The sequence below is a fragment of the Neisseria sp. 20925_1_37 genome (assembly GCF_041433255.1).
GTDB classification, from domain to species: domain Bacteria; phylum Pseudomonadota; class Gammaproteobacteria; order Burkholderiales; family Neisseriaceae; genus Neisseria; species Neisseria flavescens_D.
In genome coordinates, this window is the sequence record NZ_JAPWBC010000013.1 from 1 (window position 1) to 54,393 (window position 54,393).

The window sequence follows — 54,393 nt, forward strand, 5'->3', positions numbered from 1 at the left end:
TCGTGTAGGTAGGTGAGGCGGTATTCCTGGTTTTCAGACGGCACAAAACCGAATACCAAAGCTTGATTGAAACGGCTGTATTTCCAATCGGTCTGATTGCCGTCGCCGTCTTTGTAGCCATTGGCCTTGGTGTGATTGAGGTTGGCCACGCCGTACACTTTTGCCCCACGCGCTTGTGCGGTAATGGAGTTGTAAAAGCTTTTGCCGTAGAAGCCGCTGTTCGCTTTCAGCGGACGGAAGGCTTGGTCTATGTTTTCAGTAACAAAGTAGTGATCGTTGCGGTCGGAGCGGTCGAATTGGTTTTCGGGGAAATAGCCTTGTGCGGCGGTCGGTGCAATCGGTTTAGGAGGGGAGAAGGTTTTGACAGGCTGGATTTCGTCAGGGTCTGCCAAGGTTTCGGCAAAGCCGTTTGCAGCGGCAAAACTGCTCATTAACAAGCAAATCAAATGGTTTTGTTTCATGATCTATATCCTGATAATCATTTTTATTTATTATGCTCTTAGAGAGAAGCAAAGTAAAGAAACGATAAGGTATTTATTGTCGATAAACACTTAGCGTAGAACACAAATCGGCAAGGAGGAAAATTTTTAGAAGAGGGGAGCGGCGGCGCAGGTTGTATTTGCTCCGAAATCGGGTTTTATCTTCTATTAGTATTTCAGGTTAATAAAGCAAAAGGCTGTCTGAAAACCTCTCTCTTTTCAGACAGCCTTTTGCTGGGTATAATAAATTTACGAATCATTATTATTTCTGTTTAAATGTAGGAGAAACGCATGAGTACCCGTACCGAACACGACACCATGGGCAATGTCGAAGTCCCGTCCGAAGCCTATTGGGGCGCGCAGACCCAGCGCAGCCGTAACAATTTCAAAATCGGCGGTGAAACCCTGCCGCAGCCGTTGATTTACGCTTTGGCGCTGGTAAAAAAAGCCGCCGCCGCCACCAATGTTTCCCTTGGCAGGATTAAGCCTGAACAGGCGGATTTGATTACGCAGGCGGCGGATGACGTGTTAAACGGCAAGCTCGACGGGCAGTTCCCATTGGTAGTGTGGCAGACCGGTTCCGGCACGCAGTCCAATATGAACATGAACGAAGTGCTGGCAAACCGCGCCAACGAAATTGCCGGTACAGGTTTGGCGGCGTATCAGCCCGTCCATCCCAACGACCATGTGAACCACGCGCAATCGACCAACGACGCTTTCCCGACCGCCATCCACGTTGCCGCCGCGATTGAAATCAACCGCCACCTCATTCCCGCCGTCCGCGCCCTGCGCGACACGTTGGACAAAAAAGCCCAAGCCTTCGCCCCCATCGTCAAAATCGGCCGCACACATTTGCAAGACGCAACGCCGCTGACTTTGGGACAAGAGTTTTCCGGCTACGTTTCCCAGCTTGATCACGGTTTAGGCCGTCTGAACGATGCGCTTAAAGACTTGTATGAACTCGCTTTGGGCGGCACGGCGGTCGGCACGGGCTTGAACAGTCATCCCGAATACGCTGAAAAAGCCGCCGCTAAACTCGCTGAACTGTCTGGCCTGCCGTTTGTCAGCGCGCCGAACAAATTTGAAGCCTTGGGCGGACGCGATGCCGCCGTTGCCGCTTCGGGCGCATTGAAAACGCTGGCGGCAAGCCTGAACAAAATCGCCAACGACATCCGCTGGCTGGCAAGCGGCCCGCGTTGCGGTTTGGGCGAAATCAAAATCCCCGAAAACGAGCCGGGTTCGTCTATCATGCCGGGCAAAGTCAACCCGACCCAATGCGAAGCGATGACGATGGTGTGCTGCCAAGTGTTCGGCAACGACGTTACCATCGGCATGGCAGGTGCGTCGGGCAATTTCGAGCTGAACGTCTATATGCCCGTTATTGCCTACAATCTCTTGCAATCCATCCGCCTGTTGGGAGATGCGTGCAACAGCTTCAACGAAAACTGCGCCGTCGGCATCGAACCCATACCGGAAAAAATCGACTATTTCCTGCACCATTCCCTGATGTTGGTTACTGCGTTAAACCGTAAAATCGGCTATGAAAACGCCGCGAAAGTCGCCAAAACCGCCTACAAAAACGACAAATCGCTGCGCGAAACCGCCATCGAATTGGGCTTGTTGACGGGAGAAGAGTTTGATGAATTGGTAGTTCCTGCCGATATGGTTCATCCGCGTTAAGCTTTAATAATGAAACATGCCGTCTGAAAATGTGTTCAGACGGCATGTTTTTATGCTGAGGTTGTCTTTTCCTCAAATAGGGTAAAAATCATTGGCAGTAGATTGATGCCCATTAGAAATATTATTGAGCTCAAAAATGTACGCCAGGCGTAATGCCACGCTTCCGTTCTGTCTGCTTGGGGGAGGAGCGATGCAGAATAGCGGTTGTGTAGGATTTTTGCGGTGTCATTGTTTTCTAAATAGTCCAGCGAAAGTACCAATAATTTGCCCGTGTCTTTGTGTTGCAAGAATTTGGCATGTTCAACCCAGATGCCCGGCTTGGCTTGTTCGCATAAAGATTCAATGCCGACGCAAGAGGCCAAGCTGTTTTGGTTGTTTTGCAAAATCGACAGCTCGCTTTTTTCAGCCTGCATGGTGGCGGCGGAGGTTTGATGAAGGTATACGCTCATGCCGTTGCTCTCTATTGCTTGAAAATCATGGAGCTGGCTGAATCCGCCATTTTCCCAAGCGACGAATAAGGCATAGCATCCGCTGAATAGGCAGATCATAGCCAATTTTAAGACAATGTTTTTCATCCTCGCTCCTTTTGTTCGAATGGGGCGGCAAAGTCAGGAGGCGTGTTTTCTCGTTTGAAGGTAAGTTTAGGTTTTATCTGTTTTTATTGTGAGGTTGAGTGTAACACGGGCAATCAAAAGGCCGTCTGAAAATTTTCAGACGGCCTTTTATTATGTGTTTAGACGGGTTTAAGCCAACAATTCACGCCAGCGTTTGACTTGGAAACGGACTTGTTCAGGCGCGGTGCCGCCCAAGTGGTTGCGCGCGTTTAAGCTGCCTTCGGGTGTCAGCACAATGTACACATCGTCGGTAATCAAACCGCTGAAACCTTGCAGGACTTCAAGCGGCAATTCGCTCAAATCAACGCCAGCTTCATCGGCATGGCGTACGGCTTGGGCAACGACTTCATGACTGTCGCGGAAAGGCATGCCTTTTTTCACCAAGTAATCCGCCAAGTCGGTAGCTGTTGCAAAACCCTGCATTACGGCGGCGCGCATATTGTCGGGTTTGACGGTTACACCGCGCATCATGTCGGCGTAAATGCGCAGGGTGTCGATAAGCGTGTCGGCAGTGTCAAACAAAGGCTCTTTGTCTTCCTGATTGTCTTTGTTATATGCCAAAGGTTGCGATTTCATCAGGGTAACCAGGCCGATCAGGTGGCCAATCACGCGACCGGATTTACCGCGCACGAGTTCGGGTACGTCAGGATTTTTCTTTTGCGGCATGATGGAAGAGCCGGTGCAGAAACGGTCGGCAATATCGATAAAGCCGAAACGCGGGCTCATCCACAAAATCAATTCTTCGGAAAGACGGCTCAGGTGGACCATAATCAGAGAAGCGGCGGCCGTGAACTCAATGGCAAAATCGCGGTCAGATACGGCATCGAGCGAGTTTTGGCAGATTTGTTCAAAGCCCAGCAGCTCAGCGGTAATTTCGCGTTGAATCGGGTAGGTGGTACCGGCCAGTGCGGCGGCGCCGAGCGGCATACGGTTGACGCGTTTGCGGCAGTCGGCCATGCGCTCGAAATCGCGGCCGAGCATTTCTACGTAGGCGAGCATGTGATGCCCGAAGCTGACCGGCTGGGCAACTTGCAGATGAGTAAAGCCGGGCATGACGGTTTCGGCGTTTTGTTCCGCCAAATCAACCAAGGCCGTCTGAAGGTTTTGAATCAGGCTTTGAATAATGGTAATTTGATCACGCAGCCACAGGCGGATGTCGGTAGCGACTTGGTCGTTGCGGCTGCGGCCGGTGTGCAGGCGTTTGCCGGCATCGCCGATTTTGTCGGTGAGGCGGCGTTCGATGTTCATGTGGACATCTTCCAAATCCAGAGACCAGGAAATCGTTCCTTCTTTGATTTCTGTTATAATCTCGGCCATGCCCTGACGGATGGCGGAGAGGTCGTCTTCGCTCAAAACGCCCGACCGTGTCAGCATTTGCGCGTGTGCCAGCGAGCCTTGGATGTCCCATTCTGCCAGTCGTTTGTCAAAATCAATCGAGCCGGTATATTTTTTGACCAGCTCGGAAACAGGTTCGTTAAAACGGCCTGACCAGGTTTTGTCCTTGCTCATATCAGCATCCTTAAAATATAAATAAAAAAAACAGGGTCTACGTCTTCAATATAGCAGACCCGTCTATACATTATGAAAGAAAACGGTTGAAATCATGTCTATTATACGTCAAATAAACCAGAATTTCGCAGTGCCGGATTTGCGCAATTCCGCAACTTTGGTGCGCCTGCTCATTGTTTTGTTAATCAGTTTGTTTATCTTTCCGTTGATGACGGTATCGGGCGTGCCTTATCCGGAACAGATTTTCCAACATTTTTCATGGGCTTGCCCCGTCATCCTTTTAATTTTACTTAAAGTCTATTTCTTACAGGTATTTGCGCCGTCCCTGCTTCGCTCGCAGTACAGCGTTGTGGTTTCCTACGTCTCCAACCTGCTGATTTTCTTGTTTGTCGATTTAGTGATTTTGAAGACGGAAATTTGGCCGCTGATTCAACACTTCTTCTTGCTGACCTTTTTTTGTTTCAGTTTCATGTACATCGAAGCCGCCCGCCGCAACAGCCTTGCGCCCTCCATTTCCGAAGCCAGGCTGAGCGCGTTGACGGCGCGTATCCGTCCGCATTTCTTGTTTAACAGCTTGAATGCCGCCATCAGCTTAATCCGTCTGCGTCCGTATGATGCGGAAACTTTGCTGGAAAATCTGGCCAACTTGTTCCGTGCGCAACTGCGCGACGGTAGTCAAAACAGCACCTTAGGGCAGGAAATCGAGTGGGCGCAGGAATATATTGCCATCGAGCAAATCCGTATGGGACATATGCGCGTACAGGTTATGTGGCAACACCATGCGCCCGACGATGCGGAAACGCCGCATTTGTTGCTGCAACCGCTTTTGGAAAATGCCGTATTTCATGGTGTCGAATCTATCCACCGTCCAGGGATAATTACGGTATTAACAAAATTGGAAAAATCATCTATTTTTATCAGTATCGAAAATCCGTGCGGAACAGAACCCAACGAAAATACCAAGCCGCATAAAGGCAATTCTATGGCCTTGCGCAATTTGAAAGAGCGCCTGACTTTGATGTATGACACCGACGCGAAAATCAGAGATATCCAATCAGACGGCCTGTTCCGCGTTGAAATCATATTGCCATACCGTAAAAAATCAGCGGAAGTTTCCCGTCTGTTTGGCTAAAACGCCTAGAATAGGGTGGCTTTAGATAGATTGAACTATTAACACATTAAACAAAATAGTTTAAATTTATTACATTCAGCAACATAACTGTTCCCATTTTTTGAAAACTGGTCTATGATGGTCAAAAGGATTGTTCACAATCCTTAATTGCAAATCATTTGCAACTGCCCAGAAGAAAAAACAGAAAAAGGAACAAAGAGATGTTAGAAGCCTATCGTAAAGCCGCCGCCGAGCGCGCCGCCCTTGGTATTCCCGCCCTTCCTCTGACTGCTCAGCAGACTGTTGATTTGGTTGAGCTGCTGAAAAATCCACCTGCCGGTGAAGGTGAGTTCTTGGTTGAGCTGTTGGCTCACCGCGTACCACCCGGTGTGGACGATGCCGCCAAAGTTAAAGCCTCATTTTTGGCAGCCGTTGCCGAAGGCAGCGTATCCAGTCCGCTGATTTCCCCTGAGTATGCTACCGAGCTGTTGGGTACCATGCTTGGCGGTTACAACATTCATGCACTCATCGAACTCTTGGACAACGACAAACTTGCGCCTATCGCTGCAAATGGTCTGAAACACACTCTGTTGATGTTTGACTCTTTCCACGATGTTCAAGAAAAAGCCGAAAAAGGCAACAAATACGCGCAAGAAGTATTGCAATCTTGGGCAGATGCCGAATGGTTCACCTCACGCGCCAAAGTTCCAGAAAAAATCACTGTTACCGTCTTCAAAGTCGACGGTGAAACCAATACAGACGACCTCTCTCCAGCGCCCGACGCATGGAGCCGTCCTGATATCCCTCTTCACGCGCTGGCGATGTTGAAAAACCCGCGCGACGGCATCACGCCTGACAAACCGGGCGAAGTCGGTCCGATTAAATTGTTGGAAGAACTCAAAGCCAAAGGCCATCCGGTTGCTTACGTTGGCGACGTGGTCGGTACTGGTTCTTCACGTAAATCTGCTACCAACTCTGTAATTTGGCATACAGGTGAAGATATTCCGTTCGTACCGAATAAGCGTTTCGGCGGCGTATGCCTGGGTGGCAAAATTGCTCCTATTTTCTTCAATACTCAAGAAGACTCTGGTGCATTACCGATTGAAGTCGATGTATCTGCTCTGAAAATGGGCGATGTTGTCGATATCCTGCCTTATGAAGGCAAAATCTTGAAAAACGGCGAAACCGTTGCCGAGTTCAGCCTGAAATCTCAAGTATTGCTGGACGAAGTGCAAGCTGGTGGCCGTATCAACCTGATTATCGGCCGCGGTCTGACCGCCAAAGCGCGCGAAGCGTTGAAACTGCCTGCTTCTACCGAATTCCGTCTGCCTCAAGCGCCAGCTGAAAGCAAAGCCGGTTTCACCTTGGCTCAAAAAATGGTTGGTCGCGCCTGCGGTTTGCCGGAAGGCAAAGGCGTGCGTCCGGGTACTTACTGCGAACCACGCATGACTACTGTCGGTTCGCAAGATACTACCGGCCCGATGACTCGCGACGAATTGAAAGACTTGGCTTGCTTGGGCTTCTCAGCAGATATGGTGATGCAGTCTTTCTGTCACACCGCGGCTTATCCAAAACCTGTCGATGTGAGAACTCATAAAGAATTGCCTGCTTTCATCTCTACCCGTGGCGGTGTATCCCTGCGTCCGGGTGATGGCGTGATTCACTCATGGCTCAACCGTCTGCTGTTGCCTGACACGGTCGGTACCGGCGGCGATAGCCACACCCGTTTCCCTATCGGTATTTCTTTCCCTGCCGGCTCCGGCTTGGTTGCTTTCGCAGCAGCTACTGGTGTAATGCCGCTCGATATGCCTGAGTCCGTATTGGTACGCTTCAGCGGCAAACTGCAACCGGGTGTAACCCTGCGTGACTTGGTGAACGCCATTCCGTTGTACGCGATTAAACAAGGTTTGCTGACTGTTGCTAAAGCTGGTAAGAAAAACATCTTCTCCGGCCGCATCCTCGAAATCGAAGGCCTGCCTGATTTGAAAGTGGAACAAGCTTTTGAATTGACTGACGCATCTGCCGAACGCTCCGCCGCAGGCTGTACTGTGAAGCTCAACAAAGAGCCGATTATCGAGTACATGAAATCCAACATTGTGTTGATGAAAAACATGATTGCCAACGGCTATCAAGATTCGCGCACTTTGGAACGCCGTATCAAAGCCATGGAAGCATGGTTGGCAAATCCTGAATTGCTCGAAGCGGATAAAGATGCCGAATACGCTGCCGTGATTGAAATCAACATGGACGACATTAAAGAGCCGATTATTGCTTGCCCGAACGACCCAGACGACGTGTGCTTCATGTCTGAACGCTCCGGCACCAAAATCGACGAAGTGTTCATCGGTTCTTGTATGACCAACATCGGCCACTTCCGCGCCGCTTCCAAACTCTTGGAAGGTAAAACCGACATCCCGGTACGCCTGTGGATGGCTCCTCCAACCAAAATGGATGCGAAAGAGTTGTCTGACGAAGGTCACTACGGCGTACTCGGCCGTGCAGGTGCGCGTATGGAAATGCCGGGTTGCTCATTGTGTATGGGTAACCAAGCACAAGTACACGAAGGCGCGACTGTAATGTCCACTTCTACCCGTAATTTCCCGAACCGCTTGGGTAAAAACACCTTTGTTTACCTCGGCTCGGCTGAGTTGGCGGCAATCTGCTCCAAACTGGGTAAAATCCCGACTGTTGAAGAATACCAAGCCAATATCGGTATCATCAACGAGCAGGGCGACCAAATCTACCGCTACATGAACTTCAACGAAATCGATAGCTACAACGAAGTAGCCGAAACCGTGAATGTTTAATATAGCAAGGTAAACCGATTTTCAGACGGCCTTAAATAATAAAGGTCGTCTGAAACGGAAAAATAAAGGGCGTGTTCATCACGTCCTTTTTATTTTTAGTTTAATAAAAGGCCGTCTGAAAGATAAGTTTCAGACGGCCTTTGCTTAGGATAAATAATCAGAAAACCGATTAATCAGCGTTGTTTACTTTACGCCAAAACCAGGTTGGAGCAGGGCGCAAGGCTGACGCTCATGACGGCTGCGGCGTGTTCTGCCGGCAATTTTGCCGCAGACAATACCCGGATCGTTTTTCTCTTCTGCTTTTTTCGAGTTTTTGTCTGATTTATTCGCGTATTCGTTGCGTTTGTTTCTATCTTCGCGGCGAGAGCGGCTGTCGTTGTGCTGAACCGGTTGCGCTTCGGCTTCATCTTGATTGTCGTTGTCCCACCAATGCGGCTCAAAGCCTTCAATGCGTTCCACATTCAAATCGCTGCCGGTCAGCTCTTTAATGGCTTCAAACATTTTCTGTTCGGTTTTATCCATCAAGGAAATAGCAACGCCGTCGGCACCGGCCCGACCGGTACGTCCGATGCGGTGGACGTAGTCTTCGGATTGGGTCGGCAGCTCGTAGTTGATGACGAAAGGCAACTCGGCAATATCTAGGCCGCGTGCGGCAACGTCAGTGGCAACCAAAACGCGTAATGTGCCTTCTTTAAAGGCGTTGAGGGTTTCCAGTCGGCTTTGTTGGGATTTGTCGCCGTGGATGGATTGGGCGGCAATGTTGCGGCGGACGAGGTCGCGGGTAACTTGATCAACGCTTTGTTTGGTTTTGCAGAATACAATGACTTGATTCATATGCAAATCAACAATCAGACGTTCGAGCAGGTTGCGTTTTTTAAGTGCATCAACGGCAATGATGTGTTGCTCGACATTGGCGTTGGTGGTATTTTGCGCGGCCACCTCGACCATTTCAGGTGTGTGCATAAAATCTTGTGCAAGCTTGCGGATAGGCGGTGAGAAAGTGGCGGAAAAAAGCAGGGTTTGTCGCTGTTTGGGCAACATCTGCATGATTTTGCGGATATCGTCGATGAAACCCATATCAAGCATACGGTCGGCTTCATCGAGTACAACGATTTCAACTTTGTTTAAATTGATGTTTTTTTGTTTGACGTGGTCAAGCAGTCGGCCAACCGTAGCGACAACAATTTCGCAACCGGTGCGCAAGTCGGCAGTTTGTTTGTCCATATTGACGCCGCCGAAGAGGACAGTATGGCGCAAAGGAAGATTTTTAATATAGGCCTGCACGTTTTGATCGATTTGATCGGCCAGTTCGCGGGTCGGGGTCAATACCAACATGCGGACAGGGTGCATGGCAGGGGAGGTGCTGGATGTGGCGTAGCGTTTCAGGCGTTCGAGGCTGGGTAGCATAAAGGCGGCGGTTTTACCTGTGCCGGTTTGTGCTGCGGCCAAAAGGTCGTGTCCTGCCAAGGCTTTAGGAATCGCTGCGGCTTGGATAGGCGTCGGGTTTTCATAACCCTGATCGGTCAGGGCAGAGACCAATTCGCTGCCTAAACCGAGTGAAGAGAAAGGATTCATGATGGTGGCTTTCTGTTCAGACGGCCTTTTGAATGGTGAGGCCGTCTGAAAAATCTGATTCTGAAATGGATAAACCGCAGTATGATTTTGATTCTGCGGTTTGAAAAAAGGGGGTACGGAACTATCCGGTAAGTAGTCCATTATGCCATAAAAAGAGGGACTCCCCAAATGATGGTTGCAGCTAAAATCGTCTAAGTTTTGATATTTTTACAGTTCAAAAACAGAAAAAGTTACTGGCCTGCAAGGTTTTGAGTTTATTGAGAATTAAGCATTTGTCTTAACGTCAATAGGATTAATTTATCAAAAACTTACAGGATGAAATGAAACTAAATTGGAATTGGGTACTCAATATTGAGGTGCAGGGCTGTTTGACAGCCTGTATCTCCCGTTTAACGGTAAACCATAAAATTAAAATTTAGGAATATACAATTATGAAAACTTTATTGATCGCTCTTGCAACCGGTAGCCTGATGTTGGCAGCTTGTTCTTCTTCCAAACCTGCTGAAGAAGCGGCAGCGCCACGCGTCACTGTTGAAGAAGCAATGACCCAATGCCAACAGGCATCTGGTGAAAATGCTGACCGCGCTGTGTTTGATGCCTGCATGAAAGACAAAGGCTATCAACGTACCGCTGAATCAGCTGCTTCCGAGCCTGCTGCCTCTGAACCGGTAGCAGCGCCTGAGGCTGTTGCTCCTGAAGCTGCCGCATCCGAGCCTGCTGCTAAAGCTGCTCCTGCTAAAGCCGCTCCTGCTAAAGCCGCTCCTGCAAAAAAAGCTGCTAAAAAAGCAAAAAAATAAGCTTCATAAAATTCAAGGAAGTCACTCTCATTAATACTCCGGATGAAGACAGACTTAGAGCAACTTGAAAACAAAGGCCGTCTGAATATGTTTCAGACGGCCTTTGTTTTTTCATGTATAAGACCATTATTCAAAGATATGCTTTTGGTTTTATTAAAAAATAAAAAAAGACGTGTAACGGGTACACGTCTTTTTTAGGGAATGTCCTTATTGCTTATATTCGCTGCCGTCTTCACGGAAAAGTTTTGGCTGTTCGCCTTTTTCCACGACCTCTTTATTGATGACGACTTTTGTTACGCCTTTTAAATCTGGCAGGGCGTACATGGTGTCCAAGAGGCAACGTTCGACGATAGAGCGCAGGCCGCGCGCACCGGTTTTGCGTTCCATTGCCAGTTTGGCGATGCTGCGCAAAGCGTCTTCTTCAAACTCAAGGCCGACATCTTCCATTTCAAACAAGGTTTGATATTGTTTGACCAAGGCGTTTTTCGGTTCGGTCAAAATGTTGACCAAAGCATCTTCGTCCAATTCTGCCAGTGTGGCAATCACAGGCAAACGGCCGATAAGCTCGGGAATCAAGCCGAATTTAATCAAGTCTTCAGGCTCGACTGTTTCAAACAGGGCTGAAATATCGGCGTTTTCATCTTTGCTGTGTACCGCCGCACCAAAGCCGATACCGCCTTTTTCAGTACGTTGGCGGATGACTTTTTCCAAGTCGGCAAATGCGCCGCCGCAGATAAAGAGGATGTTGGTGGTATCAACGTTGATGAATTCTTGGTTCGGATGTTTGCGACCGCCTTGAGGGGGAACGCTGGCTACCGTGCCTTCAATCAGTTTCAGCAAGGCTTGTTGCACACCTTCGCCGGATACGTCGCGCGTGATGGACGGATTGTCACTTTTTCGTGAAATTTTATCGATTTCATCGATATAAACGATGCCGCGCTGGGCTTTTTCAACGTCAAAATCACATTTGCCTAAAAGTTTGGTGATGATTTGTTCGACGTCTTCACCGACATAACCGGCTTCGGTCAAGGTTGTGGCATCTGCCATGACAAAAGGTACATCCAGTTTGCGCGCCAAAGATTGCGCCAACAGGGTTTTACCTGAGCCGGTAGGGCCGATGAGCAGGATGTTGGACTTGGACAATTCAACTTTGCCCTCCGCTTTCGGGTGGCGCAGGCGTTTGTAGTGGTTGTAAACCGATACTGCCAACGCTTTTTTTGCGTGTTCCTGACCGATAACGTGGTCGTTGAGGTTGGCAACGATTTCGGCTGGGGTAGGCAGTTTTTTCTCGGCGTTTTCTTCTTTCGCTTTGGCAAGCTCGTTTTCAATTTCGCCGGATTCGTTGTCTTGCAGCATCATGCCGCAAGTTTCTACACATTCGTTGCAGATGAAGGCGTGTTCGCCTTCGATCAGATTTTTAACGTCGTTTTCGGACTTCCCGCAGAATGAACAGGTGCGTTTTTCTTCAGACATAATAATTTCTTCGTATGGTTGTATGGAGGCTGTGTTGTAAAGGGGGAACAGATATTTCGGGCGTATTGCCGGATTGAGGGAATGCCTCTGACAAAGGAGCCTAAGTATAATGACTATCTTGTGTTTTTTCAAATCAGAGCAGGCATTGCGCCGTATCGTCTAAGAAACAGATGAGGGCGCTGGATTTGAATATCTCGCAAACAAACGCAAAGTTTTCTCAACTCGCTTTACAATTAGCGAAAAATTTAACAGAATGTTGAATTAAATGTATTTTTTTGAATTGGCAGATATGAAATTCTATAAAACTTTAGGAATGGTATGGACAGGTGTGGCATTGGCCTTTGCTTCTGCGCCTGCCGTTGCCGATGATATGGATGTATTGGGACAATTTTTGGAGCAAAATTTCCCAGTGCAAAATGACCCGATGGAAGCTTTTGCGTTGAGTCATGCCGACCAAGTCGAAGCTCAAGCCGCTTTGGCAGGTCCTCTGCTGTCTTCGCAATCTGCTTTGATTTTCAATAATAAAACCGGTGAAGTGCTGTATCAGAAAAACCCTGATCGTGTCATGCCGATTGCCTCTATTTCCAAATTGATGAGCGCGATGGTGGTTTTGGATGCGCGTCTGGATATGAACGAGCCTATCACGATTACCGAGGCTGAAATCGACCGTCTGAAAGGTACGGGCAGCCGTTTGAGCATCGGCACGACGCTGACGCGCGGCGAACTGTTGCATCTGAGCCTGATGAGCAGTGAAAACCGTGCTACCCATGCATTGGGCCGTACCTATCCGGGCGGTATGAGTGCGTTTGTTGCGGCCATGAATGCCAAAGCGCAAAGCCTGGGTATGACCAGCAGCCGTTTCTATGAGCCTACCGGTCTGAATTTCCAAAACGTTTCAACTGCGCGCGATTTGAACCGCATGGTTTCGGCAGCCAGCAAGTATCCGCTGATCCGCAAAAATTCGACTTCAAATTACGGCTCAGTTTGGACGGCAAACGGCCGTCAAAACTATAAAAACTCCAATGCCTTGGTGCGTGAGGGCAGCTGGAATATCGAATTGCAGAAAACCGGCTATATCCGTGAAGCCGGACGTTCTATGGTGGTTAAGGCCAATGTACAGAATCAGCCGATTACTATCGTATTGCTCAACTCTCCGTCTTCTACAACCCGCGTGAACGATGCGCGTAAGATTGAGTCTTGGATGTTGCAGCGCCGTTCTTAAATGTTACGCTTAAAGGCCGTCTGAAACCGTTCAGACGGCCTTTTGTGTAAAGTGTATTAAATTTGTGTACAATATCGTTACATTTACTTAAAAACACAGAGAGAAGACATGTTGGGAAAATTAAATAAAAAATATTTATTTAGTATTTGTGCAATTTTGACTTTGGCTGGTTGTAGTTCAGTAGCAAATATGGTTGGCTATGACACTGCAACAATGAACGAAAGCGCGGCACAAAATTACTCTCAAATCATTCAACAAGTACATGATCAAAAAGCTTTGGATGTTGCATCCCCAACTGCACAACGAGTTCACCGTGTATTCTCACAACTACTTCCTTATGCTGATAGTGCCAACAAAACCGGCATACCTTTTAATTGGCAGATGAATGTTATTCGCAGTGATGAGATGAATGCGTGGGCAATGCCGGGCGGTAAAATGGCTGTATACACCGGTATGGTGGAAAAATTGAAGCTGACTGATGCTGAAATTGCCGCTGTTATCAGTCATGAAATGACCCATGCTTTGTTGGAACACGGTAAAAAAGCCTTGGGTGGGCAAGTATTGACTGATTTTGGTGGGATAGTTTTAACCAAAGTGATGGGTATGAATAGAAATTTAGTTGGTGTAGGTGCAGAATTATTATCAATCAAACCGTTTTCACGTCGTCAAGAAAGTGAAGCGGATGCCGGTGGTGTGCGTTTGATGGCTGCAGCTGGATACAACCCTGAGGCTGCGATAAGTGTTTGGGAAAAAATGAATAAATTAGAAAGCGGTAGTCAAATGACTCTTTTGTCGACCCACCCGACCAATCAGGCGCGTATCAATGCAATCCGCAAAATGTTGCCTGAAGTAATGCCGATTTATCAGAAAAACAAACGTTAATTCGATGTATTGATGATTTTGCCGGTTTGAACAGATGATTCAAACCGGCAAAGTTTTATGGTTTCAGTCTGACAGTTTGGCAAATTTATCCCAATTTGCTTGAACGTAGGCTGCTGCGGTTTCCAAGTTTTCGTCGGCAACGTCATAATAATCGCCGTCAAGCTCTTCAAAATCGGGAAAAGCTTTGCGGATTTCGTCGAAATCCCTTTGCTCATCTGCCATTTTTTCAATGGCTTCGCCGTGTTTTTCGTACAAGGCTTTGGCTTTGTCTAAGATTTTCGGTATCGGTTTGATGCGCCAGCGGCGCAGGCTGTCGGCAACCGGATTGCCGAAGATGTATTCTCCGTATCCTGAAGCGATAAGCTGTACGAAGCCGCCTTCTTGAACCTGGCTGTCGAGATAGCAAAGGGCGGTCAATGTATGTTGTTCGTCGTTGAGGCCGGACATGTCTTCATCGCCTGCCTGTTCGGTGTGGTCCAAATAGGCTGCGCTGAGTGTATAAAGAAATGAAGCGGAATCGGAAGTATCGAAATCTTGAAGGCGGAGCAGGGTAGTCATAATCATCAAAGGCCGTCTGAAAAAAGTGATTATATAATGTTTTCAGTCTGAACCTACTGGCCGTTTTGCTTTACAATATCGGAAGATAAGAAAACATAGTGAGGAACCAAACCATGAGTACACAGTCTGAAAAAAACGTTGTAGTCATCAAGCCGCAGGATTTGCCGCTGCATTGCTCCGGCCCTAATCATGAAACATGGAACGGCCATCCGCGTGTGTTCTTGCCGATTCAGTCCAACAGTGAGATTGAATGCCCATATTGCGGCACTTATTACCGTCTTGATGGCGAGATTCCGCATCACCATTACTGATCTATGCCTATATTGAACAAAATCATCTGCGCTTTGTGCGTGAGTTTGTGCGCTGCGTGCGGCTCGTATAAGGCCGTGCGCCCTGACGCGCCTTTACCGGTCATTGCACAGGCGCAGACGTATTCTGTCCGTTATCAATCCGCACAAGGTCGGACGATTACTGCAATTTATATCAACAGCCACAGCCCGATGATGGTTGAGCTGCGTGAAGGCAATACGGTTGAGAAACTGGTGCAAGTCCGTTTGCGGAGTCAGGGCGTCGAGTACGCCAATCCAAGCTCGCGTTGGCAGATTGGCGATGGGTTTGCCGTACTGATTCGCGGCGGAAAAGAAGTTGTATTTAAAGAGATTGTGGAATAGGGCGGTTTAGCCTTTTGCCAAATATTTGATTAAAGGTTTGGGCAAACCATAATCCGCCAAATGTTCCAATGATACCCAAAGGCCGTCTGAAAGATGTTCAGACGGCCTTTGTTGCGTCTGAAAAGGGGTAATCATCAATAAGCGGTGGGTCAGGCGGTGGGTAAACGTGGATTGTTCTTCAAGGCCGTCTGAAGTGATACCGAAGCGTTCAGCGTAGGCATACAAATCGTCTAATTTTTCAAAACAGGGTACGCAATACAGACCGCCCCAAATGCCTTTGGCAGGGCGTTTTTCAAGCAATAATGTGCCGTCAGTGTGATGAATGATCAGCCAATAAAGCGGTAGGGTTTGCACTTCGGGGGCAGTTTTTTTGCGGGGCAGCTCGTCAATGCGGTTTTGTTTTCTTGCTTCGCAGATGTCTGCCATCGGGCATTGATGGCACAAAGGTTTTGTTCGTTTGCAGACGGTTGCGCCCAAATCCATCAGCCCTTGTGTATAGGCAGGCATATCGGTGTTTTCAGACGGCAGCAGGCTTTCGGCAAGCGTCCAAAGCGCGTTTTCAAATTTTTTATCTTGCGGATTGCCGTCTTGGGCAAAGACACGGCAGAGAACGCGTTTGACGTTGCCGTCCAAGATGGTTTCGCGTCGGTTGAAAGCAAAGGCAGAAATAGCGGCGGCGGTACTTCTGCCTACGCCGCAGAGCGTTTCCAAGTCTTTGCGTTCGGGTGGAAAGATACCTCCGAATTGTCCGACGACTTGTTGCGCAGCTTTGTGCAGGTTGCGTGCGCGGCTGTAATAGCCCAAGCCTGCCCACAAGGATAAAACCTCGTCTTGTTGCGCGGCGGCAAGAGATTGCACAGTTGGGAATTTGGCTAAGAAACGCGGATAGTAGTCTAAAACGGTGGCTACTTGCGTTTGTTGGAGCATGATTTCTGAAAGCCAGACGGAATAAGGGTCTTTGACCTGCCAAGGCAAGTCGTGACGGCCATGCTGCCGTTGCCAATCGATGAGTCGTCGCGCGAAGGATGTGGGTGTGTTCATTAATATTTACTTTTTAATTATTTATTTTTAAAACAGCATGTTACAGTATAACATAAAAATAATAATCAGGATTGACTTATCTGGTAGAGGGGTATATAAATATAGTTAACGTGGATTTACGCTGTATTGTTAAAGTTTATTAACTGCTCAAGGAGATTCACATGAAAGCAATGGTTTATCATGGCGCAAACGACATCCGTTTCGAAGAAAAACCCCGCCCTCAAATTATCGATCCGACCGATGCAGTCGTCAAAATCGTTAAAACCACGATTTGCGGTACTGACTTGGGTATTTGGAAGGGTAAAAACCCTGAAGTTGCCGACGGTCGTATTCTCGGTCATGAGGGCATCGGTATTGTAGAAGAAGTCGGCGATGCTGTAAAAAACATCAAAGTCGGTGATAAAGTCATTATTTCATGTGTCAGCAAATGCTGTACTTGCGACAACTGTAAAATCCAACTTTATTCACACTGCCGCAACGGCGGTTGGATCTTGGGCTATATGATTGACGGTACTCAGGCCGAATACGTCCGTACGCCTTATGCCGACAACAGCTTGGTTCCGCTGCCTGACAACGTCAACGAAGAAGTTGCCCTGCTGTTGAGCGATGCCTTGCCTACCGCACACGAAATCGGCGTGCAATATGGCGATGTGAAACCTGGCGATACCGTATTCATCGCCGGTGCAGGCCCTGTCGGTATGTCTGCATTGCTGACCGCGCAACTGTATAGCCCTGCCGCCATCATTGTTTGCGATATGGATGAAAACCGCTTGAAACTGGCGAAAGAATTGGGAGCGACCCATACCATCAACCCTGCTTCCGGCGATGTAAGCAAGCAAGTTGCCGACATTGTTGGCGAAGATGGCGTAGATTGCGCCATCGAAGCGGTCGGTATCCCTGCGACTTGGAATATGTGTCAAGACATCGTGAAACCCGGCGGCCATATTGCTGTGGTTGGCGTACATGGTCAATCCGTTGATTTCAAACTGGAAAAACTGTGGATTAAAAACCTTGCCATCACTACCGGTCTGGTTAACGCCAATACCACCGAAATGCTGATGAAAGCCATTTCCAGCAGTTCAGTGGATTACACCAAAATGATGACCCACCATTTCAAATTCAGCGAATTGGAAAAAGCTTACGATGTATTCAAACACGCTGCTGAAAACCAAGCCATGAAAGTGGTTTTGGAAGCGGATTGATTTGAAAATCGCTTAATATGCCGTTAATTAAAGGCCGTCTGAACATTCAGACGGCCTTTTTGTATGTTTTATTTTTTCTTCAACCAAACGCCGCTTTCGATATGGTGGGTAAATGGGAATTGGTCGAATAGGGCGGCGCGTTCAATGGTATGGGTTTGACAGAGCGTGTCGAGGTTGGCGCGCAGGGTCTCAGGGTTGCAGGAAATATAGAGGACGTTGTCGAATCGGGCTACCAATTTGAGTGTCTCATCATCAACGCCGGCGCGAGGAGGGTCAACGAAAATGGTTGAAAAATCATAGTTTTTCAAGTCGATGCCTTGTTCTTGCAGGCGGCGGAATTCACGGTTTTGCGTGTAGGCCTCGGTAAACTCTTCCGCAGACAGGCGGGCGATTTTGAGATTGTTAATTTGGTTGGCTTCAATATTCCATTGGGCGGCGTTGACGGAAGTTTTGGAAACTTCGGTTGCCAGAACCTGATTGAAATGTTGCGAAAGCGGCAGGGTAAAATTGCCGTTGCCGCAGTACAACTCAAGCATGTCTTTGCCTAAGTTTTGCGCGGCATCACACGCCCAAGTCAGCATTTTTTGGCACACTTGGGCATTGGGTTGGGTAAAGCTGCCCTCGATTTGACGATAGCGGAAGGTCTTGCCGTTGACTTCCAACGCTTCGGTCACAAAATCTTGGCTCAATACGATTTTTTGTCCGCGGCTGCGGCCGATGATGTGGATGCCCAAATTGTGCGCCAGCTCTTGCGCGGCTTGTTGCCATGCTTCGTTCAGCTTCTTGTGGTAAATCATGGTTACCAGCATTTCGCCACTTAAAGTGGATAAAAATTCGACGGCGTACCAGCGGTTTTTCAGCTCGGGATGATTGGATGCGGCTTCAATCAGTTTCGGCATCAAGGTATTGATGGATTCGGATGCGGCAGGAAATTGGTCGCAACGGATCAGGCTTGCCCCGCTTGCCTTTTGCCCGCGCTCAAACATGGCATAAAACATTTCTCCGCCCTCATGCCAGATACGGAACTCGGCACGCATCCTGTAATGCTGTTCCGGAGATTCAAAGACTTCGATTTCAGGAAAATCCAGTCCTTGGAAAAGTTGCTGAAGATATTGTTTTTTGTCGGCTAGTTGTTGCTGGTAGGCAGTCATCGGGGCAGTCTTTCAGAAAATAATGGCGAATTATAATATAGTTGGCGCAAAGATACGAAAGGCCGTCTGAAACATTGGTTTCAGACGGCCTTTGATTTCAAAGCATCAGCTTGTCAATTAGCCTTGCATTTGTTTGGCTTGAACGGCAGTCAGGGCGATGGTGAAGACGATGTCTTCAATCAATGCGCCGCGGGACAAGTCGTTAACCGGTTTGCGCAAACCTTGCAATAACGGGCCTACGCTCAGGACGTTGGCGCTGCGTTGTACGGCTTTGTAAGTACAGTTGCCGGTGTTGAGGTCTGGGAAAACCAAAACGGTTGCTTGACCGGCAACAGCGCTGCCCGGAGCTTTGGATTGGCCGATAGATGGAACGGTAGCCGCATCGTATTGCAGCGGGCCTTCGATGGCCAAGTCAGGGCGTTTTTCGTTCGCCAGTTTGGTTGCTTCGATTACTGCATCGACATCAGGGCCGCTGCCTGAGTTGATGGTGGAGTAGGAAATCATGGCCACTTTGGGATCGATACCGAAGGCTTTGGCGCTGTCGGCAGATTGAATGGCGATGTCGGCCAGTTGTTCAGGCGTTGGGTTCGGGTTAACCGCGCAGTCGCCGAATGCCAATACTTGGTTAGGCAGCAACATGAAGAATACGCTGGATACAAGGCTTGCACCAGGAGCAGTTTTAATCAGTTGCAGGGCAGGGCGGATGGTGTTGGCAGTGGTGTGGACTGCACCGGAAACCAAACCGTCTACGTCGTTTTGAGCCATCATCATGGTGCCGAGTACGACGGTATCTTGCAGCTGTTTGCGTGCATCTTCAGGAGTCAGGCCTTTGGATTTGCGCAATTCGCACATTGGCTCGACGTATTGCTCAACCAAAGAAGCAGGATCGATGATTTCCAAAGAATCAGGCAGGGAGATGCCGCGTTCTTTCGCTACGGCTTCAACTTCTTCGCGGGTAGCCAACAGTACGCAACGGGCGATGCCTTTTTCGTGACAGATAGCGGCCGCGGCGACGGTTCGAGGCTCTGCACCTTCAGGCAGGACGATGCGCATATCGGCTTTGCGGGCAAAGTCGATCAGGTTGTAGCGGAATTGGGCTGGAGACAGGCGTTTGGCTTCGCGTTTGGCCAAAGCGGATACGTCTTGCAGTTTGTCGCTGGAGCCGAAGAAAGTCAGGCCGGTTTGCTCGGCAACTTGTGCGCCCAAAGTAGCGGCTGCGCCGTCAATGATAAAGCCTTCCAATAAGCCCGGGGAGTTGGTGTAGAGCTGTTTGGCGAGGTTTAATTGCTGGGTGACGGCAGCTGCGTCGGTGTTGTCGGATTTCAGCGCCAACACAACGCCTGCATCCAAAGACAGCGCCAATTCGACGTTTTTTCCTGCCAAGAACAATTTGTCCGCATCAGGAGTGATGCCTTCGATAACGAGATTGTCTGCATTCAATGCTGCAACTTTACCGACAAGCGCGTCAAACCAGTCGTCGCTCTTACCTTGAGCTAACAAGGCTTCTGTAGTGGAGTCAACGGCTTGGAAAACTTGCGCATTCAATGCCGCTGCAAATGCTTTTGCCGCTGCATCGGCGCTCAGGCCGGTAGATACCGGTGCGATTAAGATTTTTGCCATTTTGTGTCCTCTCTTTCGTTAATTGTAGAAGGGTGTTACTGGGGCGCAGCTGGTGCTGCATTTTAATACTTCAGGATTGAAGTTTCTTTAATGTATTCACTGTCATATTGACATATGTCATCAGGCCGTCTGAAAAGTATAAACGCAATGGACCAAATTCATCAATCCCCCATTGCCGCCAAAAGCTCGGCTTGATGCTCGGCAATCAGGGCATTGGTAATTTCTTCCAAATCACCGTCCATCACAAAATCCAGTTTGTGCAGGGTAAGGTTGATGCGGTGGTCGGTCACACGGCCTTGAGGGTAGTTGTAGGTGCGGATGCGTTCGCTACGGTCGCCGCTGCCGATAAGGGATTTGCGTTCGGCGGCTTCTTTGGCTTGGGCTTCGCGTTTTTGCGCGTCATTTAAGCGGGCGGCGAGGACTTTCATCGCCTGTGCTTTGTTCGCGTGTTGGCTGCGGCCGTCTTGGCATTCGACTACCATGCCTGTCGGTAAGTGGGTAATGCGGACGGCGGAGTCGGTTTTGTTGATGTGCTGACCGCCTGCGCCGGATGCGCGGAAGGTATCGATGCGCAGGTCGGCGGGGTTCAATTCGATGTCTTCGAGTTCGTCCGCTTCAGGCATGACGGCGACGGTACAGGCGGAGGTATGGATACGGCCTTGGCTTTCGGTCGCGGGGACGCGTTGCACGCGGTGGCCGCCGGATTCAAATTTCAGACGGCTGTACGCGCCTAAGCCGATAATGCGGGCGATGACTTCTTTATAGCCGCCCAATTCGCTTTCGTTGGCGGAAACGATTTCAACCTGCCAGCGGTTGCGCTCGGCGTAGCGGCTGTACATACGCAGCAAATCGCCTGCAAACAGCGCGGCTTCGTCGCCACCGGTACCGGCGCGTACCTCGATAAAGATGTTTTTGTCGTCATCGGCATCTTTTGGCAGCAGCAGTTTTTGCAATTCGGTATCGAGCGTGTCGATTTTGGTTTTCGCAGCTTCGATTTCTTCGGCGGCAAAGTCTTTCATTTCGGGGTCGGACAGCATTTCTTCGGCATCAGCCAAGTCGCTTTGCGCCAGCTGATAGTTTTGGAAGACTTCGACGACGGGGGTCAATTCGGCGTGTTCGCGTGTGAGTTTGCGGTAGTTGTCCATGTCGGACGTGGCTTCAGGCTGTCCGAGCAAATGCGTGACTTCTTCTAGTCGGTCGCTGAGTTGTTGTAGTTTTTCTAAAATAGACGGCTTCATAAATTTTCCAAAATGCGGATGCCGTCGAGTGGTCTGCAACGGCGAAATAAGGCGTTATTATAATGGGTTTGAATGAAAATTCAAAAAGATATGATGGATTGGAAAGGCCGTCTGAAACCTGTTTTTAAGTTTCAGACGGCCTTTTTTATATGGGCTTATTTAGGCGCAGCCAAAATGCCTGTTTGGTTCAGCAGGAACAAAACGGTAAAGCCGGTCAAATAAATCAAACCGATAATGGCGAGGAAGTTCATGCCCATTGTCAGTTTGTGGCGTTTGTCGCCTTTGACGAGGCGGTAGTTCAACCAAGCGAACACTGGGGCGGCAACGAAGGCGGTAATCATGGCGAATTTGAGCAGTTCCGCCATCGCGCTGTTGAACCAGAAAATTACGGTCAAGCCTGAGCCTGCAACCCAGACGTTCCAAGCAAACAATTCGACATTGCCGGTTTTGTCTTTGCCGCGCAGCAGGCGTACCGGTTCGGCAATCGCGCGGGCGTAGCCGTCCACTACGGTAATGGTGGTGCCGTACATGCAGGCGAAAGCAATAAATGCCACTAATGGACGAGACCAGTCGCCGATGGTAACGGCGTACATATTAATCAGTTGGCCAACATATTTGCCGCCCGCCATTTGCACTTCCTCGCCGTTGCCGTATTGTACATATGCACCCAAGGCGAGGAAAACGACCGCCAAAATCGCGCTGGTAATGTAGCCGACGTTGAAGTCAAAAATGCCGTCGCGGTAGCTGGAAGGGTTGATGCGTTGTTTTTCAGTAACCCACAAAGAGTTGATGGCGGAAATTTCAATCGGTGCAGGCATCCAGCCCATCAGTGCGATTAAGAAGCCCAAGCCGGTCAGCGTCCATGGGGTAGGCTCGATAAAGTCGGGTTTCATCTGCATGCCGCGAGACATGGCCACGGCTGCTGCGGCGACGGTGGCGATGGTCAGGCTGACGATGATGATTTTGGAAACGTTGTCCAATGCTTTATAGCGGCCACTTGCCAAAATCAGCAGGCAGGAAACCATAATCATGACGGACACCATGCCGGCATCGAAAGTCAGCGACGGGATCGCCATTTTGACGATGGCGGCGGTAACGATGGCGACTGCACCGGCATTAATCGTTGCCGATGCAATACATAAAATCAAAAATACCCACAAATAAACGCGGCTTTTTTCGGCATAGCCTTCAATCAGGCTTTTGCCCGTATCCAGCGTGTAATGTGCGCTGAAGCGGAAAAACGGGTATTTGAACAGGTTGGTCAGAATAATGATCAGCGCAAGCTGCCAGCCGTAAAGCGCACCTGCCTGCGTGGAGGCAATCAGGTGCGAGCCGCCGACTGCCGCCGAAGCCATCATGATACCCGGGCCAAGAGCATTGATTTTGCTCTTCCAGGTGGAAGCGTGTGTATGTTGTTCAGCCATAATTAGTTTCCGTCTTTTTCAGACGGCCTTATTATCAAAAAAAAGCACATTTTAACGTAAATAAAAAGTTTGCCCAATAATATGCGTAATACTTTTTATCAATCAAAGGGAAAATACGGTGTTAAAAAGCCGAGATGACGGAGTGAACGATATTTTGTGCCAAAAACATTTTTTCAGACGGCCTTGTATCGCTTTTTATTCATGAATATGGGGTAGGGAGGGCAGAGTGTGTCCGTTTGGAAACGGAACGGCCGGGCGAGGCTTTTTGATGCCTTGAGGTCGGCATATTAAGGGGAAATATGGAGCAGGGAATCCACGTTTTGCTCGGTTGCTTCAGCCAGTTGTGCCAGCGGTACGCCGCGTAGTTCGGCGGCAATTTCGGCGATACGGCGGATGTTGGCCGGGGTATTGGTTTCGTGGCCGAGCATAAAGGGGCTGTCGGTTTCGAGAACAAAATCCGTGTCGTCTAAGGCTTGTAAGGCGGCACGGACTTTTTTGGCATTGGGATTGAGCAGCAGCGAGCCTATGCCGATTTTGAAGCCGAGTTTCACCAAAATCCGCGCTTCTTCTACGCTGCCGGAGAAGGCGTGGACGATACCGCCTTGCGTGAAACCGGCAGTTTTGACGGCGGCGGCAATGGCGGCGGCGGCTTTCAGATTATGAATGATGACGCGGCGGTTGAGGTGTTGGGCGAGGATAAGTTGGCGGATAAAGACGTCGGTTTGTGTGTCGCGTTGCGCTTGGGTTTGCTCTTTGCCATAAAAATCCAAGCCGATTTCGCCAACCCATGCTTGCGGATGCCGGATTAATTCTTTCTCTAACTCTTGGAATGCCGCTTCGTTGAGGCCGTCTGAAAACCACGGATGAATGCCCAAAGCGATATGGATGTTTTCAGACAGCCTTTCCAACTGCGCAACGGAGTGCCAATCCTTGGGGGACGTAGCCGGTACGATGAAACGCGCCACGCCGGCGGCTTGCGCTTCGGCAAGCACGGCAGGCAGCGTGTTGGCAAGTTTAGGGTCGGCAAGATGACAGTGGGTGTCGGTGAAAGTCATGTTAAATGGCGGTTTACAGCAGATTTAATTGTCGCAATTCTTGTTGCACCTTATCCGCATTCCAGTCATGGGATACGGCAAGGGTCATCAGCGCAGTGGCGGTTTCGAGATTGCATTTGCCGCCGTTGATGATACCTGCCTGACGCAAAGCATCGCCTTGGGCATAGACGGCAGCGGCGCAACCTTGCGGTACTTGGCTGATGTTGAGCAGCAATTTGCCTTGTTGCGTAAAGGCTTGGACAGCTCGGACAAACGCATCGTTGCTCGGCGCATTGCCGTGGCCGTAGCTTTGCAGAATCAGGGCTTGGGCGCAAAGGTGGGGCAGGTCGTCTGAAAGTTCTTGCGCGGCATAACCGGGAATCAGCGTGCGGACGGAAACTTTGGCTTCAGGATTTGGAAGACGCGGATTGAGGTCGTTTGAATGTTGGGTCGGGGCGATACGGATATTGTGCCAACCTTTGTTTTCCTCCCATTCGGCGAGCGCGCCAAAATGCAGGTTGTCAAAACCAGCGGCAGTCTCGGTGCTGACTTTACTGCTGCCGACGGCGGGGAAGAGCTTGCCGTCAAAGGCAATCGCCACTTGTTTGAGCTTGAGCGAGAAAGCGGAAACGGCAGTGGCCAGGTTGCGTGGCGCATCGCTGTTGGCGGCATCGTAAGGCCATTGCGAGCCGGTCAGGATAACGGGTTTGTCCAAACCTTGCAGCGAAAGGGCGAAGAGGTTGGCGGTGTATGCCATGGTATCCGTGCCGTGCAACACCAAAATGCCGTCATAGTCAGGCAGTTTGGCGATAATAAGCTCCAGCCAGTCGCGTTGGTTTTGCAGCGTTACCGCGGAAGAATCGATGAGCGGCTGACAAACGTGCCATTCGAAATCAAGGCCGTCTGAAAAGGGGGCGAGGGCTTTATCGACGAGAGCGGTATCGGGACGCAGACCGGCGCTGCTTTGGGTCATGCCGATGGTACCACCGGTGTAGAGGACGAAGATTTTTTGTTTCATGGTGTTTCTGATGAATGATTGAGGCCGTCTGAAAGCGGAGAAGTGTTTCAGACGGCCTGGAATGGTTTATTGATTGGTTTGTTTTTTTGCTTTTGCCGCGCGTTTTTCGTGTAATTTTTCACGGAAGAAGGTGTGGCGGCGGTGTTTTCTCCACCAAATCCAGCCGACGATGACTGCGCCGATGCCCAGTACGGTAAAGATACCGGATTGCAGGCTATGCATTTTTTTCATCAGCCAGTCGGTATTGCGTGCGCCGTATTCGCCCAGATAAATCCAAACCGGAACGGAAATCAGCGCGGCCAAGCCGTCCATCAGGATAAAACGTAGGTAGGAAACCTTGCGGCTGATACCAGCGGTCACGAAAACGGCAGTACGCAGGCCGGGCAGGAAACGGGCGACGAATAAAACCCAGTTGCCGTATTTGTCGAATTTTTCCTGTACTTGGGCATAGCGTTTGGGTGTCATCACGCGCGCAATCGGTTTGAATTTAAGGATTTTTTGTCCCCAAATCCGGCCGGCCGCAAACATAAAGCCGTCGCCTACCAATACGCCGAGCATGCCGACGGCAAACATAATATGCGAGTTGGTATAACCCAGGCCGGAAATCACACCGCCGGTTACCAGCGTCAAATCTTCAGGAATCGGCACGCCGAAGCCGCAAATAACCAAAACGAAAAACACGGCCGCATAGCCGTATTCAACGAAAAAAGATTCTAAAATTGCAAACATGGCCGCCGTCCCACGATAAATATTGATTGATGACTGGATTAAGTTGGAATTTTACCAAAGATAAGGCCGTCTGAAAGCAATCACAAGCAGATATTGTTTAAATTTGACGGTAGTTTGCAAAAAATCTAGAAATTCGGGCGTGGAAAGTTGGGATTTGAACAGATTTGGCAGGTACAATAGCCGCTGGTTTATCTTTCAAACCCGAAATGGCAGTCTGTTTTCAGACGGACTGTTCAGGAAAATGAAATCATGAAATACAGAGATCTGCGAGAATTTATCGCCGGATTGGAAGCTGATGGCAAACTCAAGCGCATTCAGCATCCGGTGTCGCCGCATTTGGAAATGACCGAAATCGCCGACCGCGTGCTGCGTGCCGAAGGGCCGGCGTTGTTGTTTGAAAACCCGATTAAGCCTGATGGTACGCGTTATGATTATCCCGTCTTGGCGAATCTGTTCGGCACGCCCGAACGCGTGGCACTGGGCATGGGTGCGGACAGTGTGTCCAAGCTGCGTGAAATCGGGCAGACGTTGGCGTATCTGAAAGAACCCGAACCGCCTAAAGGCATCAAAGACGCATTTTCTAAACTGCCGTTGCTGAAAGACATTTGGAGCATGGCGCCGAACGTGGTGAAAAATGCGCCGTGTCAGGAAATCGTGCGGGAAGGTGAGGACGTTGATTTGTATAAACTTCCGATTCAGCATTGCTGGCCGGAAGACGTTGCGCCACTGGTAACGTGGGGCTTGACCGTTACGCGCGGACCAAACAAAAAACGCCAAAATCTCGGTATTTACCGTCAGCAACTAATCGGCAAAAATAAGCTGATTATGCGTTGGCTGTCGCATCGCGGCGGCGCGTTGGATTATCAGGAATTCCGCAAACTCAATCCCGATACGCCGTATCCCGTCGCCGTCGTGCTTGGCTGCGACCCTGCCACCATTTTGGGCGCGGTAACGCCCGTTCCCGATACCTTGAGCGAATACCAATTTGCCGGACTGTTGCGCGGTTCGCGGACGGAGCTGGTGAAATGTATCGGCAATGATTTGCAAGTGCCCGCACGCGCTGAAATCGTGCTGGAAGGCGTCATCCATCCGAACGAAACCGCGTTGGAAGGCCCATACGGCGACCACACGGGCTATTACAACGAGCAGGACCATTTCCCCGTGTTCACGGTCGAGCGCATCACCATGCGCGAAAACCCGATTTACCACTCCACCTACACAGGTAAACCGCCCGATGAACCCGCCGTTTTGGGCGTGGCATTGAACGAAGTGTTCGTACCGCTTTTGCAAAAGCAGTTCCCTGAAATCACTGATTTTTACCTGCCGCCCGAAGGCTGCTCCTACCGCATGGCGGTGGTGAGTATGAAAAAACAGTACGCCGGACACGCCAAGCGCGTGATGATGGGCTGCTGGTCGTTCCTGCGCCAATTTATGTACACCAAATTCATCATCGTGGTTGATGACGATGTGAACGTGCGCGACTGGAAAGAAGTCATCTGGGCGGTCACCACGCGCATGGACCCTGTACGCGACACTGTTTTGGTAGAAAATACGCCCATCGATTATCTCGACTTCGCCAGCCCTGTCAGCGGACTCGGCGGCAAAATGGGTTTGGATGCGACCAACAAATGGCCGGGTGAAACCGACCGCGAATGGGGGCGTGTGATCAAAAAAGACCCTGCCGTTACGGCCAAAATCGATCAGATTTGGGAGCGTTTGGGTTTGTAGATGTCGGATTTATTGGAATTTCTACTTCAAATATTGATGGAAATAATTGGGTCTATGTTTGAGGGTACGGTAGAAATATTGAAGCTCGATTGGAGAAAAAGAAAACTCTCCAAAAAAGGCTTGATAATGTTGGCCATATGGTTTGCCATCATTGTTGCACTGATTGTGTATATGGTCATTCCCCAATAAACATCTTATTCTGACAATGTATCTGTTAAAAGGCCGTCTGAAACTTTTTGGGTTTCAGACGGCCTTTAATTTGAAAATTTAGCGTGGTTTGAGCCACTTCCATTGTTCTTGTATGGTTTCTTGCAGGGCTTTTTGTTTTTCTGCAGGTGTGTTCATGCCATTGGTTAAGCGGCTGTAATCGAGGGTAATGGAAGGGTTTTGTACGGTACCGCCGATTTTGAGGGGAATCGGTTTGTTTTTAGGTTGCAGTACGTTGCTTATAAGCAGGTTTTCCGATAGCTTTTGGGTATTTAAATCGGTATAGCCGCTGCTGACAACGTGCAGGCTGTCAGAAAACAGTTCGGTGTTGATATGATGGCTGATGCCTTTCTCGATTTCGCTATTGAGGATGAAATGATGGAAAGGGGTTTTGAGGTTGCTGTTGTCGATTTTTTCCGAAGAGATGCCGTTTTTCAGAATGCTGTCCATATCGATGCCGTGCCATGCACCGTTGGTAATATCGAGAAGCAGGCTGCCGTTTAAGGCTTGTATCATTTGGGCACGGTCATTGCCGGTAGTTTTAATGTCGATAACGGCGTCGCCGCTGCCGCTGAAGCTGTGGAAACCGAACAGGTCTTGCAGCAGCGGCTGAATTTGTATGCCTTTTGCGTTTTGCTGAAGGTGGTAGGAAGCAGGTTGGGTTGCCGCAATACTCAGGCCTCCCTCGGTTTTGCCGCCATAAAGCCCGGCTTTGAAACGGTGTAGGGCTATATGTTCTTTATCGGCGGTGAGCAGGGATTCGATGTTTTCTAATTGCAGACCGGCAGTTTGAATGCTGCCGATTTGGAGGTTGGCCTCAATGTCGGGCAACCAGGATTTGGCCAGCAGGGAAGGAAGATTCAGTGATGGCTGGGTTTTCAGATCTTCCAAGTAAGGGGTCAGATTGAGTTTTTGTAAGGCGATACCGGCGTCAAGGTGCGGGCGCGGCTGGGCATCGCGTTGGTATTTAAAGGCCAAGGCGAGGGCTTGTCTGTCAAATGCGCCTTTCAGACGGCCTTCCCATGTATTGAGGCTGAAATTGGCCTGTCCTTCGAGTGTACTGATGAATCGGGGGCGGGGAAGGCGGTTGATGGTGTCTTGCAGGGTGCTGAGGTGCAGTTTGGGCGCATCAATGCCTTTGCCTTTTTGCCAAACCAATGGGCTGGAAAAGGTAAAGTTGGTTTGGAGTCGGTCGTTTTTATGGCTGCCTTTGAGTTCAAAATTGGCGGCGGTCAAAACGGTTGCGTAGAGGTTGGCTTTGTCCAGTTTGAATGAACCGTCCCATTGGTTGTTTTCACTGCCGGCGGTCAATGCGCCGTTGAGTGTGTTGAGGTGCAAATAGCCGTTTTTAAACTGCAAGAGGGGCGAGCGTGCGTTGATATGCAAGTTTTGATAGCCGCTTTCAGCTTGCAGATTGAAGTCGCGGAAAAGGGCGGTTTGGTTTTGCCAATTAAGGCTGCCTGCGATTTGGGCATCCAGCTTGTTTTTGAGTAATACGGTTTGCAGGTTTAATTTGAGGGCGGGAACGCTCCAGCCGGCATCATCTTGTACAAGATGGCCGGCCCCTTGCCAACTGATGGGGTTGCCTATGTTTTGCAGTGTGCCGCTGATATCGAATGGACGGCCGTCTGAATCGGCTCTGCGCAGGGAAAATTGCAGATCGTTTAAGGCAATATCTTGTTCTTTATTGTGGTAACGGATGCTGCCGTTATTGATGATGATGCGGTTGAGCTGAAAACTTTCTTTTGACGATGGGTCTTGTTGCAGGCAGGCGGGCAGATGGTGTTTTGAGTCCAGTGTCAGTGTCGGGTTTAAAAGAATCCATTTCTCAAGTATGGGCGCATCCGACCATAGGCTGCTCCAACCAAAGCCCATTTCGGACTCAGCGATGTTCAGCGTCGGCGTGTCAGGTTCGGAAGAGGAAAGGCTGAGGTCTTTTAAAATCAGCGTAGGGCGCGGTAGCCATTTTCTGCTGATATTGGCGTTGTATTTGACTTGGCAGCCATGGGCAGAAAAGTTTTTCTGTATGAATGCGTCGATGTTTTCTGTATTGAATATGCGGAACATTAAGGCACTCAATACCGCCGCGAGGCATAAAAGCACGGCAATGCTGAAAACCAGGGATTTCAGCCAAAATTTTCCTGAGTGCAACATGGAATGAACAGACAATTCAGATTCTCGCTTTGATGGGAGCTTTAAGGAGTGATTGGAAGTTTAAGCCTTGCTGCTTAAGCGTGTGGAAGTATAACACAGAGCGTGGGCCTGTGTTTCAGACGGCATCGGTATGTTAATAAAAAACACCGCCCGAAGGCGGTGTTGATTTAAGCATAAATTATTTACGCAGACCCAGGCGGGTAATCAGTGTACGGTAAGTATCAGGCTGAGTACGACGCAGGTAAGACAATAGGCGACGACGTTGGCTAACCATTTTCAACAGGCCGCGACGGCTGTGGTGGTCTTTAGGGTTGGCTTTGAAGTGAGGAGTCAGGTCGTTGATGCGGAAAGTCAACAGAGCGACTTGTACTTCAGAAGAGCCGGTATCGCCTTCTTTGCGTTGGAAATCTTTAACAATTTGTGCTTTTTGTTCTACGGTCAATGCCATGATGGATAACTCCGAAAATAAAAGAACCTTTTCAGGTTCGGACAAGTTTGCCAAGCCAAACGACCTAAGCAAACTCCTAAGTGCCTTTTTAGAAAGACGGGCGGATTATGCCACAATTTGTCTTTGTGCGCCATATCTTTTCAGACGGCCAAAAAAAGCGGCGATACCTTTCAGTACCGCCAAAGCTGCTTTGGTGATAAAAAACTAAACTTTATTTGCTCGCACAGCGGAAGCCCAAGTTATTTAAAACATATTTGGACTGTAGGCTGGTGCGGATGCCGTAGCGTAAGAATGCCGCATAGTTGGACGGGTCGCTTGAGCCTACGGATGCGCCGCTACAGAACATTTGTGTGTTGGACGAGCCGGCAGAGAGTTGGCTGCTGTTGAAGTCTTCAGTCCATTCCCAAATCAGGCCGTGCATATCGTATACGCCCCAGTAGTTGGGTTTGTTTTTACCGATGTCGTGCAGGCCGTTGCGGCCGCCGTCTGCATACCAATCCAAGATGGTGCGGTTGTAGCCGGGTTCGGCAGAGCCGTCTTTTTGAGTGGCAGAGGCCAAGCCTGCAAATTCCCACTCGTCAATAGTCGGCAGGCGTTTGCCTTTGGAAACGCAGTAGGCATTGGCGGCAAACCATGAAACATTGGTTACCGGATGTTTGAGTTCGCTGGCTTTAGGCGCATAACTGTTGCTGCCGTTTTTTACCCAATGTTTCAGGTAAGCTTTTTCAGCTTGTTTAGAGCTGATTTTGTCTTTTTGCCATTGTGGATGTGTTTTCAAAAATTCGGCGAATTCGGCATTGGTTACAGGATATTTATCAAGTTGGAAGGGCTTGACTTTAATAAGGGAAGTCTCTTTTTTAAGATAGAGAGGGCGATAGCTGCCTCCTTCGATTTTTACCATTTCGGCTGCAAATGTATTGCCGCAGATTAAGGCACTGCCTAAGAGGAGGAGTCGTATGAGTTTCATGGTACGCCCTTATTATCGATTGAAACAGAAAATTTATTTTTAAGATAGCCTAATCATAACAAGGCCGTCTGAAAAATCAATCTGTCTGATTGAATAGGAAGATTAATTGTGATGGAAGCCACTGCGACTCTAAGAGAAGAGTAGCAGTGGCTTGGCGTATTAAACCGAGGGATTATTTAGCGGCTTCAGAAGCAGCAGGTGCGGCAGACGCAGCGGCTGGGGCAGAAGCGGCAGCACCGGCAGGTTGGTAAGCGGTGTCGCTCAGTTTTTTGGTCATGATTTCAGGGTTTTCGTTACCCTCAACTTTCAATTGACCCAAAGCACCTTTGTTGAACGCACGGAAGATAGAGTGGTCAACTATAGTGTAGCTGCCTGGAATATCGACTTTGAATTCGATCATGGCGGCGCCACCGGCAGGAATCACAGTGCTTTGTACGTTTTCGTTAATCAGTTTACCACCTTCAACATATACTTTGTCGAAGATTTCGCCGATAACGTGGAAAGAAGATACCAAGTTAGGACCACCGTTACCAACGTACATACGAACAGTTTCACCAGCTTTGGCTTTCAGGGCGTTGTCACCGGCGATAGAGCCTACGTGACCGTTGAATACAACGTATTCAGGTTGTTCGGCAATGGCTTTATCCATGTCGAAAGGTTGCAGACCTTGAGCGCCTTTTTTACCTTTAGTATAGAAGTCGCCTTGTACGATGTAGAACTCTTTATCTACTTTAGGCAGGCCTTCTTTAGGTTCAACCAAGATCAAACCGTACATACCGTTGGCGATGTGCATACCTACAGGAGCAACGGCACAGTGGTAAATGTACAAACCGGCTTGCAGAGCTTTAAAGCTGAAAGTAGAAGTGTGGCCTGGGGCAGTGAAAGAAGCTTCTGCACCACCGCCTTGACCGGTAGCAGCGTGGAAGTCAACGTTGTGAGGAACGGTAGAAGAAGGATTGTTAGAGAATTCTACTTCTACGGTATCGCCTTCGCGTACACGGATCATTTGGCCCGGAACGTCGCCGTTGAATGTCCAGTAGTGGTATTCAACACCGTCTTCCATAGTCATGGTTTTTTCGACGGTTTCCATTTTAACGCGTACTTTAGCCGGATGATCGCGATCGATTGCAGGTGGAACTTCCGGAGCGTGAGTCATGATGGCATCGACTACAGGCAATTCTGAAGAAGGAGTCTCGGCAGCAGCTTGTGAGTCAGAAGCAGCAGCAGGAGCTTCGGCAGAAGCGGTGGCAGCCGGAGTTTCAGCTGGTTTAGCAGCTTGTTCGCCGCATGCGGCCAGTGCAAATACAGAAGCGATAAGTGCAGCTAAGGTTTGGCGTTTCATGTTTAAAGTTTCCTTATTGTAAGAAAAGTTAAGTATCCTGATAGGATGGTTTGAAATTTTGTATGATTATGTAGGCGCTTGTTTGGGTATATTTTGACATAAATCAAATTGTTCAATGAATATGAATCTTTTAATCCCTAAATACTCCTTTAGTAGTATAAAAAACTAAACCGAAAAGTTTATTTTTGTGTGAAAATGTTAGTGCAGGCTTAACACAAAATATAACAAAGGAGGAGTTATATAGGATAATAGGAATCAATATCATGTAAGTTAATGGTTTTAAAGGAATATTATTGACAAAATATTTCTTTACTTTTAAAACCGTGATACAATCTTTAACATTCATATTTGATGAATTAATACCCAACCACTTTTTACCAAAATCAAGGAGTACTCAAAATGGGACAGTACAAGAAGCTTTGGTACTTGCTGTTTGCCGTACTGGCAGTATGCTTTACCATTCTTGGTTATATGGGTAGCGAGGTCTATAAAAAGGCTCCGCCATACCCTGAACAAGTCGTTTCTGCATCCGGCAAAGTCCTGATGACCAAAGACGATATTTTGGCAGGTCAATCTGCATGGCAAACTACCGGCGGTATGGAAGTTGGCTCTGTATTGGGTCACGGTGCATACCAAGCTCCGGACTGGACTGCCGACTGGCTGCACCGCGAGCTGGTTGCATGGTTGGATCTGACTGCGCAAGAAACTTACGGCAAAAAATTTGACGAAGTTTCTCCTGAGGAACAAGCTGTTCTGAAAACCCGTTTGGCTGACGAATACCGCAACCAAAGCCGTATTAAGGAAGACGGTTCTGTCGTTATCAGCGATACCCGCGTGAAAGCGATCGAAAGTATTCTGCCTTACTATCACGGTGTGTACAGCGACGATCCTAAGTTCCAAACCACTCGCGAACACTTTGCAATGAAAAACAACACATTGCCAAGCCAAGAAGCGCGTGAAAAACTGTTCAACTTCTTCTTCTGGACTTCTTGGTCTGCTTCGGCTAACCGTCCTGATGAGAACTTCACTTACACCAACAACTGGCCGCACGAGCCTTTGATCAAGAACGTACCGACTACTGAAAACTACATGTGGTCCTTCACCAGCGTGGTATTGTTGCTGATGGGTATCGGCTTGCTGATGTGGGGTTACTCTTTCTTGACCAAACATGAAGAGGTTGAAGTACCTACTGAAGATCCTATCTCTAAAGTACAACTGACTCCTTCTCAAAAAGCGTTGGGCAAATATGTATTCCTGACTGTTGCGCTGTTTGTCGTACAAGTACTGTTGGGTGGTTTGACCGCTCACTATACTGTCGAAGGTCAAGGCTTCTACGGTATCGATACCGCCTTGGGCTTTGAAATGGCCGACTGGTTCCCATATGCGCTGACCCGTACTTGGCACATCCAATCCGCTATTTTCTGGATTGCAACCGGCTTCCTGACAGCAGGTCTGTTCTTGGCTCCGATTGTGAACGGCGGTAAAGATCCTAAATTCCAACGTGCCGGTGTGAACTTCCTGTACATCGCCCTGTTCATCGTAGTCGGCGGTTCTTATGCAGGTAACTTCTTTGCTTTGACCCACATCATTCCGCCTGAGCTGAACTTCTGGTTCGGTCACCAAGGTTACGAATACTTGGATTTGGGTCGCTTCTGGCAACTTCTGCTGATGGTCGGCTTGCTGTTGTGGCTGTTCCTGATGCTGCGTTGCACCATTTCTGCCTTTAAAGAAAAAGGTACAGACAAAAACCTGTTGGCTATCTTCGTAGCTTCTATGGTTGGTGTGGGTGTGTTCTATGCTCCTGGTCTGTTCTACGGTGAAAAATCTCCAATCGCTGTGATGGAATACTGGCGTTGGTGGGTGGTTCACTTGTGGGTAGAAGGTTTCTTCGAAGTGTTCGCTACTGCCGCTTTCGCATTCATCTTCTATAACATGGGCTTTGTCCGCCGTAGTACTGCCACTGCTTCTACTTTGGCTGCTGCTGCCATCTTCATGTTGGGCGGTATTCCAGGTACATTACACCACTTGTACTTCTCTGGTTCTACCTCTGCCTCTATGGCAATCGGTGCATGTTTCTCCGCTTTGGAAGTTGTGCCTTTAATTCTGCTGGGTCGTGAAGCTTATGAACACTGGTCTTACCAACACCTGTCCGACTGGGCGAAACGTCTGCGTTGGCCTCTGATGTGCTTCGTAGCAGTTGCCTTCTGGAACATGATTGGTGCCGGCGTATTCGGCTTCTTGATTAACCCGCCGATTTCTCTGTTCTACATCCAAGGTCTGAACACTACTGCAGTTCATGCTCACGCGGCTCTGTTCGGTGTGTACGGTTTCTTGGCTCTGGGCTTCGTATTGCTGGTTGCACGTTACCTGAAACCTAATGCTCAATTTGACGACAAACTGATGACTTGGGCATTCTGGCTGTTGAACGGCGGCCTGGTGGGTATGATTGCTATCAGCCTGTTGCCGGTCGGCGTGATTCAAGCTTACGCTTCTATCACTCATGGTCTGTGGTATGCACGTAGTGAAGAATTCCTGCAAATGGAAATTCTGGATACCCTGCGTTGGGTTCGTACTGCTGCTGACTTGATCTTTATCGGTGGTGCTGTCTGCGTTGCTATCCAAGCTACCAAAATCGTATTCAGCCGCGATAAATAATCTTAAGCTGAATTAAATCGAAGGCCGTCTGAAAAGTTTTCAGACGGCCTTTCTGTTATAATTTCAACATTCTTAAATTGACAAGACAAAACATTATGTTCAATCAAGCTGCTCAAGAGCTGACCACTGTTCGCGATTTGCTGCGTTTCGCCGTCAGCCGTTTTAACGATGCCGGACTGTTTTTCGGACACGGAAGCGATAATGCCCATGACGAGGCAGCCTATCTGATTTTGCACACTTTGAATCTGCCTTTGGATACGTTGGAACCTTATTTGGATGCCAAATTGTTGCAAAGTGAGAAGGAAGAGGTGTTGTCCATTCTCGAACGCCGCGCAGTGGAGCATATTCCTGCCGCGTATCTGACGCATCAGGCATGGCAGGGTGAGTTTGATTTTTATGTCGATGAACGCGTCATCGTGCCCCGTTCTTTTATTTATGAATTGCTTGGCGACGGTATCCGTCCTTGGATTGAACATGATGAATTGGTGCATCGAGCTTTGGATTTGTGTACCGGTAGCGGCTGTTTGGCTATTCAAATGGCGCACCACTATCCCGATGCACAAATCGATGCCGTAGATTTGAGCTTGGATGCGCTGGAAGTGGCCGCGATCAATATTGAAGATTATGGCTTGGAAGACCGCATCAGCTTGGTGCATACCGATTTGTTTGAAGGTTTGGATGAAACCTACGACTTAATTGTTTCCAATCCGCCTTATGTTGATGCAGAATCTGTGGAAGCGTTGCCTGATGAATACCTACATGAGCCGGAATTGGCTTTGGGTAGTGGAGAAGATGGTTTGGATGCTACACGTCAAATCATTCTGCAAGCGGCGAAATATTTGAATCCAAAAGGTGTATTGCTGGTTGAAATCGGTCACAATCGTGAAGTATTGGAAGCGGCTTATCCCGAATTACCGTTTACTTGGTTGGAAACCAGCGGTGGCGATGGGTTTGTATTCTTGTTGACCCGTGAGCAATTATTGGGTGAAGAGTAGTTTATTTTGATATGAATAAAACAAAGGCCGTCTGAAAAATTTTCAAACGGCCTTTGGTCTATATAATTTTTAATGTTTTAAGAAAATACAAATGTCTATAGAATGCCGAATATGAAATCCAAGCAGGCTTTGAAACTATAGCTTATAATATTCGTCATAGATTTAAATGCCGGTAGATTTTTATTACTGACTTTTTGTAGAACATATACTGCCAAACCCAATATTATGAATAATTGTTTGAAATCAGGCCTGTTGGCTGCTGCCTTGTTCAGTATGCCCGTTGCCGCCTTTGCCCAGCAACATACCGTTTATTTCAATCAAAACGGTAAACTGACGGCGACCATGCCTTCGGTTGCTTATGTCCGCCAATACAAGATTGAGGCAGGTAAGGCGCAGGTGCAGGATTTTTACTATCCATCGATGAAAAAATATTCTGATCCTTATGAAGTACCTGCCGGTCAGATTAAGGTTTTTGTGCCGGCTTTGGATAACGGTACGCTGACCCTGTGGCATTTCAACGGTCAGAAAAAGATGGTCGGCAGCTATCGCAACGGCAAACCGCATGGCGAGTGGGTCAACTGGTATCCAAACGGCAAAAAATCCGCAGTAATGCCTTATCAAAATGGACTGAGTGAGGGCGTGGGTTCCCGCTATTACCGAAATGGTGTGAAAGAAAGCGAAATTCAGTTTAAGCACGATAAAGCCAATGGCCATTGGAAACAATGGTATTCAGACGGCAGTCCGAAAACTGAAATGATGATGAGCAATGACAAACCAACGGAGATCATCAGTTGGGATGAAAATGGCCGCATCGTGTCTGAATTGAGTATTCGCAACGGTAAACGCAGCGGCATCATTTTGGATTGGTATGATGATGGTGCGAAGAAATCTGAGCTGGTTTATAAAGACGACCAGTTGGTGAAAAAAACTTTTTGGGATACGGACGGATACGTTCTCGAATAATTTTGATTATAAAAAACCGCAGGCTGATCGGCTTGCGGTTTTTTTATTACATACAGCCTTTGTTTTGGCACAGGGTAAATAATGGCGCGCCGCTTTCACGAATTTTTTTGCCGCCGTCCAAGTCGGTAAATTCCAAAATGGCAGCCGCTTCGATTACTTCGCCGCCCAGTTTGCGGATCAGCTCGACACCTGCGAGCATTGTGCCGCCGGTTGCTACCAAATCATCTACCAACAAAACGCGTGCGCCCGGCTTGATGGCGTCAGTATGGATTTCTACCGTTGCTTCGCCATATTCCAAAGCGTAACTCTGAGAAACCGTATCAAACGGCAGTTTGCCTTTTTTGCGGATGGGGACAAAGCCGACGTTCAGTTGATAGGCCAAAGCTGCACCAATGATGAAGCCGCGCGCATCCAAGCCTGCCACGACATCAACTTTCTGCCCCATATAGCGGTAAACCAGTAAATCGACCAGCAGGCGGAAATATTCTGCGCTTTGCAAAACGGGAGTAATGTCATGAAACAAAATCCCTTTTTGCGGCCAGTTTTCAATTTTACGGATTTTGTCCGCCAAAGCTTCTACGCCCATTACTTCAGGATGAATCAACATCTCGACATTCCGAAATCAAAAAGTTTTTAACACGATATTGTAGCGGTCATATGCGGACTTGCCAAATTAATCGATACAATAGCCAAATTTTGCAACATGCCGTCTGAAATTCCGAGAAACATTGTGTTGTGTTATAATTTACAGATACATACCATCGGCTGAACCACCATGCAAAATCATAAAAAAGGCAATATTTACATCATTTCTGCCGCTTCCGGCACAGGTAAAACGACCTTGGTGTCGCGCCTGTTGAAAAATCATGACGACATCCGTGTTTCCATTTCTCATACCACGCGCCAGCCGCGTGAGGGTGAGGTACATGGTGTGCATTACCACTTTGTTCCTAAAGAAGAATTTGAATCGCTGATTGAGCAAAGAGCCTTTTTGGAACACGCCAATGTGTTCGGCAACTATTACGGCACCAGTATTGCCGGTGTGAATTCGTTGAGCGAAGGGGGCTATGACGTAATTTTGGAAATCGATGTGCAAGGTGCGGCGCAAGTGCGTAAATCGTTGCCTGAAGCCAGCAGCATTTTCATCCTGCCACCTTCCTTTGAAGTTTTGGCGCAACGTTTGATCGGCCGTGGTACAGATAGCGAAGAAGTTATTCAAACACGCCTTTCAAAAGCCCGTCATGAGATTGAACAATCCGTTTTGTTCGATTACGTTGTCGTGAATGACGATTTGGATCGTGCCGAAGCCGATTTGTTCCACATTATTAAAGCAGGCCGTCTGAAAAAATCCGCCCAGCAGGGATTTATCTCAAACCTGTTGGAAAATTCGTAAAAAACAGCGAAAATAACCGTTTATTTGAAACATAGAAAGAAAGCAAGCAAACATGGCCCGTATTACTACTGAAGACTGCACAGGTAAAATCCCTAACCACTTCGACCTTACCCTCGTTGCCGCCCGTCGCGCACGCCAACTGGAAAACGGCAATACGCCTTTGGTTGACGACATCCGCAACAACAAACCAACCGTAACCGCCCTGCGCGAAATCGCAGCCGGACAAATCGGAACCGAGCTGCTGACCCGCAACAAATAAACCAACCGGCAAACCGATAAAACCGTCGCGCGGACTGTATCGGTGCGATATCACAACCGATACAGTCTGACGGCTTAAAAAAATAGCCATAAAAGGCCGTCTGAAAATGCCAGCCCCACTGCCTACCGCCCCTTATGACCCGCTGACAACAGAAGCGCGCGAGCTTCTGTTTCGTACCGCATCCTATCTCAATACCAATGAGCAGGCCGAGCTTGAAAGAGCCGTTGCCTACGCTTTCCACGCCCATGACGGACAAACCCGTAAAAGCGGCGAGCCCTACATTACCCATCCCCTTGCCGTAGCCACGCAGCTTGCGATTTGGCACATGGATGTTCAAGGTCTCTGCGCAGGCGTTATGCATGATGTATTGGAAGATACGGGCGTAACCAAAGTCGAAATGGCGGCAGAATTCGGCGATACCATTGCCGAAATGGTAGACGGCCTCTCCAAACTGGAAAAACTCAAATTTGAAGATCATGCCGAGCATCAGGCGGAAAGTTTCCGCAAGCTTATCCTCGCCATGACTAAAGACGTGCGCGTCATCGTCGTCAAACTTGCCGACCGATTGCACAATATGCGTACCCTTGGCTCTATGCGTCCGGAAAAACGCCGCCGCATCGCCAAAGAAACCCTCGAAATCTATGCTCAAATCGCCAACCGCATTGGCCTGAACAATGCGTATCAAGAGCTTCAAGACTTATCGTTCCAAAACCTCCACCCAAGACGCTACGAAACCCTGAAAAAAGCCATGGACAACAGCCGCAAAAATCGCCGCGATGTTGTCGGCAAAGTGTTGCGTGCATTCAGTCAGCGTTTGGTCGGTATCAATATTGAAGCCAAAATCAAAGGCCGCGAGAAAAACTTGTACAGCATTCATCAAAAAATGCTAGCTAAAAAGCTGCATTTTGCCGAAGTGATGGATATTTACGGCTTTCGGGTCATTGTAAACAGCATTCCTGCCTGTTATGCCGCGTTGGGTGCATTGCATAATTTATACCAACCCAAGCCCGGCCGTTTTAAAGACTATATCGCCATTCCGAAAAGCAACGGTTATCAAAGCCTGCACACGACCTTGGTCGGTCCTTACGGTTTGCCGATCGAAGTGCAAATCCGTACGCGTGAAATGGACGCTGTGGCAGAGGGCGGTATTGCCGGCCATTGGATTTACAAATCCGGTGAAAACACTCCGGACCAAGCCGTCCTACATATGAACCGGTGGATGAAAAATATTCTTGACCTGCAAGCCAGTAGCTCAAATGCCATCGAGTTTCTGGAGCATGTCAAAGTCGATTTGTTCCCCAACGAAGTCTATATCGTTACTCCGAAAGGCGATATCCTTACCTTGCCGAAAGGTGCGACGCCGATTGACTTTGCCTATGCCGTACACACCAATATCGGTCATAAAACCGTTGCCGCGCGTATCAATAACGTCATGATGCCGTTGCGCACCAAGCTGAAAACCGGTGATACGGTAGAAATCATTACTTCCGAGCATGCCAAGCCTAATGTGGCATGGCTGAACTTTACCGTTTCCAGCCGTGCGCGCAGCGCTATCCGTCAATACATCAAAAATCTGAATCGTCACGATGCCGTTGTTTTGGGTGAGAACCTGCTGCAAAAAGCTTTATCCAGCCTGTTGCCTAAAGACATCCTGCTTTCAGACGACCTCAAAGAAAAATACCTTGCCGATTTGAATACCAAACAAACCTCGTTTGAAGAGGTCCTCTACAATGTCGGTATGGGGCATACTTTGCCGGTACACGTTGCCATGCACATTGCCGAGTTGGCAGGCCAACATTTTGGCAGTACAGTCAAACTCAGCCCGATCAAAGTCAACGATCAGGAAACCGGCCGGATTCATTTTGCCGAATGTTGCCATCCGATTCCAGGCGATGCGATCCGCGCCTTATTGGTTAAAGACAAGGGTATGATTATCCACCGTGATACCTGTCAAACTTTGGTCAAAGCCGATCCGGAAGAGCAACTCGATGCCGGTTGGGACAGTATGCGCAATCAAACGTACCGCACCATCCTCAATGTCAAATCCGAAGATGCGCATGGTTTGCTCGCCTCAATGGCGCAAGCGATTTCCAATTCCGGTGCGGATATCGAATCTGTCGATACGCCAACCAAAGCGCAAGCAGGAACGGAAGGTTTTGTGGAATTTAAATTCACAATTAAAGTCAAAGACTTGGATCAGGTTAATCAGATTATTCATGCAATGCATGCCAATCCGAATATCCGCAAAGTGATTCGAGGATAATCTCGTTATAAGCAAAGGCCGTCTGAAAGTGTTTTCAGACGGCCTTTTTGATGTTTGCAAATAAAAGCTGTTGGCTTCTTTTTAAGAGGGTTTATGGCTTTTTTGTAATTGGATTGGGTTTAATTCAACCAAAAACGGAAAACCAAGAAGAAAACCAAGGCTAAAACGCCTGCCCAAACCAGCAACATGAATCCGGCTACTGCCTGACCCAAGCGGTAAACAGGATTTTTGCGTTCGTCTTCGAGTAGGGGATTAGGTGTATCGTGTGGTTTGTCGGACATGATGAAGCTCTGATAATTATCGAATAAAAGCGTAAGGGTACGCCGATAGAAGCAAAGATTCAAGTGGGAATGATTATTGATAGAAGTCTTCGTCTTCATTCCACGCGGTTTTTAAGGCCGTCTGAATGGTGTCAGCACCAAAGCCACGATAGGCAAGGAAACGCGCTTGTTTTTGTTTTTCTTTTAAATCTTGAGCTTCTTGCTTGAATTTTTTACGTAAGACGGAAATGGCGGTTTGCAGCTCGTCCTCCCTATCGGGTAGGAACTCCCGACAGTCGTCTGCATCGATACCTTGTTGCGCCAAGGCTTGCTTGAGGTGGAGCGTGCCGTAACGGTTGCTTTTACTGTGAATATAGGCTTCTGCGTAACGTTGGTCGGATTGCCAATTCCGTTCGGCAAATTCGTCCAAAACCTTTTCCAATTCTTCTTCGCTTTCAGCGTGCGGAGCCAGTTTGCGTTTCAAGCCGACACGGCTGACTTCCTGACGAGAAAGAATATCCAAGGCGCGGGAACGTAAGGTTTTGGGAGGTTTCATGGGATATGGAAGGGGCGGGATTTTAACTACATTGAATTACATTTCAGACGGCCTGATTAGGTGAAAGCACCGAAAAGGCCGTCTAAAAATAAAGCCGAATTATTCTTCGTCTTTGTTTTTTTGCGGTTGCAGATTTTCGTAGATTTCAGGCAGCGCGCGAATCAACAAATCAGGTTTAGTCGCTTTGTCTTGGGAGAGCAAGGTCATGTCGCCGTAGCCGAATGTTACGCCGACGCTGAAGCAACCGGCCGCTTTGGCGGCAATAATATCATTTTTGGAGTCGCCCACCATCAGCATATTGGCAACGTCGATGCCCAAAACTTCGGCCGCATGTTGAAGCGGCAATGGGCTGGGTTTTTTCTCAGTCAGGCTGTCTCCGCCGAGAACCAAGCTGAAATAGCCGTCGAGATTGAGCTGTTTCAGCAACTCAGCAGCCAGAATTTCATTTTTATTGGTAATGACAACCAATGGAATACCCAAGGACTTGAGCAGGCCGAGACCAGCTTCGGTTTCAGGGTAGGGGCGGGTAAAGTCGCTCAGGTGCTCGCGATAATATTTCATAAAGAACACAAAACCTTTTTCCCAGATTTCAGGATCGGCTTCTTTTTCACGATCATTGGTAATGACGCGATGAACCAACTTGCTGATGCCGTCGCCGACATAACTTTCAACCGTTTGGGTGGGTAAAACAGGTAAACCCAAGTGCGCACACATGGCTTGGGCTGCTGCGGCCAAATCGGGAACGGAATCACATAAGGTACCGTCCAAATCAAAGGCAACGGCTTGAACGTGTTCTAAAGCAGCAGTGGTCATTGAGTAGCTTTCTGTCATATTATTTAAGCGGTTATTTTAACATTGTTTGCCTGATTTGCCGATGTTTTGCTGATTCTTTAAAGGGATATTTGTTTAAATTGTTAACAATTTTTGCTGGTGTAAGTCTGTCCGTCTGTTGGTAATGTGGAAGGGATTTTGTCAGCAAAAAGGGCGGTTTGGTAGGCATTAAAAAACAAAGGGTTTGTGTACTTTTTTGAATGGTTTGATGAGCATTTATACTAGGCCGTCTGAAAAATTTCCGGCTAGTGTGCCGATATTTTCAGACGGCCTCAAACTAAATTCATATATAAATGAATGGATTTGCTTTTTATCGACTACATGCTATTACATTTTTTCCTGTTTTTGTATATAGTAACAAGTATGGCTCTCGTCTAATCATGTGTATGAAAAGGAAAAATACATGTCCGCATCTGCTGTTAAAGAAACACTGAATCCGTTTGAAATTGCACAAAAACAAGTAAAAATTGCCTGCGATCGCCTGAATGCCGACCCGGCAGTATTTGAAATCTTGAAAAAGCCGCAACGTGTTTTGGAAGTCAACTTCCCTGTCAAACTCGACAACGGTACAGTAGAAAACTTCACCGGCTACCGTTCCCAACACAATAATGCCGTCGGCCCTTACAAAGGCGGCGTGCGCTTCCATCCCAATGTGAATCTGGACGAAGTCAAAGCCCTGTCAATCTGGATGACCATCAAATGCTGCGTAGCCGGTATTCCTTACGGCGGCGGTAAAGGCGGCATCACTTTGGATCCGCGCAATTATTCCGAAGCGGAGTTGGAACGCATCGCCCGTGCTTATTCCGAAGCTATTTCTCCGCTGATCGGCGAGAAAATCGATATTCCTGCTCCTGATGTGAACACCAACGGCAAAATCATGTCTTGGATGGTTGATGCCTATGAAAATGTGGTGAAACATTCTGCACCGGGCGTGTTCACCGGCAAACCGGTTGAGTTTGGCGGCTCCTTGGCGCGTACTGAAGCCACCGGTTACGGCGTAAACTTCGCCGCCGTCCAAGCTTTGGAAAAACTGGGCAAAGACGTGAAGGGTGCCACTTACGCCATTCAAGGTTTCGGTAACGTGGGCTACCACACCGGTTACTATGCACACAAAGCCGGTGCGAAAATCGTTGCCGTATCTACTGTTGACGTTGCCATCTACAACGAAAACGGCTTGGATATGGAAGCAATCATCAAAGAATTCCAAACCAAAGGTTTCATCACCAATGAAGCCGGCTACGGCAAAGAAATCAGCAATGCCGAACTTTTGGCTTTGGAAGTGGACGTACTCGCCCCTTGCGCGCTGGAAAACCAACTGACTTCTGAAAACGCTGGTAAAGTCCGCGCGAAAATCGTGGTTGAAGGCGCAAACGGCCCGACTACTCCAGAAGCCGACGTTATCCTGCGTCAAAACGGCGTATTGGTTGTTCCTGATATTTTGGCAAACTGCGGCGGCGTGGTTGTATCCTATTTTGAATGGGTACAAAACCTGCAAGGCTACTACTGGGAGTTTGACGAAGTTCAAGAGAAAGAAACCGTTGTCCTGCGCCGTGCGTTCCGCGATATTTGGAACTTGGCTCAAGAATACGATGTCGACCTGCGTACCGCTTCTTACATGATGAGTATCCGTCGTGTTGAAAAAGCAATGAAACTGCGCGGCTGGTATTAATTGTTTGAGCGATAGCTAAGAGTAGGCCGTCTGAAATCTGTTTTCAGACGGCCTTGATGTTTTTGATAAGAGCCTTTACAAATTTTAATCCACCTTGATTCCATTTCAATCAAACTCAGCTATAATCCCCTTTTTTGACCTTTCCGGAAAAGACATAATCATGAACAAAACTTTCAAATTCAGCGCATTGGCTTTGTCTGCTTTGTTGGCACTGACTGCTTGCAACCAAAAAGATACTGCCGCTAAAGACGCTCCTGCTGCTTCCGCAGCTTCAAATGCGACTGCAGATGCTTCTGCCATCGGTTCTACTGCCCAACAAGCCAGCTACGCAATGGGTGTGGACATCGGCCGTTCATTGAAACAAATGAAAGACCAAGGTACGGAAATCGATTTGAAAGTCTTCATCGAAGCCATGGAAGCCATGTTTGAAGGCAAAGAAGTCAAAATGACTGAAGCCCAAGCTCAGGAAGTGATGATGAAATTCCTGCAAGAGCAACAAGAAAAAGCGGCTGCCAAACGTGCTGAAGATGCCAAAGTAAACTTGGAAAAAGGCGAGGCGTTCTTGAAAGAAAACGCGACTAAAGAAGGCGTGAAAACCAGCGCTTCCGGTCTGCAATACAAAATCACCAAAGAAGGCGAAGGCAAAAAACCGACTAAAGACGACGTCGTTACCGTTGAATACGAAGGCCGTCTGATTGATGGTACCGTATTTGACAGCAGTAAAGCCAACGGCGGCCCAGTAAGCTTCCCTGTAAGCCAAGTGATTCCAGGTTGGACTGAAGGTATCCAACTCTTGAAAGAAGGCGGCGAAGCAACATTCTATATCCCTGCTAAATTGGCTTACCGCGAAGTGGGCGCCGGCGATAAAATTGGCCCGAACGCTACTTTGGTATTCGACGTGAAACTGGTTAAAGTCGGCGCGCCTGATGCCGCTGCACAACAACCTGTACAAGTTGACGTACAAAAAGTTCAATAATCCGAATCAAGGCTTACGCCCTTAAACAACGGATAAAAGGCCGTCTGAAAAAATTCCGTTTCAGACGGCCTTTGTTCCAAACAAACAAGGAATTATGATGAAAAATATCGTCATCCTTATTTCCGGACGCGGCAGCAATATGCAGGCGATTGTGAATGCCGATATTCCCGATGCCAACATTGCAGCCGTATTGAGCAACAGCGAGACCGCAGCCGGATTAGCATGGGCGGCAGAGCGCGGTATTGCCACCGACAGTTTGAACCATAAAAACTTCGACTCGCGTCTGGCATTTGATCAGGCCATGATGGAGAAAATCGATGCCTATCAGCCGGATTTGGTTGTATTGGCGGGCTTCATGCGCATTTTGACTCCGGAGTTCTGTGCACATTATGAAAACCGCCTGATCAATATCCATCCGTCCATCCTGCCTTCTTTCACCGGTCTGCACACCCACGAACGCGCATTGGAAGCAGGTTGCCGAGTGGCAGGTTGCACCATCCATTTCGTGACCCCAGAGCTGGATTGCGGCCCGATTATTTCTCAAGGTATTGTTCCTATTTTGGACGGCGATACCGCTGACGACGTTGCCGCACGCGTGCTGACGGTTGAACACCAGCTTTTCCCGCAGGCCGTTGCTGACTTTGTTGCAGGCCGTCTGAAAATCGAAGGCAATCGCGTTTTGAATGCACAACGCAATGCCGCCAGTCAAAGCCTGTTGGCTTAATTAACACTATACGCACAAGGAAAACATCATGAATCCGATTAAAACGACCTTATTGACACTTTCCTTGCTCACTGCCTCTATCGGCGCACAAGCCGCTGAATTGCCGCAATCTGCCGTTTTGCAATACTCAGGCAGCTACGATATTCCTGCGACTATGACTTTCACCCGCAGCGGCAGCCAATACAAAATCGTTTCTACCATCAAAGTACCGCTTTACAATATCCGCTTTGAATCCGGCGGCAGCATCAACGGCACGACCTTGCGTCCGTCTTACTACAAAGATGTACGCGGCGGTGAATTGTATGCCGAGGCCAGATTTTCCGGCGGTAACATTACTTACGGCAAAGCAGGTAATTTGAAAACCAAAAAATCCGGTCCGGCCATGGACTTGTTCACTTTGGCATGGCAATTGGCCGCCAATGACGTGCGTCTGCCGTCAGGTTTAAAGATTACCAACGGTAAAAAACTGTACACTCTTGGCAGCATGAACAAAATCGGTAGTGAAAGCTATAAACTGAACGGCGGCACAACGCCTGTGAGCAAATATCGCGTCCGCCGTGGCGATGATACCGTTACTTACTCTTTTGCTTCCGATATCAACAATATCCCTGCGCAAATCAGCTATACCGATGACGGCAAAACCTACAACTTGAAACTGACTTCCGTCAAAATCAACGGTAAAGTAGTGAAACCGTAATCTTTATTTGCTCAAACAAGAAGGCCGTCTGAAAAGTTTTCAGACGGCCTTTTATTTTTACAGCAACACAATATCGTATTGCTCCTGCGTGTAGGCGGTTTCGACTGCCAGCGAAATCGGTTTGCCGATAAAGTCTATCAACATCGCCAGCGATTGCGATTCTTCGTCTAGGAACAAGTCGATGACATTTGGAGCAGCCAAAATGCGGAAGGCTTGGACATCGTAGCGGCGCGCTTCGCGGACGATTTCGCGTTGGATTTCATAGCACACGGTTTGCGGTGTTTTTAGACGGCCCCGGCCTTGGCAGGAAGGGCAGGGTTCGCAGAGGATTTGGCTTAAGTTTTCACGCGAGCGTTTGCGAGTCAGTTCGACAAGGCCCAGACTGGTAAAGCCGTTTAGGGTGACGCGGGTGCGGTCGAAACTGAGGGCTTTGGCAAGCTCTTGCAGGACGGCTTCGCGGTGGACTTCCTGCGCCATATCGATGAAGTCGATGATGATGATGCCGCCGAGATTGCGCAGGCGAAGTTCGCGGGCGATGGTGTGGCAGGCTTCGAGGTTGGTGCGGAAGATGGTTTCATCAAAGTTGCGCGCGCCGACAAAGCCACCGGTGTTGACATCGATGGTGGTCATGGCTTCGGTGGACTCGATGATGAGGTAGCTGCCGAAGTTGAGGTTGACGCGCGGTTGCAGGGCGCGGGCGATTTCCTGCTCGATGTTGTGGGTTTCAAATAGGGGGCGTTCGCCTTTGAACAACTCGATTCTGCACAATGCGCCTTGAACGTATTGTTCGGCAAACTGGGTCATGCGGCGGTGGTTTTCGGTGGAATCGACCAGGATTTTGTGCGTATCGAGGCTGAACATATCGCGCAAAACGCGCAGGCTCAAAGGCAAATCTTGATAGAGCAGGGTTTCGGGCGGCTGGATTTTTGCCTGTTTTTGAATGTGTTCCCACACTTTGGTCAGATAGTTAATGTCTGATTGCAGTTGGTCATCGGAGGCGTTTTCAGCATTGGTGCGGATGATGTAGCCGTGGCAGGCATTTTCGGGCAGCAGGTTGTTGAGGCGCTCCCTCAAACTGCTGCGTTCAGCATCGTCTTCAATGCGTTGGGAAATGCCGATGTGGTCTTCTTGCGGAAGATGGACGAGGAAACGGCCAGCCAGTGAGATTTGGGTGGACAGGCGCGCACCTTTGGTGTTGATGGGGTCTTTAATGACCTGAACCAAGACGGACTGGCCTTCAAAGAGCATGTGTTCGATGCGTTGGGTTTCGTCCGGATTGCGGCGTTGTTCGAGGACGTCGACGATATGCAAAAACGCGGCGCGTTCCAAGCCGATATCGATGAACGCGCTTTGCATGCCGGGAAGGACGCGTTTGACGACGCCTAAATAAATATTGCCGACCAAGCTGTGGCCGCTGTTGCGTTCGATGTGCAGCTCGCAGATATTGTTCTCTTCCAAAACAGCCACACGCGTTTCTTGCGGCGTGATGTTGACGAGGACAGTTTCGGGCGGACGCACGGCGTCCTTGGGGATGGGGATTCCTGAAAGCATGGAGATACCTGATTTTGAATAGAAAAACTTTTGCGATGTGTTCTTCTTCAAAAAAACAAATGGCAAAAGTCATTCTGCGAAAGCGCTTATCATACTTTAATTATGGTTTTTCCGCATCTGCACAAATGTTTATGGCCAAGAGGCCGTCTGAATGTTTTTTACAACCGTACGGCGGGAATACTTGTAAAATAGCACCTATGCCCATATAGTCATGAACATTGGTATTTTGGAAGAAATCATGCAAACCGTTACTGTTTATACTGGTCCGTATTGTCCGTACTGCACCATGGCGAAAAGGCTGTTGCAGGCGGTGGGCGTGAAAGAAATCAACGAAATCCGCATCGACGGCAATCCGGAAGTTTTTGTCGAAATGCAGCAGCTTTCCGGCCAGCGCAGCGTGCCGCAGATTTTTATCGGCGACACTCATGTCGGTGGCTTTACCGATTTGTACCGCTTGCAGCAGGAAGGCAAGTTGGACGAATTACTGAATCCTTAACCCTTAACTTAGGAAAATAAAATGAGCGAAGAATTGCAACCCGTATTCAGCGTTGAGCGTCTGTATGTAAAAGACTTGTCTTTGGAAGTGCCTCACGCACCACAAATCTTCTTGGAACAAGGCGAGCCTGAAGTGGATATGCGCGTTTCTACCGGTAACACCAAACTGGAAGACGGCTTCTACAGCGTTGACGTTACTGTTACCGTGACTGCCAAACTGAACGAAGAGCGCACCATGTTCTTGAACGAAGTTACCCAAAGCGGCATCTTCCGTTTGGAAAACATTCCTGAAGAAGACGTACAACTGCTGTTGGGCGTTGCTTGTCCGAACATCCTGTTCCCTTACGCACGCGAAGCCATTTCCAACAGCGTAACCCGCGCTGGCTTCCCACCTGTATTGCTCGCTCCGATCAACTTCGAAGCCATCTACCAACAACAACAGGAAGCTAACGCTTAATCGCGTTATACCTAAATTAAGGCCGTCTGAAACATTGCGTTCAGACGGCCTTTTTGTTTTCGGATAAAATACAGCAAAGTTTAAATCAGCTGCCTTTTAAGATGACGCCCGAAACCCAAAAACAGCTCAAAATTACCGATGTTTCAGCCAAGAAACTCGAAAAACTCAACCTCCATACTGCATGGGATTTAGTGTTGCATCTGCCGTTGCGTTACGAGGATGAGACGCACATCATGCCGATTAAGGATGCACCGATCGGCGTGCCGTGTCAGGTTGAGGGCGAGGTCATTCATCAGGAAGTAACTTTTAAGCCGCGCAAACAGTTGATTGTCCAAATCGCCGACGGTTCCGGCAGCGTCCTTTTTCTGCGTTTCATCCACTTTTACGCCAGCCATCAGAAACAGATGGCGGCCGGCAAACGCATCCGCTCCGTGGGCGAAATCAAACACGGGTTTTACGGCGACGAGATGATTCATCCCAAAATCCGCGATGCCGAGAGCAGCGGTTTGGCAGAAAGCCTCACGCCGATTTATCCGACCGTAAACGGTTTAAATCAACCCACTTTGCGTCGCATCATTCAGACGGCCTTGGACGTTACGCCGCTGCATGACACTTTGCCCGATGCCTTATTGGATCGTCTGAAACTGCCGCACCTTGCCGAAAGTCTGCGTCTTTTGCATTCGCCGCCGCCGAGTTTCACTATCCACCAACTTTCAGACGGCACGCTGCCTGCATGGCAACGGCTCAAATTTGACGAACTTTTGGCGCAACAACTTTCCATGCGGCTGGCGCGGCAGAAGCGCGTCAGCGGCACGGCGGCGGCATTGGGCGGCGACGGTACGCTGACCCAAGCCCTGCGCCACGCCTTGCCGTTTGCCCTGACCGATGCACAAGAAAAAGTTGTTTCCGAAATCCGCCGCGATATGGCCCAAACCCACCCCATGCACCGCCTGTTGCAAGGCGATGTCGGTAGCGGCAAAACCATTGTTGCTGCTTTGTCTGCTTTGACTGCTATCGAATCCGGTGCGCAGGTGGCTGTAATGGCGCCGACCGAAATCCTTGCCGAACAGCACTTCATCAAGTTCAAACAATGGCTTGAGCCTTTAGGCCTTGAAGTTGTTTGGCTTTCCGGTAGCCAGCGCAAAAAAGCCAAAGACGAAGCCAAAGCCAAACTTGCCGACGGCTCTGTCAAAATCGCCGTCGGTACGCACGCCCTGTTTTCAGACGACGTCGAGTTTCAAAATCTCGGCTTGGTGATTGTGGACGAACAACACCGCTTCGGCGTCGCCCAACGCCTCGCCCTCAAAAACAAAGGGCGCGACGTCCACCAGCTGATGATGTCCGCCACGCCCATCCCGCGCACGCTCGCCATGAGTTTTTTTGCCGACTTGGACGTGTCCGTCATCGACGAATTACCGCCTGGGCGCACCCCGATTAAAACCCGCCTCGTCAACAACGTCCGCCGCGCTGAAGTCGAGGGCTTCGTCCTCAACATCTGCCGCAAAGGTCAGCAGGCATACTGGGTCTGCCCGCTGATTGAAGAGAGTGAAACCCTACAACTGCAAACCGCCACCGAAACCCTAGAGCAGCTTCAGACGGCCTTGGCCGAACTCAACATCGGCTTGGTACACGGGCGCATGAAAGCCGCCGAAAAAGCCGAAGTCATGGCGGAATTTGCCGCAGGCCGTCTGAACGTCTTGGTTGCCACCACCGTCATCGAAGTCGGCGTAGATGTACCCAACGCCGCCCTGATGGTCATCGAACACGCCGAGCGCATGGGCTTGGCGCAGCTGCACCAATTACGCGGACGGGTAGGGCGCGGTGCGGCAGAAAGCGTGTGCGTCCTCCTGTTTGCGGAGCCCTTGAGCGAACTCGCCAAAGCGCGGTTGAAAGTCATCTACGAACACACCGACGGCTTCGAAATCGCCCGCCAAGACCTCAACATCCGCGGCCCCGGCGAATTTCTCGGCGCGCGGCAAAGCGGCGTCCCCATGCTGCGTTTCGCCAACCTTGAAGAAGACTTACACCTCTTGGAACAAGCGCGCGAAATCGCCCCTTTGCTGATTGAACAAAACCCTGAAATCGTTGAAGCACATTTGGCAAGATGGCTTTCCAGCAGGGAAGGTTATTTGGGCGTATAAAATTTGCATGAAAAGAAAAAGGCCGTCTGAAAACAGACGGCCTTTGATTTGGCTGGATAGAGGTTTAGAAACCTTGCGCCAACATGGCATCGGCAACTTTGACGAAACCGGCAATGTTCGCACCATTGACGTAGTTCACTTTGTCGCCGACTTTGCCGTATTTCAGGCAGGATTCGTGGATGTTGTGCATGATGTCGAACAGGCGGCTATCCACTTCTTCACGTGTCCAAGACAGGCGGATGGCGTTTTGGCTCATTTCCAAACCTGAAGTCGCTACGCCGCCGGCGTTAGACGCTTTGCCCGGAGCGTAGAGGATGCCGGCTTTGATAAATTGTTCGACTGCGCCCAAAGTTGACGGCATGTTCGCACCTTCTGCAACCACATAGCAACCGTTTGCCAACAGGATTTTGGCGGCATCTGCATCCAATTCGTTTTGGGTGGCGCAAGGCAGGGCGACTTCGGCCGCAATGTTCCACGGTTTTTGGTTTTCAAAGTATTGCAGGCCTTGTTCTTTGGCGTAAGTGGCGACGCGTTCGCGGCGTACTTCTTTCAGCTCGATCAAAGCGGCCAGTTGTGCTTCGGTCATGCCGCTGTCAGGGAAGAGGACAAAGCCATTGGAGTCGGAAACGGTCAGTACTTTTGCACCCAGTTGGATGGCTTTTTCGGCAGCGTATTGCGCCACGTTGCCGGAGCCGGAAATCAATACGCGTTTGCCTTCGATGCTGTCGTTGCGGGTTTCCAACATGGCTTGGGCAAAATACACGCAGCCGTAGCCGGTGGCTTCAGGGCGAATCAGGCTGCCGCCCCATTCGAGACCTTTGCCGGTCAGGACGGAAGCAAATTCGTTGCGGATTTTTTTGTATTGGCCGAACAGGTAGCCGATTTCGCGACCGCCTACGCCGATGTCGCCGGCAGGGACGTCGGTGTCGGCGCCGATGTGGCGGTAGAGTTCGGTCATAAAGGCTTGACAGAAGCGCATTACTTCGGCATCGGATTTGCCTTTAGGGTCGAAGTCAGAACCGCCTTTGCCCCCGCCCATAGGCAGGGTGGTCAGCGCGTTTTTGAAGACTTGTTCAAAAGCGAGGAATTTCAACACGCCCAAATCGACGGTAGGGTGGAAACGCAAACCGCCTTTATAAGGGCCGATGGCGGAACTCATTTGAATGCGGTAGCCGCGGTTGACTTGGACTTGGCCTTTGTCGTCCATCCAAGTGACTCGGAACATAATCACGCGCTCCGGCTCAACAATACGCTCAAGCAGGCTTTGTTGGGTGTATTTTGGGTTTTTCGCCAAAAATGGATCCAAACTCATGAACACTTCTTCAACGGCTTGATGGAAGGGTTCTTGGTTGGGGTTGCGTTGTTTGAGATTGGTAAACAGGGTGTTCAGGTCAGTCATTTTTCTACTCCTATTGAGTGAGATATTTCAATGTTTATGTTTTGAAATATAGCTGTAAAAATTTTACTTGCCAAGAAAAATTTTACCTAGATTGTTGACATTATTTTTTTACTAATTTGTAAAAATGGAATTATATTTTAAATTTAATTAAAAATATATAAAAATATTTCATTAAATATATTTAAATAAAAATAAAATGCCGAGTAATTAAACTAGAAAATGTTGAAAATTTTTTATAAAAATTTAATTCAGCTCATAAATTTGTGTAAATTAGCGCTGAATTGTCAACATTGTTAATGAGTGTACTACGCGAATATGGGGAAGGCTGGCCTATTGAAGACAGAGAGGCAGGCCGTCTGAAAATTCGGTACAATACACACGAAATTCCCACAACACATACATTAAGGAAACCCATGAAAGCCTATCACGACCTTATGCGCCATGTTCTCGACAATGGCATCGACAAATCCGACCGTACCGGCACCGGCACGCGTTCTGTGTTCGGCTACCAAATGCGTTTTGATTTGAGTGAAGGCTTTCCGCTGTTGACCACCAAAAAACTGCATCTGCGTTCGATTATTCATGAGCTGCTTTGGTTTCTCAAAGGCGATACCAACATCAAATACCTGAAAGACAACAACGTTTCCATTTGGGACGAATGGGCGGACGAAAACGGCGATTTAGGCCCGGTTTACGGCTACCAATGGCGCAGTTGGCCTGCACCCGACGGCCGCCATATCGACCAAATTGCCAATGTGGTGGAACAAATCAAGAAAAATCCCGACTCGCGCCGTCTGATTGTATCGGCATGGAATCCGGCTTTGGTCGACGAAATGGCCTTACCACCTTGCCACGCGCTGTTTCAGTTTTACGTTGCCAACGGCAAACTGTCCTGCCAACTTTACCAACGCAGCGCCGATATTTTCCTTGGCGTACCGTTCAACATCGCCAGCTACGCATTGTTGACCATGATGATGGCACAAGTATGCGGCCTGGAAGCCGGTGAGTTTATCCATACGTTTGGCGATGCGCATTTGTATAGCAACCATATCGAGCAGGCCCAACTGCAATTAAGCCGCGATTTCCGAAGCCTGCCGACCATGAAAATCAACCCGGAAGTCAAAGACTTGTTTGAATTTAAATTTGAAGACTTTGAATTGGAAGGCTATGATCCGCATCCGCACATCAAAGCAGCCGTATCGGTGTAATTCAAATTAAAAATAAAAAGGCCGTCTGAAACTTCAGACGGCCTTTTTATTTGATTTGAGTTGTCAGATTTTCTCTCAACGGATAAGCGTATTTCCGTTAAAATACGCCTTCTTTTCCGATTCGAAACATTGCCATGCGCCTTACCCACATCAAACTCTCCGGCTTCAAATCTTTTACCGACCCGACCACGATTCATGTTCCGGGGCAGCTTGTTGCGGT

At 48.8% G+C, this 54,393-nt stretch carries 49 protein-coding genes and 1 pseudogene; 25 read left to right on the plus strand and 25 right to left on the minus strand.

All coding sequences use genetic code 11. From position 1 onward, the window contains the following. Positions 1–461, minus strand: a pseudogene (locus tag O3661_RS09265) (TonB-dependent receptor); the annotation flags it as partial. 309 nt (positions 462–770) lie between these two features. Here O3661_RS09265 and fumC point away from each other — a divergent pair. Then, a complete protein-coding gene (gene fumC, locus O3661_RS09270; RefSeq protein WP_371493188.1) occupies positions 771–2,159 on the plus strand; it encodes a class II fumarate hydratase in 1,389 nt (462 codons plus the stop codon). A gap of 50 nt (positions 2,160–2,209) precedes the next feature. Here fumC and O3661_RS09275 read toward each other — a convergent pair whose 3' ends face one another. Together O3661_RS09275 and argH are read right to left on the minus strand one after the other, a co-directional pair. Continuing rightward, positions 2,210–2,734: a hypothetical protein gene (locus tag O3661_RS09275; protein ID WP_371493189.1), complete on the minus strand. Its 525-nt coding sequence runs from the start codon at positions 2,732–2,734 to the stop codon at positions 2,210–2,212. Between the two features lie 168 nt (positions 2,735–2,902). Next, the gene (gene argH, locus O3661_RS09280) at positions 2,903–4,282 is read right to left on the minus strand and encodes an argininosuccinate lyase (protein ID WP_371493191.1); all 1,380 of its coding nucleotides are present in this window, start codon (positions 4,280–4,282) and stop codon (positions 2,903–2,905) included. A 94-nt stretch (positions 4,283–4,376) separates the two neighbouring features. Between argH and O3661_RS09285 the strand changes: the two genes are divergently transcribed. Both O3661_RS09285 and acnB read left to right on the plus strand, forming a co-directional pair. Beyond that, the gene (locus tag O3661_RS09285) at positions 4,377–5,414 is read left to right on the plus strand and encodes a sensor histidine kinase (RefSeq protein WP_371493193.1); all 1,038 of its coding nucleotides are present in this window, start codon (positions 4,377–4,379) and stop codon (positions 5,412–5,414) included. A 200-nt stretch (positions 5,415–5,614) separates the two neighbouring features. Further along, a complete protein-coding gene (acnB, locus tag O3661_RS09290; RefSeq protein WP_371493195.1) occupies positions 5,615–8,200 on the plus strand; it encodes a bifunctional aconitate hydratase 2/2-methylisocitrate dehydratase in 2,586 nt (861 codons plus the stop codon). Between the two features lie 183 nt (positions 8,201–8,383). Here acnB and O3661_RS09295 read toward each other — a convergent pair whose 3' ends face one another. Next, positions 8,384–9,778 (minus strand): DEAD/DEAH box helicase, encoded by a 1,395-nt coding sequence (locus O3661_RS09295; protein ID WP_371493223.1) that lies wholly within the window; start codon positions 9,776–9,778, stop codon positions 8,384–8,386. Positions 9,779–10,206: 428 nt separating this feature from the next. Here O3661_RS09295 and O3661_RS09300 point away from each other — a divergent pair, with 428 nt between their 5' ends. Beyond that, positions 10,207–10,572, plus strand: a complete 366-nt coding sequence (locus O3661_RS09300; RefSeq protein ID WP_371493196.1) for a hypothetical protein — start codon at positions 10,207–10,209, stop codon at positions 10,570–10,572. A gap of 207 nt (positions 10,573–10,779) precedes the next feature. Here O3661_RS09300 and clpX read toward each other — a convergent pair whose 3' ends face one another. Beyond that, a complete protein-coding gene (gene clpX / locus O3661_RS09305) occupies positions 10,780–12,045 on the minus strand; it encodes an ATP-dependent Clp protease ATP-binding subunit ClpX (protein WP_371493197.1) in 1,266 nt (421 codons plus the stop codon). Between the two features lie 313 nt (positions 12,046–12,358). On the opposite strand from clpX, the gene O3661_RS09310 reads away from it, so the two are divergent. Next, a complete protein-coding gene (locus O3661_RS09310) occupies positions 12,359–13,267 on the plus strand; it encodes a serine hydrolase (protein WP_371493225.1) in 909 nt (302 codons plus the stop codon). A 108-nt stretch (positions 13,268–13,375) separates the two neighbouring features. Then, the gene (locus O3661_RS09315; protein WP_371493198.1) at positions 13,376–14,149 is read left to right on the plus strand and encodes a M48 family metallopeptidase; all 774 of its coding nucleotides are present in this window, start codon (positions 13,376–13,378) and stop codon (positions 14,147–14,149) included. Between the two features lie 63 nt (positions 14,150–14,212). On the opposite strand, the gene O3661_RS09320 is transcribed toward O3661_RS09315, so the two are convergent. Beyond that, a complete protein-coding gene (locus O3661_RS09320) occupies positions 14,213–14,707 on the minus strand; it encodes a DMP19 family protein (protein WP_371493200.1) in 495 nt (164 codons plus the stop codon). A gap of 113 nt (positions 14,708–14,820) precedes the next feature. On the opposite strand from O3661_RS09320, the gene O3661_RS09325 reads away from it, so the two are divergent. Both O3661_RS09325 and O3661_RS09330 read left to right on the plus strand, forming a co-directional pair. Further along, on the plus strand, positions 14,821–15,018 hold the full coding sequence (locus O3661_RS09325; RefSeq protein WP_003745781.1) for a zinc-finger domain-containing protein: 198 nt from the start codon (positions 14,821–14,823) through the stop codon (positions 15,016–15,018). Positions 15,019–15,021: 3 nt separating this feature from the next. Then, the gene (locus O3661_RS09330; RefSeq protein WP_371493202.1) at positions 15,022–15,378 is read left to right on the plus strand and encodes a hypothetical protein; all 357 of its coding nucleotides are present in this window, start codon (positions 15,022–15,024) and stop codon (positions 15,376–15,378) included. A gap of 6 nt (positions 15,379–15,384) precedes the next feature. Here O3661_RS09330 and mutY read toward each other — a convergent pair whose 3' ends face one another. After that, positions 15,385–16,419: an A/G-specific adenine glycosylase gene (gene mutY, locus O3661_RS09335; RefSeq protein ID WP_371493203.1), complete on the minus strand. Its 1,035-nt coding sequence runs from the start codon at positions 16,417–16,419 to the stop codon at positions 15,385–15,387. 161 nt (positions 16,420–16,580) lie between these two features. On the opposite strand from mutY, the gene O3661_RS09340 reads away from it, so the two are divergent. Further along, a complete protein-coding gene (locus O3661_RS09340; protein ID WP_107858123.1) occupies positions 16,581–17,621 on the plus strand; it encodes a zinc-dependent alcohol dehydrogenase family protein in 1,041 nt (346 codons plus the stop codon). A gap of 68 nt (positions 17,622–17,689) precedes the next feature. Here the strand turns inward: O3661_RS09340 and trmA are convergent, their stop codons facing one another. The 7 genes from trmA to O3661_RS09375 all read right to left on the minus strand — a co-directional run bounded on the left by trmA (position 17,690) and on the right by O3661_RS09375 (position 25,835). Further along, the gene (trmA, locus tag O3661_RS09345; RefSeq protein WP_371493204.1) at positions 17,690–18,772 is read right to left on the minus strand and encodes a tRNA (uridine(54)-C5)-methyltransferase TrmA; all 1,083 of its coding nucleotides are present in this window, start codon (positions 18,770–18,772) and stop codon (positions 17,690–17,692) included. A 117-nt stretch (positions 18,773–18,889) separates the two neighbouring features. Beyond that, positions 18,890–20,392: a phosphate acetyltransferase gene (gene pta, locus O3661_RS09350; protein WP_371493205.1), complete on the minus strand. Its 1,503-nt coding sequence runs from the start codon at positions 20,390–20,392 to the stop codon at positions 18,890–18,892. Positions 20,393–20,553: 161 nt separating this feature from the next. Further along, positions 20,554–21,630 carry a peptide chain release factor 1 gene (gene prfA / locus O3661_RS09355; protein WP_371493206.1) on the minus strand — a complete coding sequence of 359 codons (1,077 nt, stop codon included), beginning with the start codon at positions 21,628–21,630 and terminating at the stop codon, positions 20,554–20,556. Between the two features lie 155 nt (positions 21,631–21,785). Continuing rightward, positions 21,786–23,054, minus strand: coding sequence for an NRAMP family divalent metal transporter (locus tag O3661_RS09360; protein WP_371493207.1), 1,269 nt, complete (start codon positions 23,052–23,054; stop codon positions 21,786–21,788). Between the two features lie 287 nt (positions 23,055–23,341). Next, positions 23,342–24,109 carry a TatD family hydrolase gene (locus O3661_RS09365; protein ID WP_150540529.1) on the minus strand — a complete coding sequence of 256 codons (768 nt, stop codon included), beginning with the start codon at positions 24,107–24,109 and terminating at the stop codon, positions 23,342–23,344. 13 nt (positions 24,110–24,122) lie between these two features. Further along, positions 24,123–25,106, minus strand: a complete 984-nt coding sequence (locus tag O3661_RS09370) for an asparaginase (protein WP_049344373.1) — start codon at positions 25,104–25,106, stop codon at positions 24,123–24,125. A gap of 66 nt (positions 25,107–25,172) precedes the next feature. After that, positions 25,173–25,835, minus strand: a complete 663-nt coding sequence (locus O3661_RS09375) for a DedA family protein (protein ID WP_150540528.1) — start codon at positions 25,833–25,835, stop codon at positions 25,173–25,175. Positions 25,836–26,084: 249 nt separating this feature from the next. Here O3661_RS09375 and ubiD point away from each other — a divergent pair, with 249 nt between their 5' ends. After that, positions 26,085–27,563 carry a 4-hydroxy-3-polyprenylbenzoate decarboxylase gene (gene ubiD / locus O3661_RS09380; protein ID WP_049344369.1) on the plus strand — a complete coding sequence of 493 codons (1,479 nt, stop codon included), beginning with the start codon at positions 26,085–26,087 and terminating at the stop codon, positions 27,561–27,563. Between the two features lie 267 nt (positions 27,564–27,830). Here the strand turns inward: ubiD and O3661_RS09385 are convergent, their stop codons facing one another. Further along, positions 27,831–29,924 carry an AsmA family protein gene (locus O3661_RS09385; protein ID WP_070588331.1) on the minus strand — a complete coding sequence of 698 codons (2,094 nt, stop codon included), beginning with the start codon at positions 29,922–29,924 and terminating at the stop codon, positions 27,831–27,833. A 178-nt stretch (positions 29,925–30,102) separates the two neighbouring features. Beyond that, positions 30,103–30,372 carry a 30S ribosomal protein S15 gene (rpsO, locus tag O3661_RS09390; protein ID WP_003679932.1) on the minus strand — a complete coding sequence of 90 codons (270 nt, stop codon included), beginning with the start codon at positions 30,370–30,372 and terminating at the stop codon, positions 30,103–30,105. Between rpsO and O3661_RS09395 the strand changes: the two genes are divergently transcribed. Continuing rightward, positions 30,371–30,580, plus strand: coding sequence for a hypothetical protein (locus tag O3661_RS09395; protein WP_039861972.1), 210 nt, complete (start codon positions 30,371–30,373; stop codon positions 30,578–30,580). The two genes, rpsO and O3661_RS09395, sit on opposite strands and share 2 nt — an antisense overlap. Positions 30,581–30,583: 3 nt before the next feature. On the opposite strand, the gene O3661_RS09400 is transcribed toward O3661_RS09395, so the two are convergent. Then, the gene (locus O3661_RS09400) at positions 30,584–31,339 is read right to left on the minus strand and encodes a formylglycine-generating enzyme family protein (protein WP_003745813.1); all 756 of its coding nucleotides are present in this window, start codon (positions 31,337–31,339) and stop codon (positions 30,584–30,586) included. Between the two features lie 172 nt (positions 31,340–31,511). After that, complete coding sequence (gene nirK, locus O3661_RS09405) at positions 31,512–32,681, minus strand: copper-containing nitrite reductase (RefSeq protein ID WP_070765114.1); 1,170 nt, start codon at positions 32,679–32,681, stop codon at positions 31,512–31,514. 399 nt (positions 32,682–33,080) lie between these two features. On the opposite strand from nirK, the gene O3661_RS09410 reads away from it, so the two are divergent. The 3 genes from O3661_RS09410 to O3661_RS09420 all read left to right on the plus strand — a co-directional run bounded on the left by O3661_RS09410 (position 33,081) and on the right by O3661_RS09420 (position 37,294). Continuing rightward, entirely contained in the window at positions 33,081–35,336 is a 2,256-nt protein-coding gene (locus tag O3661_RS09410; protein ID WP_049344039.1) for a nitric-oxide reductase large subunit, read from the plus strand. A gap of 95 nt (positions 35,337–35,431) precedes the next feature. Further along, positions 35,432–36,331, plus strand: coding sequence for a 50S ribosomal protein L3 N(5)-glutamine methyltransferase (prmB, locus tag O3661_RS09415; RefSeq protein WP_003745819.1), 900 nt, complete (start codon positions 35,432–35,434; stop codon positions 36,329–36,331). Positions 36,332–36,556: 225 nt separating this feature from the next. After that, positions 36,557–37,294 carry a toxin-antitoxin system YwqK family antitoxin gene (locus tag O3661_RS09420; protein ID WP_107723556.1) on the plus strand — a complete coding sequence of 246 codons (738 nt, stop codon included), beginning with the start codon at positions 36,557–36,559 and terminating at the stop codon, positions 37,292–37,294. A gap of 46 nt (positions 37,295–37,340) precedes the next feature. Here the strand turns inward: O3661_RS09420 and O3661_RS09425 are convergent, their stop codons facing one another. Beyond that, the gene (locus O3661_RS09425; RefSeq protein ID WP_003682296.1) at positions 37,341–37,901 is read right to left on the minus strand and encodes an adenine phosphoribosyltransferase; all 561 of its coding nucleotides are present in this window, start codon (positions 37,899–37,901) and stop codon (positions 37,341–37,343) included. Positions 37,902–38,069: 168 nt separating this feature from the next. Here O3661_RS09425 and gmk point away from each other — a divergent pair, with 168 nt between their 5' ends. The 3 genes from gmk to O3661_RS09440 all read left to right on the plus strand — a co-directional run bounded on the left by gmk (position 38,070) and on the right by O3661_RS09440 (position 41,209). Beyond that, a complete protein-coding gene (gmk, locus tag O3661_RS09430; protein WP_371493209.1) occupies positions 38,070–38,687 on the plus strand; it encodes a guanylate kinase in 618 nt (205 codons plus the stop codon). A 52-nt stretch (positions 38,688–38,739) separates the two neighbouring features. Then, entirely contained in the window at positions 38,740–38,946 is a 207-nt protein-coding gene (rpoZ, locus tag O3661_RS09435; protein WP_003682294.1) for a DNA-directed RNA polymerase subunit omega, read from the plus strand. Between the two features lie 106 nt (positions 38,947–39,052). After that, positions 39,053–41,209: a bifunctional (p)ppGpp synthetase/guanosine-3',5'-bis(diphosphate) 3'-pyrophosphohydrolase gene (locus O3661_RS09440; protein WP_371493210.1), complete on the plus strand. Its 2,157-nt coding sequence runs from the start codon at positions 39,053–39,055 to the stop codon at positions 41,207–41,209. Positions 41,210–41,328: 119 nt separating this feature from the next. Here O3661_RS09440 and O3661_RS09445 read toward each other — a convergent pair whose 3' ends face one another. The 3 genes from O3661_RS09445 to O3661_RS09455 all read right to left on the minus strand — a co-directional run bounded on the left by O3661_RS09445 (position 41,329) and on the right by O3661_RS09455 (position 42,838). Then, entirely contained in the window at positions 41,329–41,490 is a 162-nt protein-coding gene (locus tag O3661_RS09445) for a hypothetical protein (protein ID WP_049344044.1), read from the minus strand. Positions 41,491–41,563: 73 nt separating this feature from the next. Continuing rightward, entirely contained in the window at positions 41,564–42,025 is a 462-nt protein-coding gene (recX, locus tag O3661_RS09450) for a recombination regulator RecX (protein WP_371493212.1), read from the minus strand. A 99-nt stretch (positions 42,026–42,124) separates the two neighbouring features. Next, positions 42,125–42,838, minus strand: a complete 714-nt coding sequence (locus O3661_RS09455) for a phosphoglycolate phosphatase (RefSeq protein ID WP_063067945.1) — start codon at positions 42,836–42,838, stop codon at positions 42,125–42,127. A 421-nt stretch (positions 42,839–43,259) separates the two neighbouring features. Here O3661_RS09455 and O3661_RS09460 point away from each other — a divergent pair, with 421 nt between their 5' ends. From O3661_RS09460 to O3661_RS09475, 4 genes are all read left to right on the plus strand, one after another. After that, on the plus strand, positions 43,260–44,525 hold the full coding sequence (locus tag O3661_RS09460) for a Glu/Leu/Phe/Val dehydrogenase (RefSeq protein ID WP_049331560.1): 1,266 nt from the start codon (positions 43,260–43,262) through the stop codon (positions 44,523–44,525). Between the two features lie 160 nt (positions 44,526–44,685). Next, entirely contained in the window at positions 44,686–45,501 is an 816-nt protein-coding gene (locus tag O3661_RS09465; RefSeq protein WP_371493214.1) for an FKBP-type peptidyl-prolyl cis-trans isomerase, read from the plus strand. 97 nt (positions 45,502–45,598) lie between these two features. Beyond that, positions 45,599–46,225, plus strand: a complete 627-nt coding sequence (gene purN, locus O3661_RS09470; protein WP_371493216.1) for a phosphoribosylglycinamide formyltransferase — start codon at positions 45,599–45,601, stop codon at positions 46,223–46,225. A 28-nt stretch (positions 46,226–46,253) separates the two neighbouring features. Continuing rightward, positions 46,254–46,922, plus strand: a complete 669-nt coding sequence (locus O3661_RS09475; protein WP_371493217.1) for a DUF3108 domain-containing protein — start codon at positions 46,254–46,256, stop codon at positions 46,920–46,922. Between the two features lie 57 nt (positions 46,923–46,979). Here O3661_RS09475 and O3661_RS09480 read toward each other — a convergent pair whose 3' ends face one another. Further along, the gene (locus O3661_RS09480; RefSeq protein WP_371493219.1) at positions 46,980–48,473 is read right to left on the minus strand and encodes a ribonuclease E/G; all 1,494 of its coding nucleotides are present in this window, start codon (positions 48,471–48,473) and stop codon (positions 46,980–46,982) included. 238 nt (positions 48,474–48,711) lie between these two features. Here O3661_RS09480 and grxC point away from each other — a divergent pair, with 238 nt between their 5' ends. From grxC to recG, 3 genes are all read left to right on the plus strand, one after another. Continuing rightward, entirely contained in the window at positions 48,712–48,969 is a 258-nt protein-coding gene (grxC, locus tag O3661_RS09485) for a glutaredoxin 3 (protein WP_371493226.1), read from the plus strand. A 21-nt stretch (positions 48,970–48,990) separates the two neighbouring features. After that, positions 48,991–49,425, plus strand: coding sequence for a protein-export chaperone SecB (gene secB / locus O3661_RS09490; RefSeq protein ID WP_003745844.1), 435 nt, complete (start codon positions 48,991–48,993; stop codon positions 49,423–49,425). Between the two features lie 101 nt (positions 49,426–49,526). Next, on the plus strand, positions 49,527–51,566 hold the full coding sequence (gene recG / locus O3661_RS09495) for an ATP-dependent DNA helicase RecG (protein ID WP_371493220.1): 2,040 nt from the start codon (positions 49,527–49,529) through the stop codon (positions 51,564–51,566). A 64-nt stretch (positions 51,567–51,630) separates the two neighbouring features. Here the strand turns inward: recG and gdhA are convergent, their stop codons facing one another. Continuing rightward, positions 51,631–52,965, minus strand: a complete 1,335-nt coding sequence (gene gdhA / locus O3661_RS09500) for an NADP-specific glutamate dehydrogenase (RefSeq protein ID WP_049331398.1) — start codon at positions 52,963–52,965, stop codon at positions 51,631–51,633. A gap of 413 nt (positions 52,966–53,378) precedes the next feature. Between gdhA and O3661_RS09505 the strand changes: the two genes are divergently transcribed. Then, the gene (locus O3661_RS09505) at positions 53,379–54,173 is read left to right on the plus strand and encodes a thymidylate synthase (RefSeq protein ID WP_371493221.1); all 795 of its coding nucleotides are present in this window, start codon (positions 53,379–53,381) and stop codon (positions 54,171–54,173) included. On the opposite strand, the gene O3661_RS09510 is transcribed toward O3661_RS09505, so the two are convergent. Continuing rightward, positions 54,131–54,393, minus strand: a 263-nt coding sequence (locus O3661_RS09510) for a hypothetical protein (RefSeq protein WP_371493222.1), incomplete at its 5' end; no start/stop codon positions are given. The genes O3661_RS09505 and O3661_RS09510 overlap by 43 nt on opposite strands.

Coding starts and splice junctions, on each gene's coding strand:
- fumC (WP_371493188.1), top strand. CDS start 771: ATGAGTACCCGTACCGAACACGACACCATGGGCAATGTCGAAGTCCCG.
- O3661_RS09275 (WP_371493189.1), bottom strand. CDS start 2,734: ATGAAAAACATTGTCTTAAAATTGGCTATGATCTGCCTATTCAGCGGA.
- argH (WP_371493191.1), bottom strand. CDS start 4,282: ATGAGCAAGGACAAAACCTGGTCAGGCCGTTTTAACGAACCTGTTTCC.
- O3661_RS09285 (WP_371493193.1), top strand. CDS start 4,377: ATGTCTATTATACGTCAAATAAACCAGAATTTCGCAGTGCCGGATTTG.
- acnB (WP_371493195.1), top strand. CDS start 5,615: ATGTTAGAAGCCTATCGTAAAGCCGCCGCCGAGCGCGCCGCCCTTGGT.
- O3661_RS09300 (WP_371493196.1), top strand. CDS start 10,207: ATGAAAACTTTATTGATCGCTCTTGCAACCGGTAGCCTGATGTTGGCA.
- clpX (WP_371493197.1), bottom strand. CDS start 12,045: ATGTCTGAAGAAAAACGCACCTGTTCATTCTGCGGGAAGTCCGAAAAC.
- O3661_RS09310 (WP_371493225.1), top strand. CDS start 12,359: ATGGTATGGACAGGTGTGGCATTGGCCTTTGCTTCTGCGCCTGCCGTT.
- O3661_RS09315 (WP_371493198.1), top strand. CDS start 13,376: ATGTTGGGAAAATTAAATAAAAAATATTTATTTAGTATTTGTGCAATT.
- O3661_RS09320 (WP_371493200.1), bottom strand. CDS start 14,707: ATGACTACCCTGCTCCGCCTTCAAGATTTCGATACTTCCGATTCCGCT.
- O3661_RS09325 (WP_003745781.1), top strand. CDS start 14,821: ATGAGTACACAGTCTGAAAAAAACGTTGTAGTCATCAAGCCGCAGGAT.
- O3661_RS09330 (WP_371493202.1), top strand. CDS start 15,022: ATGCCTATATTGAACAAAATCATCTGCGCTTTGTGCGTGAGTTTGTGC.
- mutY (WP_371493203.1), bottom strand. CDS start 16,419: ATGAACACACCCACATCCTTCGCGCGACGACTCATCGATTGGCAACGG.
- O3661_RS09340 (WP_107858123.1), top strand. CDS start 16,581: ATGAAAGCAATGGTTTATCATGGCGCAAACGACATCCGTTTCGAAGAA.
- trmA (WP_371493204.1), bottom strand. CDS start 18,772: ATGACTGCCTACCAGCAACAACTAGCCGACAAAAAACAATATCTTCAG.
- pta (WP_371493205.1), bottom strand. CDS start 20,392: ATGGCAAAAATCTTAATCGCACCGGTATCTACCGGCCTGAGCGCCGAT.
- prfA (WP_371493206.1), bottom strand. CDS start 21,630: ATGAAGCCGTCTATTTTAGAAAAACTACAACAACTCAGCGACCGACTA.
- O3661_RS09360 (WP_371493207.1), bottom strand. CDS start 23,054: ATGGCTGAACAACATACACACGCTTCCACCTGGAAGAGCAAAATCAAT.
- O3661_RS09365 (WP_150540529.1), bottom strand. CDS start 24,109: ATGACTTTCACCGACACCCACTGTCATCTTGCCGACCCTAAACTTGCC.
- O3661_RS09370 (WP_049344373.1), bottom strand. CDS start 25,106: ATGAAACAAAAAATCTTCGTCCTCTACACCGGTGGTACCATCGGCATG.
- O3661_RS09375 (WP_150540528.1), bottom strand. CDS start 25,835: ATGTTTGCAATTTTAGAATCTTTTTTCGTTGAATACGGCTATGCGGCC.
- ubiD (WP_049344369.1), top strand. CDS start 26,085: ATGAAATACAGAGATCTGCGAGAATTTATCGCCGGATTGGAAGCTGAT.
- O3661_RS09385 (WP_070588331.1), bottom strand. CDS start 29,924: ATGTTGCACTCAGGAAAATTTTGGCTGAAATCCCTGGTTTTCAGCATT.
- O3661_RS09395 (WP_039861972.1), top strand. CDS start 30,371: ATGATGGATAACTCCGAAAATAAAAGAACCTTTTCAGGTTCGGACAAG.
- rpsO (WP_003679932.1), bottom strand. CDS start 30,372: ATGGCATTGACCGTAGAACAAAAAGCACAAATTGTTAAAGATTTCCAA.
- O3661_RS09400 (WP_003745813.1), bottom strand. CDS start 31,339: ATGAAACTCATACGACTCCTCCTCTTAGGCAGTGCCTTAATCTGCGGC.
- nirK (WP_070765114.1), bottom strand. CDS start 32,681: ATGAAACGCCAAACCTTAGCTGCACTTATCGCTTCTGTATTTGCACTG.
- O3661_RS09410 (WP_049344039.1), top strand. CDS start 33,081: ATGGGACAGTACAAGAAGCTTTGGTACTTGCTGTTTGCCGTACTGGCA.
- prmB (WP_003745819.1), top strand. CDS start 35,432: ATGTTCAATCAAGCTGCTCAAGAGCTGACCACTGTTCGCGATTTGCTG.
- O3661_RS09420 (WP_107723556.1), top strand. CDS start 36,557: ATGAATAATTGTTTGAAATCAGGCCTGTTGGCTGCTGCCTTGTTCAGT.
- O3661_RS09425 (WP_003682296.1), bottom strand. CDS start 37,901: ATGTTGATTCATCCTGAAGTAATGGGCGTAGAAGCTTTGGCGGACAAA.
- gmk (WP_371493209.1), top strand. CDS start 38,070: ATGCAAAATCATAAAAAAGGCAATATTTACATCATTTCTGCCGCTTCC.
- rpoZ (WP_003682294.1), top strand. CDS start 38,740: ATGGCCCGTATTACTACTGAAGACTGCACAGGTAAAATCCCTAACCAC.
- O3661_RS09440 (WP_371493210.1), top strand. CDS start 39,053: ATGCCAGCCCCACTGCCTACCGCCCCTTATGACCCGCTGACAACAGAA.
- O3661_RS09445 (WP_049344044.1), bottom strand. CDS start 41,490: ATGTCCGACAAACCACACGATACACCTAATCCCCTACTCGAAGACGAA.
- recX (WP_371493212.1), bottom strand. CDS start 42,025: ATGAAACCTCCCAAAACCTTACGTTCCCGCGCCTTGGATATTCTTTCT.
- O3661_RS09455 (WP_063067945.1), bottom strand. CDS start 42,838: ATGACCACTGCTGCTTTAGAACACGTTCAAGCCGTTGCCTTTGATTTG.
- O3661_RS09460 (WP_049331560.1), top strand. CDS start 43,260: ATGTCCGCATCTGCTGTTAAAGAAACACTGAATCCGTTTGAAATTGCA.
- O3661_RS09465 (WP_371493214.1), top strand. CDS start 44,686: ATGAACAAAACTTTCAAATTCAGCGCATTGGCTTTGTCTGCTTTGTTG.
- purN (WP_371493216.1), top strand. CDS start 45,599: ATGAAAAATATCGTCATCCTTATTTCCGGACGCGGCAGCAATATGCAG.
- O3661_RS09475 (WP_371493217.1), top strand. CDS start 46,254: ATGAATCCGATTAAAACGACCTTATTGACACTTTCCTTGCTCACTGCC.
- O3661_RS09480 (WP_371493219.1), bottom strand. CDS start 48,473: ATGCTTTCAGGAATCCCCATCCCCAAGGACGCCGTGCGTCCGCCCGAA.
- grxC (WP_371493226.1), top strand. CDS start 48,712: ATGCAAACCGTTACTGTTTATACTGGTCCGTATTGTCCGTACTGCACC.
- secB (WP_003745844.1), top strand. CDS start 48,991: ATGAGCGAAGAATTGCAACCCGTATTCAGCGTTGAGCGTCTGTATGTA.
- recG (WP_371493220.1), top strand. CDS start 49,527: ATGACGCCCGAAACCCAAAAACAGCTCAAAATTACCGATGTTTCAGCC.
- gdhA (WP_049331398.1), bottom strand. CDS start 52,965: ATGACTGACCTGAACACCCTGTTTACCAATCTCAAACAACGCAACCCC.
- O3661_RS09505 (WP_371493221.1), top strand. CDS start 53,379: ATGAAAGCCTATCACGACCTTATGCGCCATGTTCTCGACAATGGCATC.